At 48.1% G+C, this 57671-nt stretch carries 52 protein-coding genes (2 of these 52 running past the window's edge); 24 read left to right on the plus strand and 28 right to left on the minus strand.

The genetic code is table 11. From position 1 onward, the window contains the following. Positions 1-1390: the 3' portion of a bifunctional protein-serine/threonine kinase/phosphatase gene (locus ACFFJP_RS02480; RefSeq protein ID WP_377240137.1), read on the plus strand. Its footprint begins 422 nt before the window's first position; only the last 1390 of its 1812 coding nucleotides appear in the window; its start codon lies off the left edge, out of view; the stop codon is at positions 1388-1390. 23 nt (positions 1391-1413) lie between these two features. On the opposite strand, the gene mog is transcribed toward ACFFJP_RS02480, so the two are convergent. From mog to ubiU, 3 genes are read right to left on the minus strand one after another with little or no spacing between them, the layout of a single operon-like run. Beyond that, on the minus strand, positions 1414-1950 hold the full coding sequence (mog, locus tag ACFFJP_RS02485) for a molybdopterin adenylyltransferase (RefSeq protein ID WP_377240139.1): 537 nt from the start codon (positions 1948-1950) through the stop codon (positions 1414-1416). A gap of 36 nt (positions 1951-1986) precedes the next feature. Then, positions 1987-2892 (minus strand): U32 family peptidase, encoded by a 906-nt coding sequence (locus ACFFJP_RS02490; RefSeq protein WP_377240141.1) that lies wholly within the window; start codon positions 2890-2892, stop codon positions 1987-1989. Between the two features lie 38 nt (positions 2893-2930). Continuing rightward, on the minus strand, positions 2931-3935 hold the full coding sequence (ubiU, locus tag ACFFJP_RS02495) for a ubiquinone anaerobic biosynthesis protein UbiU (RefSeq protein WP_430458049.1): 1005 nt from the start codon (positions 3933-3935) through the stop codon (positions 2931-2933). Between the two features lie 5 nt (positions 3936-3940). On the opposite strand from ubiU, the gene ACFFJP_RS02500 reads away from it, so the two are divergent. The 3 genes from ACFFJP_RS02500 (at position 3941) to ACFFJP_RS02510 (ending at position 5333) form a co-directional block, all read left to right on the plus strand. Next, complete coding sequence (locus ACFFJP_RS02500; RefSeq protein WP_377240143.1) at positions 3941-4069, plus strand: hypothetical protein; 129 nt, start codon at positions 3941-3943, stop codon at positions 4067-4069. Between the two features lie 23 nt (positions 4070-4092). Further along, positions 4093-4692, plus strand: coding sequence for a ubiquinone anaerobic biosynthesis accessory factor UbiT (gene ubiT, locus ACFFJP_RS02505; protein WP_377240145.1), 600 nt, complete (start codon positions 4093-4095; stop codon positions 4690-4692). Positions 4693-4781: 89 nt separating this feature from the next. Further along, positions 4782-5333 carry a TetR/AcrR family transcriptional regulator gene (locus tag ACFFJP_RS02510; protein WP_377240148.1) on the plus strand — a complete coding sequence of 184 codons (552 nt, stop codon included), beginning with the start codon at positions 4782-4784 and terminating at the stop codon, positions 5331-5333. A 54-nt stretch (positions 5334-5387) separates the two neighbouring features. On the opposite strand, the gene ACFFJP_RS02515 is transcribed toward ACFFJP_RS02510, so the two are convergent. The 3 genes from ACFFJP_RS02515 to ACFFJP_RS02525 all read right to left on the minus strand — a co-directional run bounded on the left by ACFFJP_RS02515 (position 5388) and on the right by ACFFJP_RS02525 (position 8326). After that, on the minus strand, positions 5388-5837 hold the full coding sequence (locus ACFFJP_RS02515; RefSeq protein WP_377240150.1) for a ribonucleotide reductase subunit alpha: 450 nt from the start codon (positions 5835-5837) through the stop codon (positions 5388-5390). 97 nt (positions 5838-5934) lie between these two features. Continuing rightward, the gene (gene nrdD, locus ACFFJP_RS02520) at positions 5935-7788 is read right to left on the minus strand and encodes an anaerobic ribonucleoside-triphosphate reductase (RefSeq protein WP_377240153.1); all 1854 of its coding nucleotides are present in this window, start codon (positions 7786-7788) and stop codon (positions 5935-5937) included. A gap of 22 nt (positions 7789-7810) precedes the next feature. Next, entirely contained in the window at positions 7811-8326 is a 516-nt protein-coding gene (locus ACFFJP_RS02525; protein WP_377240155.1) for a 4Fe-4S cluster-binding domain-containing protein, read from the minus strand. Between the two features lie 422 nt (positions 8327-8748). Between ACFFJP_RS02525 and nirB the strand changes: the two genes are divergently transcribed. The 4 genes from nirB (at position 8749) to ACFFJP_RS02545 (ending at position 14115) form a co-directional block, all read left to right on the plus strand. After that, a complete protein-coding gene (nirB, locus tag ACFFJP_RS02530; RefSeq protein ID WP_377240157.1) occupies positions 8749-11328 on the plus strand; it encodes a nitrite reductase large subunit NirB in 2580 nt (859 codons plus the stop codon). Next, on the plus strand, positions 11325-11693 hold the full coding sequence (gene nirD / locus ACFFJP_RS02535; protein WP_377240159.1) for a nitrite reductase small subunit NirD: 369 nt from the start codon (positions 11325-11327) through the stop codon (positions 11691-11693). Before nirB ends, nirD begins: the two co-directional genes overlap by 4 nt. Positions 11694-11816: 123 nt before the next feature. Next, positions 11817-12761 carry a uroporphyrinogen-III C-methyltransferase gene (cobA, locus tag ACFFJP_RS02540; protein WP_377240161.1) on the plus strand — a complete coding sequence of 315 codons (945 nt, stop codon included), beginning with the start codon at positions 11817-11819 and terminating at the stop codon, positions 12759-12761. An 88-nt stretch (positions 12762-12849) separates the two neighbouring features. Next, the gene (locus ACFFJP_RS02545; protein WP_377240164.1) at positions 12850-14115 is read left to right on the plus strand and encodes an alginate export family protein; all 1266 of its coding nucleotides are present in this window, start codon (positions 12850-12852) and stop codon (positions 14113-14115) included. Positions 14116-14200: 85 nt separating this feature from the next. On the opposite strand, the gene ACFFJP_RS02550 is transcribed toward ACFFJP_RS02545, so the two are convergent. Further along, positions 14201-15901, minus strand: a complete 1701-nt coding sequence (locus ACFFJP_RS02550) for a bifunctional protein-serine/threonine kinase/phosphatase (RefSeq protein ID WP_377240166.1) — start codon at positions 15899-15901, stop codon at positions 14201-14203. An 8-nt stretch (positions 15902-15909) separates the two neighbouring features. Beyond that, a complete protein-coding gene (locus ACFFJP_RS02555) occupies positions 15910-16758 on the minus strand; it encodes a formate/nitrite transporter family protein (protein ID WP_031569099.1) in 849 nt (282 codons plus the stop codon). 381 nt (positions 16759-17139) lie between these two features. Here ACFFJP_RS02555 and ACFFJP_RS02560 point away from each other — a divergent pair, with 381 nt between their 5' ends. Then, on the plus strand, positions 17140-18387 hold the full coding sequence (locus ACFFJP_RS02560; RefSeq protein WP_377240168.1) for a nitrate- and nitrite sensing domain-containing protein: 1248 nt from the start codon (positions 17140-17142) through the stop codon (positions 18385-18387). Positions 18388-18448: 61 nt separating this feature from the next. Here ACFFJP_RS02560 and ACFFJP_RS02565 read toward each other — a convergent pair whose 3' ends face one another. From ACFFJP_RS02565 to ACFFJP_RS02595, 7 genes are all read right to left on the minus strand, one after another. Next, complete coding sequence (locus ACFFJP_RS02565) at positions 18449-19633, minus strand: alginate export family protein (protein ID WP_377240170.1); 1185 nt, start codon at positions 19631-19633, stop codon at positions 18449-18451. 125 nt (positions 19634-19758) lie between these two features. After that, positions 19759-20946, minus strand: coding sequence for an HPP family protein (locus ACFFJP_RS02570; RefSeq protein WP_377240172.1), 1188 nt, complete (start codon positions 20944-20946; stop codon positions 19759-19761). 124 nt (positions 20947-21070) lie between these two features. Beyond that, positions 21071-21865, minus strand: a complete 795-nt coding sequence (locus ACFFJP_RS02575) for a peptidylprolyl isomerase (RefSeq protein ID WP_377240174.1) — start codon at positions 21863-21865, stop codon at positions 21071-21073. A gap of 79 nt (positions 21866-21944) precedes the next feature. Next, complete coding sequence (narI, locus tag ACFFJP_RS02580) at positions 21945-22634, minus strand: respiratory nitrate reductase subunit gamma (RefSeq protein WP_377240177.1); 690 nt, start codon at positions 22632-22634, stop codon at positions 21945-21947. Beyond that, positions 22631-23377 carry a nitrate reductase molybdenum cofactor assembly chaperone gene (narJ, locus tag ACFFJP_RS02585; RefSeq protein WP_377240179.1) on the minus strand — a complete coding sequence of 249 codons (747 nt, stop codon included), beginning with the start codon at positions 23375-23377 and terminating at the stop codon, positions 22631-22633. Before narJ ends, narI begins: the two co-directional genes overlap by 4 nt. A 4-nt stretch (positions 23378-23381) precedes the next feature. Then, a complete protein-coding gene (gene narH / locus ACFFJP_RS02590; protein WP_377240181.1) occupies positions 23382-24917 on the minus strand; it encodes a nitrate reductase subunit beta in 1536 nt (511 codons plus the stop codon). Between the two features lie 17 nt (positions 24918-24934). Further along, complete coding sequence (locus tag ACFFJP_RS02595; RefSeq protein ID WP_377240183.1) at positions 24935-28675, minus strand: nitrate reductase subunit alpha; 3741 nt, start codon at positions 28673-28675, stop codon at positions 24935-24937. 318 nt (positions 28676-28993) lie between these two features. Here ACFFJP_RS02595 and ACFFJP_RS02600 point away from each other — a divergent pair, with 318 nt between their 5' ends. The 3 genes from ACFFJP_RS02600 to ACFFJP_RS02610 all read left to right on the plus strand — a co-directional run bounded on the left by ACFFJP_RS02600 (position 28994) and on the right by ACFFJP_RS02610 (position 33638). Continuing rightward, positions 28994-30805 (plus strand): histidine kinase, encoded by a 1812-nt coding sequence (locus ACFFJP_RS02600; RefSeq protein ID WP_377240185.1) that lies wholly within the window; start codon positions 28994-28996, stop codon positions 30803-30805. A 388-nt stretch (positions 30806-31193) separates the two neighbouring features. Continuing rightward, positions 31194-31475, plus strand: a complete 282-nt coding sequence (locus ACFFJP_RS02605; protein WP_377240187.1) for a hypothetical protein — start codon at positions 31194-31196, stop codon at positions 31473-31475. Positions 31476-31673: 198 nt separating this feature from the next. Next, entirely contained in the window at positions 31674-33638 is a 1965-nt protein-coding gene (locus tag ACFFJP_RS02610; RefSeq protein WP_377240190.1) for a methyl-accepting chemotaxis protein, read from the plus strand. A gap of 296 nt (positions 33639-33934) precedes the next feature. Here ACFFJP_RS02610 and umuC read toward each other — a convergent pair whose 3' ends face one another. The 5 genes from umuC to ACFFJP_RS02635 form a co-directional block, all read right to left on the minus strand. After that, on the minus strand, positions 33935-35239 hold the full coding sequence (gene umuC, locus ACFFJP_RS02615) for a translesion error-prone DNA polymerase V subunit UmuC (RefSeq protein WP_377240192.1): 1305 nt from the start codon (positions 35237-35239) through the stop codon (positions 33935-33937). A gap of 2 nt (positions 35240-35241) precedes the next feature. Beyond that, complete coding sequence (gene umuD / locus ACFFJP_RS02620) at positions 35242-35685, minus strand: translesion error-prone DNA polymerase V autoproteolytic subunit (RefSeq protein ID WP_377240194.1); 444 nt, start codon at positions 35683-35685, stop codon at positions 35242-35244. Positions 35686-36299: 614 nt separating this feature from the next. Next, complete coding sequence (locus tag ACFFJP_RS02625) at positions 36300-36599, minus strand: hypothetical protein (protein WP_377240196.1); 300 nt, start codon at positions 36597-36599, stop codon at positions 36300-36302. Next, on the minus strand, positions 36596-37774 hold the full coding sequence (locus ACFFJP_RS02630) for an Arm DNA-binding domain-containing protein (protein WP_377240198.1): 1179 nt from the start codon (positions 37772-37774) through the stop codon (positions 36596-36598). Before ACFFJP_RS02630 ends, ACFFJP_RS02625 begins: the two co-directional genes overlap by 4 nt. Next, the gene (locus tag ACFFJP_RS02635; RefSeq protein WP_377240200.1) at positions 37761-38006 is read right to left on the minus strand and encodes a hypothetical protein; all 246 of its coding nucleotides are present in this window, start codon (positions 38004-38006) and stop codon (positions 37761-37763) included. Before ACFFJP_RS02635 ends, ACFFJP_RS02630 begins: the two co-directional genes overlap by 14 nt. A 147-nt stretch (positions 38007-38153) precedes the next feature. Between ACFFJP_RS02635 and ACFFJP_RS02640 the strand changes: the two genes are divergently transcribed. From ACFFJP_RS02640 to ACFFJP_RS02650, 3 genes are all read left to right on the plus strand, one after another. Next, positions 38154-38408: a helix-turn-helix domain-containing protein gene (locus tag ACFFJP_RS02640; protein ID WP_377240202.1), complete on the plus strand. Its 255-nt coding sequence runs from the start codon at positions 38154-38156 to the stop codon at positions 38406-38408. Positions 38409-39126: 718 nt separating this feature from the next. Beyond that, complete coding sequence (locus ACFFJP_RS02645) at positions 39127-39381, plus strand: AbrB/MazE/SpoVT family DNA-binding domain-containing protein (RefSeq protein ID WP_377240204.1); 255 nt, start codon at positions 39127-39129, stop codon at positions 39379-39381. A gap of 26 nt (positions 39382-39407) precedes the next feature. Next, on the plus strand, positions 39408-39710 hold the full coding sequence (locus ACFFJP_RS02650; RefSeq protein ID WP_377240206.1) for a hypothetical protein: 303 nt from the start codon (positions 39408-39410) through the stop codon (positions 39708-39710). 90 nt (positions 39711-39800) lie between these two features. Here the strand turns inward: ACFFJP_RS02650 and ACFFJP_RS02655 are convergent, their stop codons facing one another. Continuing rightward, positions 39801-41120: a type II toxin-antitoxin system HipA family toxin gene (locus ACFFJP_RS02655; protein ID WP_377240208.1), complete on the minus strand. Its 1320-nt coding sequence runs from the start codon at positions 41118-41120 to the stop codon at positions 39801-39803. A 3-nt stretch (positions 41121-41123) separates the two neighbouring features. Further along, positions 41124-41375, minus strand: a complete 252-nt coding sequence (locus ACFFJP_RS02660; protein WP_377240210.1) for a helix-turn-helix domain-containing protein — start codon at positions 41373-41375, stop codon at positions 41124-41126. Positions 41376-42489: 1114 nt separating this feature from the next. On the opposite strand from ACFFJP_RS02660, the gene ACFFJP_RS02665 reads away from it, so the two are divergent. The 3 genes from ACFFJP_RS02665 (at position 42490) to ACFFJP_RS02675 (ending at position 45240) form a co-directional block, all read left to right on the plus strand. Further along, a complete protein-coding gene (locus ACFFJP_RS02665; protein WP_377240212.1) occupies positions 42490-42963 on the plus strand; it encodes a hypothetical protein in 474 nt (157 codons plus the stop codon). A gap of 717 nt (positions 42964-43680) precedes the next feature. After that, positions 43681-44493 (plus strand): hypothetical protein, encoded by an 813-nt coding sequence (locus tag ACFFJP_RS02670; protein WP_377240214.1) that lies wholly within the window; start codon positions 43681-43683, stop codon positions 44491-44493. A 51-nt stretch (positions 44494-44544) separates the two neighbouring features. Next, the gene (locus ACFFJP_RS02675) at positions 44545-45240 is read left to right on the plus strand and encodes a PEP-CTERM sorting domain-containing protein (protein ID WP_377240216.1); all 696 of its coding nucleotides are present in this window, start codon (positions 44545-44547) and stop codon (positions 45238-45240) included. Between the two features lie 165 nt (positions 45241-45405). On the opposite strand, the gene ACFFJP_RS02680 is transcribed toward ACFFJP_RS02675, so the two are convergent. The 6 genes from ACFFJP_RS02680 to ACFFJP_RS02705 all read right to left on the minus strand — a co-directional run bounded on the left by ACFFJP_RS02680 (position 45406) and on the right by ACFFJP_RS02705 (position 50777). After that, on the minus strand, positions 45406-46437 hold the full coding sequence (locus ACFFJP_RS02680; protein WP_377240218.1) for an AAA family ATPase: 1032 nt from the start codon (positions 46435-46437) through the stop codon (positions 45406-45408). Next, entirely contained in the window at positions 46434-46667 is a 234-nt protein-coding gene (locus ACFFJP_RS02685; protein ID WP_377240220.1) for a helix-turn-helix domain-containing protein, read from the minus strand. The genes ACFFJP_RS02680 and ACFFJP_RS02685 overlap by 4 nt, the downstream gene beginning before the upstream one ends. Positions 46668-46782: 115 nt before the next feature. Then, positions 46783-46992 carry a helix-turn-helix transcriptional regulator gene (locus ACFFJP_RS02690; protein WP_377240222.1) on the minus strand — a complete coding sequence of 70 codons (210 nt, stop codon included), beginning with the start codon at positions 46990-46992 and terminating at the stop codon, positions 46783-46785. A 122-nt stretch (positions 46993-47114) separates the two neighbouring features. After that, complete coding sequence (locus ACFFJP_RS02695; RefSeq protein ID WP_377240224.1) at positions 47115-47855, minus strand: hypothetical protein; 741 nt, start codon at positions 47853-47855, stop codon at positions 47115-47117. Beyond that, complete coding sequence (locus ACFFJP_RS02700) at positions 47856-49058, minus strand: tyrosine-type recombinase/integrase (RefSeq protein ID WP_377240226.1); 1203 nt, start codon at positions 49056-49058, stop codon at positions 47856-47858. It lies immediately after the preceding gene. 861 nt (positions 49059-49919) lie between these two features. After that, the gene (locus ACFFJP_RS02705; RefSeq protein WP_377240228.1) at positions 49920-50777 is read right to left on the minus strand and encodes an alpha/beta hydrolase; all 858 of its coding nucleotides are present in this window, start codon (positions 50775-50777) and stop codon (positions 49920-49922) included. A 225-nt stretch (positions 50778-51002) separates the two neighbouring features. Here ACFFJP_RS02705 and ACFFJP_RS02710 point away from each other — a divergent pair, with 225 nt between their 5' ends. From ACFFJP_RS02710 to ACFFJP_RS02735, 6 genes are all read left to right on the plus strand, one after another. Beyond that, positions 51003-51710: a transcriptional regulator NanR gene (locus ACFFJP_RS02710; protein WP_377240230.1), complete on the plus strand. Its 708-nt coding sequence runs from the start codon at positions 51003-51005 to the stop codon at positions 51708-51710. Positions 51711-51844: 134 nt separating this feature from the next. Then, a complete protein-coding gene (locus ACFFJP_RS02715; protein ID WP_377240233.1) occupies positions 51845-54322 on the plus strand; it encodes a sodium:solute symporter in 2478 nt (825 codons plus the stop codon). Then, the gene (locus ACFFJP_RS02720; protein WP_377240235.1) at positions 54319-55017 is read left to right on the plus strand and encodes an N-acetylmannosamine-6-phosphate 2-epimerase; all 699 of its coding nucleotides are present in this window, start codon (positions 54319-54321) and stop codon (positions 55015-55017) included. The genes ACFFJP_RS02715 and ACFFJP_RS02720 overlap by 4 nt, the downstream gene beginning before the upstream one ends. After that, a complete protein-coding gene (locus tag ACFFJP_RS02725; RefSeq protein WP_377240238.1) occupies positions 55014-55922 on the plus strand; it encodes an ROK family protein in 909 nt (302 codons plus the stop codon). The genes ACFFJP_RS02720 and ACFFJP_RS02725 overlap by 4 nt, the downstream gene beginning before the upstream one ends. A 21-nt stretch (positions 55923-55943) precedes the next feature. Then, positions 55944-56756: a glucosamine-6-phosphate deaminase gene (gene nagB / locus ACFFJP_RS02730; RefSeq protein ID WP_377240240.1), complete on the plus strand. Its 813-nt coding sequence runs from the start codon at positions 55944-55946 to the stop codon at positions 56754-56756. Between the two features lie 355 nt (positions 56757-57111). Then, positions 57112-57671: the 5' end (the start) of an ABC1 kinase family protein gene (locus tag ACFFJP_RS02735; RefSeq protein WP_377240243.1), read on the plus strand. The gene runs 748 nt beyond the window's last position; the window shows 560 of its 1308 coding nt (coding positions 1-560); it begins with the start codon at positions 57112-57114; the stop codon falls past the right edge of the window.

Genomic DNA, 57671 nt, shown 5'->3' on the forward strand with positions numbered 1-57671 from the left:
TACCGGACTAGTCTTAAAATCAGCGACGGCCCGTTGGTTTCATATCGGTGATAGCAGACTGTATTTGCTACGAGCTGGCAAACTAAGGCAAATCAGCACAGATCACACGACCAAACTCTCAGAAAATCGGCAGTTTTTAGGACGGGCACTAGGTATGGATGAGCAGGTGCAGTGGCAACATGGCGCTGTCCCTCTGGAAGCCGGTGACCTTTTTTTGCTTTGTTCTGATGGGCTCAGTGATTTTGTTTCGGATGCTGATATCACCGGCATCCTGCTCTCTGCGCAGTCTTTGCGACAACAGGTCGATACTCTATTACAGGCGGCGCAGCACAGTGACGACAATATCAGCGTCGTGCTGGCCAAGGTGCGGCAACTTCCGGCAGAGTCACTGGACGATTATAACGAGCGGCTTACCCGGCTACCGTTTTTACCGGCGCTGGAAGTCGGCATGAAGGTTGATGGTTATGAGGTGCTGCGGCCATTATTTGCCAGTGCCCGTAGCCATTTATATCTGGTGCGCGATCTGGCAAATAATACTGACTTGGTTCTGAAAACACCGTCGCAAAACTTTGCCGATGATAGTGCTTATATTGAACGTTTTATCCGCGAGGAATGGGTGGGGCTTCGCATTGATCACCCCGCGGTGGTTCGGGTGATCCGTCAACAACGGCGCCGCACTTTTTTGTATTACCTGATGGAATATCTGCCTGGTGATTCGCTGGATTGTTATCTGGCAACCCAGCCACAACCAATGCGGCCTTCGGTGGCTATCGCTTTGTTGCGACAAATTGCCGAGGCGCTCGGCGCTTTTCACCAGCTGGGGATCATTCATCAGGACTTAAAGCCTGCCAATATTATGCGCTTGAGCGATGGTCAGCTGAAAATTGTCGATTTTGGTTCCGCATATGTGCCAGGTCTTGCGGAACTATATTCGCCGTTAACGCAGGAGCTGGCACTTGGCACGGCCAGTTATTCCGATCCACATTATCTACATGGTCATAACTCCGGTGAACAAGGCGATGTGTATGCACTTGCGACTATTGCTTATGAACTGTTCACTGGCAACCTGCCATATGGTGATAAAGTCGAAGATTGCAGCTCGTTAGCAGACTATCAGCGGCTGCGTTATCAAAGTGCCCGCACCCATAGCAGCAGGATCCCGCTCTGGTTCGACCGTGCATTGCAAAAGGGTGTGAGCTTTGATTTATCTGAGCGTTATCTGCATATCAGTCAGTTGATGCAGGATTTACAACAACCCAACCCTTTATTTCTGCACCAGCAAGTGAGCCTGGCGCATAAGAATAATAAGTTGTTGTTCTGGCAATTAATGAGCGGATTCTGGTTTATCACCTTTATCCTGTTGTTCTGGCTGTTTAGTTTACGTGGCTGATCTGACTATGCTGCGCAAAGTGCTCAGGCTTTTGGCCTGAACACTTGAATGGCTTCCGGGTTTACTTCGAGATAAGGCCCTTCCATCAAATCGATGCAGTAGGGGATGGCCGGAAATACGGCATCCAGACATTGACGAATAGCACTGGGTTTGCCCGGTAAATTCACAATCAACCGTTGCCCGCGCAGACCCGCAGTCTGGCGCGATAAAATCGCCGTAGGCACATACTTCAACGATTCTGTGCGCATCAGTTCACCAAAGCCCGGCATCATCCGGTCGCAAACCGCTTCAGTTGCTTCGGGCGTGACATCGCGTTTCGCCGGTCCGGTACCACCGGTAGTCACAACGAGACAACATTGCATTTCGTCCGTCAACTCAATCAGGGTTTGTTCAATCAATATCTGCTCATCGGGGATCAGCCGATAGACTTTTTCCCATGGCGAGGTTAAATATTCGGCCAGCGTTTGTTCAATCGCTTTGCCGGAAATGTCGTCGTAAATCCCTTGTGACGCCCGGTCACTGACCGTCAGAATTCCAATACGTATCTTGTCGTTTTTCATAAACTCGAGGTGCTCATTCAATTAAAACTTGAGGACTCATTCAATACTTGGTCCGTGTTGGTTGAACCCAGCAAGACGATGCCAGTAGCCATTCACTTCATTGGCCAAAAGAGGCGACGCCACGCCCTGACTGAACTGCGCTAATTTCTCCATAAAATTCTGCGGGTCAGGGCTTAGCCGAACATAATGCACTAAACCCTGCATCGACGGCAGGTCGTTTTGCAAATTGTATTTAGCCCCTGACTGTGTCTGAATACCGTTTAATACGAACAGGGGTTGTCCTTCCTGGCTAGTGCTGAGCCGCCCGGTTGGATATTTAATACAACAGAGCTGGCAATCATCTTTATGCCGGTTCTCTGAGCGCGCTGTAAAGCAGCGACCGGACCAGGCCAGTGGCAGATGGCCATAAGCGAAAACTTCAATTTCCAGCTGCTGACGAATAGAGTCTAGTGCCGGTTGAGACAATAAGGTCTGCAGCCAGTCGCGGGATAATTCCACCGGCACCACCCAGCGTCGCATGCCGATTTGCCAAAGTTTCAGCACACTTTGCTCGTTATACAGACTGAGAGCTGCGCCACCGACAAAAGGCAGATGCTGGCTGGATAAATAATGGGCTGTCCCCACATCATTGGCTTCGACCATAAACTGGCCCTGAGCGGTCAATTGCTGTAGAGCTCGCAGGTCAGCTTGGCTTTCCAATAATGTCAGGCCGGATAAGACCACTTGCTTGCCAGCCTCCTGCAGCATTTGCGCAGTGCGCAGATAGTCGGCAAAGCTGAATTCACGTCTTTTGCTACAGACCGTTTCGCCGAGATAAATGACGGTAGCGGCGCTGTCTGCAAGTTGCTGATAAAACTGCTCAATCTGTGTTTTTGGCCAATAGTACAAAATGGGGCCGACACTGACTTTTGGCACTACAGTTTGCTCGGAACATGCAACCACAATGTGCTCCTATGAATAGACAATCGGTTTTGTTGAGGTTATTTCCAGTGCCGGTGATAAGCACCCAAGGTGGTTTGACTGCCTTCTGATAACCCAGCCAGCACAGCTTGCCAACTGGCTTGGGTCTGAAACTTGTCTGGGGCCGCTTTGACGTTATCAATCGCAGCCCGCCAAACCTTCGTAAGAGCCCGGACATAAGCGGGGCTGCGTTGCCGGCCTTCAATCTTCAGCGACGCAATGCCTTCACGATGCAGCAGTGGCAGAAGCTCTAAAGTATTGAGACTAGTGGGCTCTTCCAGCACATGATAACGCTCACCATCGACATCAAACCTGCCTTTGCAAAGAGTTGGATAGCCGGCAGTTTCATCAGGATTGAAGCGATCAATCAATACATTGTTTAACCTGGACTGTAACTGACCTTCTTGTTCCTGCCACCGTACAAAAGCCGCTGGCGAGCACGCTCCTGCGGTATTCGGCGACTCGCCGGTCAGGTAAGAACTCAGATAACAGCGGCCCTCCGCCATAATACACAGGCTGCCAAAAGCAAAAACTTCGAGCTCCAGCGTGGTCTGCCGGGCGAGCGCCCGGACCTGTTGCAAGGTTAAAACCCGTGGCAGTACAGCACGGCTGATTCCAAACTGTTGATAAAACTCCAACGCAGCAACATTGGTCGCACTGGCTTGTACCGACAAATGTACTTCAGTGTCCGGATAACGGTTTTGTGCGTACTCCAGCAGCGCAATATCAGCCAGTATTAGAACATCAGCACCTGCGGCGACTGCGATGTCTACCGTTTGTTGCCATCTGGCAAGCTGGCCCGGATGCGCAAAGGTGTTGATTGCAACATGCAGTTTTCGTTTCGCCTGATGGGTAAAATGCACGGCGTCGGTTAGTTGTTCCGGGGTGAAGTTCAACCCGGCAAAATGCCGCGCATTGGTATCATTATTGATGCCAACATAAACAGCATCTGCCCCTTCATGGATCGCAGCTTTCAGGGCGGGCATCGAGCCAGCCGGACACAGCAGTTCAAGTAACGGTGCCACTGGCTGTGATACTGCTTGATATTGCGATGTTGCAACGTCTGAACATGCACGACTTCGCGGACTATCCATGCAGGTTTACCTCTTTGTTGTTATGGGCACTGGCCAGTGAATTTGGCACTATGGCGCCATTATAAAGACGCAGCGGATGAGGTGTCGGATGCAAAACGGGTATCAGAGTTTTACACCAAAAGAGGTATTCCTGAGCCTTGGATTGAAGTTGGGCAAGTGTTTGCTGCCGAAAATCCCGACGCCTCAATCCAGCGTCGGGTTATGGTTACTGCAGCATCGTCAGTATGGTCTGGCAATCATCAGAGCGTCAGAGCAGCGACTGCCGGTATCAGTTCGAACCGCCGGACTTAAGTACGCACTCAGCATGATTTTTGGCAAAGTGGCGCATCAAGGTGCCCTCGATTTTTTGTGTGGCAAGCGTTTGAGCATTGAGGTGCCGGATTTACAGATGCATTATGACCTTGGGCTTGATGCACAAAGACAGTTCTGGCTGGCAGCCGCCGGTTCATCAGCCCAGCTCTGTACCGGCGAGGTGTTATTTCGGGCCAACAGTACCGAGCTGCTGTTATTGTTGAGCCAACAGGTAGACCCCGATACTTTGTTTTTCCAGCGGCGTCTGACCATCATTGGCGACACTGAACTCGGTCTGCAGTTAAAGAACTTTCTGGATACTGTTGAACCAGAATTACTGCTACCGCCCCAGCTCATCTGCTGGATGATTGAGATTACGTCGACGACGCCAGCTTAATTCAGACGCTGTGGCGTCTTGATGTGTTGTAATTGTGTGCGTTGTGACTCCATTGTGAGTGGATGTCAGTTTTGTTACCAGAGGTATTTATGGACGAAAAGCGTCGACTATTGATTGATACTGCCTTTCAGCTTTTTTATGAAAAAGGTATTAACAGTGTTGGGATCAACGAAATACTGACTGTTTCCGGGATCGCAAAAAAAACACTTTATGCAAAATTCGAAAGTAAAGATGAGCTGGTGCTGGAAACATTAATGGAGCGGGATGCGATTTTCCTGCGATGGCTCGAAAGTGAACTCGCGCCAGGTAGAAGGTATACCGAGGTGATCAACAATCTGTTTGGTGCATTAACAAAGTGGTTTTGCAACCAGGTGCCGGAGCTGGATAAATTCAGAGGGTGCTATTTTATTAAGGCATCCGCGGAATGCACGAATGCAGACAGTCGCCTATTTCAATACTGTACCGAGCACAAAGACAGAGTTAAGTCGTTGTTGAGGCAGTACTTATCCGGTGTCAGTGAGACAACAATCGATCAAATCTGTACATTGAAAGAGGGCGCAACCGTCATGGCGTATCTTTATCATGATATGAAAGCTGCGGAGCGGTGCATTCCAGTAGCATTGGCAATCATCGAACTTTAGACGGAGTCTGCAAAAAAATTGCAGACAATTCGTCTGAAGTCCTCAAAGTAGCAGTCAGCTTAGACTGACCAGCTCGCCTTTTTTATCAAAAGTCAAAAACTCGGCAATAATGCCTGACTGGATTTTATTCAGCATCAGTCGCATGGGTTGAATGGCTTCATCACTATTGGGCGCAATACCGGCCCGGCCAGACATACTGGCAACAAATGCGATATCCCATTCAATACCAGTTTCTGCAGATTCAGTTACCAGATTGGCAAAATCAGTGACCTCAGACGGGAGTTTGTCGACGCAAAGTACCGGCTCTAAAGCGCCGCCTTGACCCTGCGTGAAATGTTGTTTTTGCGCTTCCGTATACCCATTGGGTAATTCAGCTCTGGCAAACACCCAAAGCAGCCGCTGGGGTTCCTGCTGCGCATTCGCGATAGCAATAAAGCTGGCGTAGCTGTCAATGAGAGGTTCACTGGTTACTGATTTAGGATGGTGATGATGTGCGCAGCTCATAACAGGGGCTCCCTGGTAAAAAGTAAATTCACAGATCCGCAGCATAGCAAATCAGTTCAGGGCAAACTGCTCCCCGAAGGGAGCAGTTGAATACTCCTTAGGGAGTAGTAGTTTCAGATTGAAGTTCTATCGCTCGATTGCTGCTGCCAGTTGTCTGCTGTTGTTTTGCTGCTGCGGATTGCAAGTGGTAATGCCTGCGCTGATGTTCGGCCCGGCGGGCTTTACTAAAAGCCGACACCCGTTTGAGATAACCAATGACACGGGTACCGTAATCAATATCGTTGCTACCGCAATTCGAACACGTTGTCAGTGTGCGTTTATCAATATGCTCACAGCAGTTGCATATGGTGATGCGGACATTGACACAAAAATAATTGCAGCCTGTTTTTGCTGCCAAATCCAACAGAGCTAAATTGCCCTTCGCATGCAGTTTTTCTTCCAGATTCAGATGCAGCGCAGAGCCACCGTCGAGATACTCCAGCAAGGTTTTGCCATGCAGGACAAATTTATCTAAAAGATTACTTCGTTCATCCTCTACCAGATAGAAATAGGAGTTATAGCAATCCCGGTTCACCATATAGCCGTCGGCCCGATCCCATTTTGCGTTTTTAACGCCCAGATTCTCAGCCGGTACAAATTCGGTATTAAACATGTAGCCATAGTCCGCACGCGCTTGTCGGTTCGCGTCATAAATCACTTTCAGCTGGGCGCGGACGAAATCCAGATAGGGCGCATTATTACCTGGAGTGAGGCCCAGAAACTCTGCAGCTTCTGTCATGCCATTAATGCCGATGGTCAGGAACTGTTTATCCAGACTGATGAAACCAGCATCGTACACCGTGAGCAGACCGGCATTTTTGTATTCTTCCATCAAGGCACGATAGGCCACCTGATAACGCTGAATTTTGCTGACTTCTGTTGCGAGGTCACGACCATCCTGGATCAGCCGGTTCATATTCAGCGTGATCACATTAATAGAACCGGTGGCAACACCGCCTGCACCTAATGAATAGGAAAAAGTCTTATCGCTGATTTCACTGCGTAAACGACAGCAGGATGCTAAAGAGTCAGCATTTTCAGATAGATAAACAAAAAAGCTGTTGGCCTGCGCCATTTCATCTGCAATGTGGCTGGCGAACTCGCGGTCTTTGCATTGTTGATTTTCTGTCAACATCGCCACCGTCACCACTGGAAAAGTCAGGACTGTTTTCATCCGTTCCAGATTAAACCAGCGTAAGAAAAACAGTTGCAGGGCCTGCACACTGTGCCAATCCGGCTTAGTGAAATCGGGAAAGACAAAATCACCAAACATCGCGGAAAAATAATGTTGGTCGTAGACCGAGATGTTCCAGAACACGCTCTGATAGCCGCGTGCCGCCGCCGGTTGATTTAGCGCGTAGACCACATGCTGTAAGTGGTTTTTAATTTGATGACGGTGTGTTGTCAAATAATCATCGCCGTAATCTTTGCGGGCAAAATAGTCAAAATAGGTGAGGAATTCGACGGTTGCGACGGCGCCGGCAAACTGACTCGATACGGCAAAAACAAAATTAACAAAGCAACCACAGAAAGACTCCAGGTGTTTTGGTGCCTGTGATTCTCCCCCCAGTTTGGTCAGGCCATCCAATAAAAATGGATACATGGTGACGGAGACGCAGTAGGGTTTCAGGCTGGTTTCGTCATGGACGTAGATTTCATGCGCTTCAATCTGCCGGTGATATTCATCAGCCAGCGGCTGACCGAATAAACTGGCAATTTTGCTGCTGACCAAAGCGCGATTGACCTGAATAAAACAGTCTTTCATCAGCTCGGCTTCCAGCGTAGCGATGTTTTTCTGTGTCACATTGGCGTTGGCATCAAGTTTCGAGCCATCAGCCGGGTTCGCGGCTGATACATATTGCTGAATAAATTCTAGTTTTTGAGCGAGTTGATCCGGTGGCAGCACTTGCATGATGATTTCCTTTCTTAAGTTTTTATTGAGGTGAAAAAGCAGGCACTGCGGCATAAGCAGGTGCCGGTGTTGGCCAGAGCAATGGATTCAGGCACAGCTGACGTTGTAAGTCGTACAAGCGTTGATTACTGTTGGGGTTGTTGAGGCCACCGAGTTCAGCCTGCCAGGGGCCGGTTTTGACATAATCCAGCAGAGGCCGCAGCGCTGAAGGGCAATAGGTAAGGCCGGTGTACAGGGCGGTCCGTAACCCCATTTTTCTGCACTCATCCAGCAGCTCCGCAAGGGATGTAGATTGCCATTCACCGCCCAGAAACAGCACACAGCTCAAAAGCCCCCGGTATTTTTCACAGTCAGAATTTAGCCGGTCTACGGTCAATGACTCTCCATTTGCAGCGGACCAACTGTCGCTGCTGTGGCAGCCTTTACAACCAAGGGGGCAGCCACTGATCAGATAGGCCAGGCTGACTTCCCCAGGGATCTCCTGCAGCAAAATTTCGCAGGCCGTGGTGTTGAGCTGATTTGGTCTTGAAGATCCCATATATGGTGTTCTTTTGAGTTTTCAATACTAGATATGGTGTTTAGGTTAGGCTTTGCCTGTAGCCGAAATTTGATCCAGATCAAAGATTGCTCCAAACCAGGGCCTGATACCCCATCAGGAGTAGTTGCTGCGAACTGGTGCACAGCTTCCCCAAAAAAGTGCAAAAAGCCTGAGCGGCTCAGGGGGGGATTTAGATTTATTCAGTAAATTCAAAAGCATATTAAATTGGCTCGATTACTGCTTTTACTCTTTTATCCGGTAAAGACCGGTTGGTCACACATTTCAGGCAGAGCGAGACTCTGCCCCGGCAAAGAAGCCCAAGTTGAACCTGCAAAACTGCAGGGAAGACCTGGGCTTTTTTTATTGTCTGCAAATGACAGTCCGAGGGCAGGCTCTGCAGGCAAAGGCAAGGGGAAAGCAACATGCAACAGACATTACAGGACACAGTGAAGACGCAGATCCTGGTGATCGGCAACGGAATGGTTGGACATCATTTTATTGAACAATTACGCCAGCGCGATGCCGGCTGCCGTGTGACAGTATTGTGTGGTGAGCCACAGCTGGCCTATGACCGGGTCTATTTGTCATCCTACTTTACCGGCACGCCTTTTTCCGAACTGTCGATGTCGACGGAACAATGGTATCAGGAGCAGCAAGTTGATTTACAACTGAACTGTTGGGTCGAGCGAATTGTTCCCACAGAACGCCTGGTTTATTGCCGCGATGGTCGGGTGTACTCATATGAAAAGCTGGTATTAGCGACAGGCTCATATCCCTTTGTACCGCCCATTCCGGGCAATGACCAACCGCATTGTCTGGTGTACCGCACTTTGCAGGATTTACAGAATATCGAAGCAAGCGCTGCACAAAGCAAAGTAGGCGTGGTGATTGGCGGTGGCTTGTTAGGGTTAGAAGCGGCTAATGCGCTAAAACAGCTTGGTCTTGAGACTCATGTGGTCGAATTTGCGCCGCAGTTGATGGCGGTGCAACTTGATCAAGCCGGTGGTGCTTTACTTGCTCAGAAAATTCAGCAGCTTGGTGTCACAGTGCATACCGGTAAAGGGACTCAGGCTATTGTGCCTGGCACGCAGTGTCGTTATCAGCTGCAGTTTGCCGATGGTTCCACGCTTGAAACTGATTTGGTGTTGTTTTCTGCGGGCATCAGACCTTATGACCAACTGGGGCGCTCAAGCGGGCTCGCCGTGGGTGAGCGCGGCGGTATTGTCATTAACGACCTGTGTCAAACTTCTGATCCGAGTACCTATGCCATTGGCGAATGTGCGTTATGGCAACAAAAAATATTTGGTCTGGTTGCGCCTGGTTATCAGATGGCGCGGGTTGTTGCTGATCAGCTGGTAAATCAACAACAGGCTACGCTGACTTTCAGCGGTGCAGATATGAGCACCAAACTGAAGCTGCTGGGTGTGGAAGTCGGCTCTATTGGTGATGCGCATGCGAAAACACCTGGCGCAATGAGCTACCTCTTTACCGATCCGAAAGCTGGTCACTATAAAAAACTGGTCGTCAGCCAAAATGGCAAAAAGCTATTGGGCGCTGTGCTGGTCGGAGACACTAGCCCCTACGATACTTTGCTGCAATATGCGCTGAATGATATGCCGTTGCCGGCAAATCCGGAGCAGCTGATATTGCCAGCTTCGGGTCAAACGGCATTACCGGCATTAGTATTGCCGGACAGTGCGACTATCTGCTCCTGTCACAACGTCGCCAAAGGCGACATTGTCGGTGCCATTGGCGCCGGGGTCTGTGACCTCGCCAGTATTAAACAATGCACCAAAGCCGCAACCGGCTGCGGTGGTTGCAGTGCATTACTGAAATCGGTGGTTGATGAAGAACTCAAAGCCCGTGGCGTAGAAGTCAGCAATCATTTATGCGAGCACTTTGCCTATTCACGCCAAGAACTGCTGCATCTGATCCAAGTTGAGGGGCTCACGACGTTCTACCAAATTCTGAGTCAACACGGTAAGGGGCATGGCTGCGAGATCTGCAAACCAACGATAGGGTCATTGCTCGCCTCTGTGCACAACGAATATGTGCTGAAAAAACCACATGTCGGTTTGCAGGATACCAACGACACATTCCTCGCCAATATGCAAAAAGACGGTTCGTATTCAATAGTCCCACGCATTGCCGGTGGCGAAATTACTGCGGATAAACTGATTGTGATTGGTCAGGTCGCCAAGGATTTTAATTTGTATTGCAAAATCACTGGTGGCCAGCGTATCGACTTGTTTGGCGCGCGTTTAGAACAGTTACCCCAAATCTGGCGGTTACTGGTCGATGCTGGTTTTGAAACCGGCCATGCCTATGGCAAATCTTTGCGAACAGTAAAATCCTGTGTGGGCAGCACCTGGTGTCGTTATGGCGTGCAGGACAGTGTCGGTCAGGCTATTGCCATTGAAAACCGCTATAAAGGCCTGCGTGCTCCACACAAAATCAAAATGGCGGTATCCGGATGCACCCGGGAGTGCGCCGAAGCACAAAGCAAAGACATCGGTATTATTGCCACAGAACGCGGCTGGAATTTGTACGTTTGCGGGAATGGTGGCATGCGTCCACGCCATGCCGATCTCTTTGCCACCGACTTAGACACCGAGACTCTTATCAGTTACATCGATCGCATCCTGATGTTTTACATCAAAACAGCCGACCGCCTGACCCGAACGTCTGTGTGGCTCGAGAAGCTGGACGGTGGGCTCGCGTACCTGCAAGACGTCGTGATCAACGACAGCCTGGGGATCGCGTCAGAGCTTGAGGCTCAAATGCAACGCCTGGCAGGTACATACGCTTGTGAATGGAAAGCAACACTTGACGATCCGCAATCACTAAAGCGTTTCCGGCATTTTGTGAACAGTGATAAGGCCGATCCAAACATTTTGTTTGTCGAAGAGCGCGCCCAGATCCGCCCGGCGACGGCAGAAGAAAAGCAACAATTTCAGCTTCAAATCCCAGTTAAAAATCTGACAGAGGAGAGTATCGCATGAGCTTTCAGGAGATCTGTAGTCTCGACGATTTAGTCGAAAATAGTGGTGTTTGCGTGTTAGTGGCAGAGCAACAGGTTGCACTGTTCTGGTTACGTCCCGACGATTCGGGCGGGACCGGCGAATTGTTTGCCGTCGGCAATTTTGATCCAGTTGGTGGCGCCAATGTGTTATCACGCGGCATTTTAGGTTCTGTTGGCGACAAGCTGGTTGTCGCTTCGCCCTTGTACAAACAACATTTTTGTTTGCGCACTGGCCAGTGTTTGCAAGACCCGTCGTTTAGTGTGCCGGTGTATCCGGTGATGTTGTCACATCAAAAGGTCCTGATTGGTAGCCAGCCGTTCGCGGTAGACGCTGTCGCAGCCTGATCATGCAGTGCTTTACAGGTCGAGTGACAAATTTAAGTGACTATTTAAAGCGACAGGGTATACCGGCTTTTTTACGGATACAGCAACAGCAAACTGGCGCAAGACCAGCTGCGGGAGAGTGATATGAGTGTACTAAGTTTTTTCCAGCAAGCTGGCCTCAATTTGCGCCAGTTTGGCAGTAGTTTTGGTACCAACCTCGGTGATTATATTGCAGGTACTGGTGCTACTCGACGCACAGTCCCGCTCCCGGCTTCCGGCGAAACGATTCCTGGTGTCTATTTACTGGGCGCAGGACCTGGCGATCCAGAGCTGTTAACGCGAAAAGGTGAACGGTTACTACGCGCTGCAGATGTCGTTTTGTATGACAATTTAGTGTCCCCGCAAGTGTTAGCCTTGTGCCGACGCAGTTGCCAACAGATCTACGTCGGTAAACGCGCCGGTCAGCACGCGATGCCTCAAGCGCAGATCAACCAGCTATTAGTTGAATACGGCAGGCTCAGTGTCACAGCGGACAAAGTGATCGTCCGCCTCAAAGGCGGTGATCCGACTATTTTTGGCCGGGTCAGTGAAGAGGCCGAAGCGCTGGAACAGGCCGGATTACGATTTGCTATAGTCCCTGGGATCACCAGCGCTTGTGCTGCCAGTGCCTATAGCGGGATTGCGTTAACAGCCCGTGGTCAGGCTTCCGCGGTACAGTTTTTGACGGCACAGTTTGCCGATCCCAGTCGCCAGCCAGACTGGCAAAACTATCGCTATCAATATGGCAATAATCCCACATTAGTGGTGTACATGGGATTAAACCGTCTTAATGAGTTGTGCCTTGGTCTGATGAATGTCGGCTGGCCCGGTGAAATGCCGGTGGCCTTGCTCGATCAAGTGAGTACCGATGCTCAACAACAACTGATCGGAAATCTATCTGATATCTGTGCCCGTTATGCTTGCCACCAGCAAGGGCCCAATCCGCTGTCGGGTCCAACACTGATTGTTATTGGACTGGTTGTCAGTGCGCCAATGGCAGTCTCCCCGACCTTGCTAAAGGTCCCTGAAAACCTGCTGCAGGCTAATTAAACCCCAGGCCAAAGGCCATTAAACCACACACAGTTGTCGGATTGACCTCCGAGGCTTGGTGTCGCCAAAAAACGTAAAAGGAGTGTTTATGATGGCTTCAATACCTGTACCAACGGCGCGTAAAAACAAGTTCATGCTGTGTATGAACCTGCAAGTGGCAGCGCTCGCTTTGCTGCCCTTGTCATTAGCTGCACAAACAACCCAACCCGCGTCTACAACTGCGCCTGCAAAAACAGCGCCGTTAAAAGCCGGGCAACAAAGCGTGAACTGGCTCTTTCGTTATCGATTGGAAAGCGTTGATCAGGATGGACTGGCTGAAAACGCCCTGGCCAGTACCTTGCTATCGCGACTGACTGTACTGCAGGGGATCACTGAGCAATTCAGCGCTGGTGTTGAGTTTGATTATGTCGCCGAGCTGGGGGATACCAGCTACAACAATAGTTTCAACGGTAAAACACAATATCCGTTGATTGCAGATCCGGCAGGCAGTGATTTAAATCAGGTGTTCGTGCAATACCAGCATCAAGGCCATCAGCTGAAAATAGGCCGGCAAAAGCTGGCGCTTGGTAATGAGCGTTTTGTTGGTAGCGTGGGCTGGCGGCAAAACGAACAGACTTTTGATGCGATTCGCTATCAGACTCAGCTCAGTTCAGCAGTCAAACTGGATTACAGCTTCAGTAACAGAGTCAACCGGGTCTTTGGTAGCAAGAGCCCGCAAGGTGACTGGCGTAGTAATATTCATTTGCTGGATCTGAATTACGCCATCTCTGCCACACAGCAATTAAAAGCCTATGCCTATGACATGGACTTCCGCGAAGCACCGCTGCAGTCGAATCGGACTTTGGGCCTGGACTATCAGCAAAGCGGTCAGACGGGCGCACTCAGTTGGCAATGGGCTGCGGCAATCGCAACGCAACAAGAGGCTGCCGATAATCCGAAGTCTTACCGGGCTTCTTACCAGAATATCGAAGGCCAGATTAGCTACCAGTCTTATGTCTTTGGAGCTGGTTATGAAAAACTAGGCTCAGACAATGGCGTGGGTTTTACTACGCCATTAGCAACTTTGCATAAGTTTCAGGGATTCGCGGACAAGTTCCTCAACACTCCGGCGAATGGTGTGAAAGACCTTCAGCTCAAGGCCGGTTATGTGCAACCAAAATGGGACTTACAGTTGCAATATCACTGGTTAGATGCGGCTATAGGCAACATGGATTACGGAAATGAACTCAATGCAACTCTGCAATATAAGTTCAATCCGCAGTATGGTTTGCTAGTAAAAGCGGCGCAGTATGATGCCAAGCACTATTTGACAGATACCAGCAAGTACTGGATACAGCTGTTAGCCAAGTTCTGACAAATCAATGGCTCAGTGAATGCCCGTGTTGTCAAAGATGAGCGGATGGGACGCGGTGTAACAAGCATGCGTCCCAGTCGCTAAATTAGTTCACAACAAACAATAGCCAGAGAATGAGCAATGTCTGCAGATAACAGATCGTTTGCCAAATTCGTACCGGGTAGGCGACTTGTAGCGTCAACTCACGCCAAAGCCCCGGATTCGGGTGACGTAAGTCATATAAAAATTCTGAAAGGTGCTGATAGCGTTTTAATGGATCAACTTGCAATGCTTTTTGCAAAGTCAGATCCAGCCATTCTGGCCAATCAGCATGTTGACCAATGATCGGCCTATAACTGAGCTTTTGCTGAGCTGGCAGATTTTTACAACGAGCAATGTCCGGCCCATAGGGCGATTGTCCTGTGAGCAGGTAATAGCAAAGGGCTGCTAATGAATAAAGATCAGATTGAGTACTGCCGGCCTGACCGGTGAAATATTCAGGAGCGGTAAAAAGCGCCGTGCCCGGAATTAAACCTGCGACTTCATGATCCGCTTGTAAACCTGCAAGTCGTGCAGCACCAAAATCGATCACTCTGACCTGACCTTGTTGATCCAACATTACGTTATCAGGCCGTATGTCCTGGTGCAGGATCTCCGCGCGGTGCAGTGCCTGCAAAGCTTTGCCTGCTTGTTCAACGATATCAATGACCTGATTAAGATCTGGTTGAGGTTGTCGCAAGCGCCATTGATGTAACGTTTCACCGTGAATGTATTCAAACAAGCTGTAAAGGGCGGTCCGATGATGTTCAATGCTTGCCGCACGAAGCACATAGGGGCTATGTACCCGATTCGCGATCCATTCTTCACGCAGCAGACTCTCGAGATAGGAATCGTCTGTAGCCAATTCGAGCGACGGCGCTTTTAACACTGCTTGTTGACCGGCAGGTAATTCAACCAGATATAAATGACTGCGGTTACTCTGGCTGAGTACCCGTATCACGGTGAGTCCATCAAACTGACTACCTTCATGCAGCAGCGGCGGTAGTGGCAGCTCTTCTAGCGAGCCACCTGGTAAGGTGGTCTCCACGGGGAGCTGCCTGACCAAGGCAAGTTGCACTGAAATATTATCATCGCTGCCATGGGCGAGCGCGATGTCTGCAAGTTGCCGGGCCATTTCAGTGAGATCTTCAACCTGATTCGCTTTAGCCAGCACATCCGCTAATTTACTTTGTTCAATAAACTCAAAAAAGCCATCGGATGCCAGTAGAAAAAGGTCGTCAACTGCGATATCGAGTTGCTGATAGTCAGGCAAAATAGTGGGTTGGGCGCCAAGGGCCTGGCTCAGTAATAGTTGATTCGCTTGCCAGGTACGCTGGTCACGGGTGAGCTGAGACAATCTTGACTGCCGATACAAATAGATCCGGCAATCTCCGACATGAAAAAGATGTGCCTGTTTTTGCCGGAAAATCACCGCCGAAAAGGCGCAGCAATAGCCTTTATCGGGATCCTGCCCGTAGCTGCTCTGTCTGTTTTGCTGATAGAGCCAACGATGGCAGGCCTGCAACACCTGTTGACCTGCATGTTGCACTGACCAGGCAGGATTGGTCGCAAAATAATCCAGAATAAAACTGCGCACTGCAGTTTCACTGGCGATCTGGCTGACCTGACTGCTGCCAATCCCATCTGCGATGGCCAATACGGCACCTTTTTCCTGCAAAAGTGCTCTGGCAGGCATGCTGTAGTCAATAAAGTCCTGATTGATCGATTTACGGCCAGCGGTACTGTACTGGCCGATATTTAATTGCAAACCCACTATCAGGCGGCCTTTTTATTCGTACTGTAACTGCTGGTGTTCAACAAATCCCGCTTCGGTGCCGTTTTGTAGTGAGTGCTATACAAAGTGAGACCGGTAAATGCCAAACCACCCACCAGATTGCCCAGTGCTGTCGGGATCTCGTTCCACAGCAGATAGTCCATCACGGAAAAATCGCCGCCCATCATCAAGGCAAAAGGAAACAGAAACATATTGACGACCGAATGCTCGAATACCATATAAAAGAACAACATGATCGGCATCCACATCGCGATCACTTTGCCACTGACATTGGTAGATATCATGGCGCCAACGACGCCCATCGATACCATCCAGTTACACAGCATGCCGCGTAAAAAGATTGTCAGCCATCCGCTAACGCCATGTGCGGCATAACCCACGGTTCTGGCTTCACCAACGCCAGCCAGTTTTTCACCGACAGGTCCGGCCGGGGCATCAAACCCCATCGTGAATACAAAGGCCATCATGAACGCAACCGTTAACGCACCGGCGAAATTGCCGCAAAATACCAATCCCCAGTTTCGTAAAATACCGCTGATGGTCACGCCGGGGCGTTTATCTAACCATGCTAAAGGTGTTAACACAAACACACCGGTTAACAAATCAAAACCCATTAAATACAACATGATAAAGCCAACCGGAAACAACATAGCGCCAGCCAACGGTGACCCGGTTTGTACAGAGACTGTCACGGCAAATACGGCTGCCAGCGCCAGAATCGCCCCTGCCATGAAGGCACGGATCAGAGTATCCCGGGTCGACATAAAAATCTTTGATTCGCCAGCGTCGACCATTTTGGTGACAAACTCAGCGGGAATGAGGTAAGCCATAGTTTTTCCTTGTTGTGCTGTGTGCAAAAAAAAAGCGTCCGCCCTCTGGTGAGGAGCGGACGCCTTTGTCCAATATTCTGTGGTGATTGCTGCGGTTATTCCGCTTTATCGTTAATGCATTTCAGATGCCAGATTTGCTAACTAGTTAAGTCTTTCATATCTATGGAAAAATACTTTTAGTGTGTCCAACATCTTCTTGATGGTGCGCCATATCAGTGCAGGCTTTGCACAGCCATAGCGCATTTTCGCATTTCGCAGTGTTCGAGTATTGAATGACTATTGGTCATATACGCTATATAAATCAGTGGCATAGGATTGTACTTGCTATGTTGGAACAGCATTTGCGATAGCAAAGTTCCTTGAAATAGATGCTGAGTTCCAATGGACCCTTTAGTGCTTCGTTTATTGTTGGCCGCAAAGCAGCAAGATTTGGCTGCGTTGCGACAGCTCCATGCGCTGATTGAGTTAGTGACTCAAATCGGCGATGCCGTTCACCACCTGCAACGCGAGCGTGGACTCAGCAATTTGGTGATGTATACACCGCAAACCTCATTTCAGATCCAGTTGAATGACCAGGCCAAATTAGTGGATCAGGCCTTGGAAAATACAGCCCGGGTGATACAAACCATTATGTCTTCGGGCTACATCAGTGCGGCGAGATTGCAAACATCGATTGCGCTGGCTTTGCAAAGTAGTTTTGACTTAGCGGAGATCAGAAAATCTGTACAGCGCTACCAGTTTCGGCAGGAAGTCAGTCAAACACCCTGTGAGCATTACTCAGTATTGATTCGGCTATGGCTTGATGTGGTGATTGAAGCAGCAGGACTGTCGGTTTCTGCGCAGGTCAGCAGGTCTGTACTTAGCCTGATCTATCTGCTTCAAGCCAAAGAGTATGCAGGACAGGAACGTGCTTGGGGGGTCATTGCATTTTCTGGTAAAGCGGCTGGAGGAGAGCTGGCAGAGCGACTACAAGTACTGGGGCAGTCTCAACACGATGCTTTACAGGCACTTTGGCCGGCAATCGATGCCGAGAGTTGTCTGCAGTATCGGCCTTACTTTGAGCAAGATAATGGCCAACAGTATGCTGAACTGAAACAGCTAATGCTTGGTCTGTGTCTTCACTCACAGGCGTCGCCAACATTAGCGGAGCTATGGTACCAAAGCGCCAGTCAACGCATTGATGTGTTACACAGTATGTTAGAGCCCGTCAAAGCGAACCTGGAACAGCAACTAACCAACTCTAAACAAACCTACGATAAAGAACAGCGTGTACTACAACATCATCGGTCTGAACCTGCAGGAATTGTGGCGGATGATGTACCCCCCCTCATTCCAAGTGCTTCAAAATATCCGGAACAAGCTTCGCTGCTGCACTTGTTGCGGGAGCAGTCACACTACATCTCAAGTATTGAAGCAGAGTTATGTAATGCGAGAATTGCGGTACAAGAACTCAAAATTATTCAAAGAGCAAAACTGTTGTTAATCGACCAGCATCAGCTGACAGAGCAACAAGCGCATCATCAATTACAAAAACTGGCCATGGATATGCAGGAGACACTTGCTGAAGTCGCTGAGCAGGTCGTAGAAAAGTTAGCATGTCACAAAAAAAAGAGCGCCAAATCAACGTGAAATGGCGCCGCAAAAAACCGACGTGGAGCTGTCGGTCCGAGAGACTTGACGAAAATTGAAGCTATGGCTGAAAGGACAGCATCAGCCAGTATTTAGTAGTGTCCGCCTGGTATTTATCCGCCTGATAAAAAGCAACTTTGCCCAGAATTTGCCATTGTGAGTTCAGTTCGTAAGCCAGACTGGCGTCGACTTCATTGCCATAATGGATATCGGCGTAATCACTGTTGAAGTGGTGCCACGACAAGGTTGCCTTTGCTTTCAGTACCGGAAACGCTAATTGTACAGCCTGTTCACGCAATCCATTTGTCGGAGTGGTTAAGAACATGTCCGCAAAGCCATTAAAGGCATGTAAAGTGGCAAATGGTGTCTGGAATGCCACTTTACCGTCCGAGCCTAAACGCTCGACAATCCCTTTGACTGTGACTTGGCTGATGGGATAACTCAGTTCTATCCGATGATAACCGACATTGTAATTGGCGGGTGCTTGATGAGCATCCTGTTGATTTGCAAGCGCCAGTTGCCATTTAAATCCTTGTGCGGCGCCTTTGTAATCAAAGCCGCGCGTGCTGCTGGAGCGAGCGACCAGACTGTCAAAATCGAAGTCATACACGTAGCCTTGCAGCACATGTTCTGGTTTTACTGTCCAATTGGCCTGCGCCAAATTAAACCGCCCGTGCAGATCTGCATTGGGACCATCCGGACCAAACACCCGATTGGCATTGTGTAAACTGGCAAGGTCGAGTTGCACCGTACTGCCGAAGCTCTGTACTAGTCTGATCCCATCAAAGGTCTGTTCATTCTGCCGCCAACCAACACTGCCAATAAAACGCTGGTCGCCGAAGTTCAGGCGCTGCCGGCCAAGCGTAATCTGACTGGAATCTCCTGCTTTAAACAGTAGCGCCGCCTGATTTAAATCCAAGCCGTCCGGATCTGCGATAGTGGCGTATCTGCTGGAACCATTCACTGTATTGTTGTATGTCTCGCCACCAATCACGGCCACATGGTCTGCTTCAATCAACGCGCTGATACTTTGATTGGAAGCCAATGTCCATTTACCAGTATTGACTGTGAGTCGGCTGCGCAATGTTGACGCTAACGCATCTTCAAGTGGTCCATCAGGTTGCACTTGTTCGATGCGATAACGGAAATTCCATTTCAAGCTAGAGTCTTGCCATATTTGATTGATGCCATCAGCAAAAGCTGCTTCAGACAGGGCCAGGCTGGCCAGCAATAACGCGCGTTTCATCGTAGTTTTCCTTTTGCGGTTCGCTGCGCGTATTGTAGGCGTGTTAGACGATGAAGATGATAAAAATACCAATATAAACAGTCGGATAACCACAAATAGGTAATCTTGGCGTTTCATGGTTGTAGTTACTGAATTACCTGCAAATGTGCTAATGCCGCTATCAGGTCAGATTGAGTAACAACACCACAGAGCTTAAAGTTTTCGGTCACAATTGGAACTTGATGTAATCCATTGTTGGCTAGTAATGGCACGAGCGTTGATATCGCATCATCTGGGGCAGCAACGATCAATCGGGTACTCATTTTGTCTGCTACCGTATGGCCGGCAGAGTGTTGGCTACCCGACCATTTCAGGCGAAGATGAAGCCACAGGCTGTGCAGATGTTGGCGGGTTCCAGTGAGTTCTGTAATCGCAAGGTCCTTTAAAAAGTCAGGGACAGAGATCACACCTACCAAACGATAATCGACATCGACCACCGGCAACATGCTGATTTTATGCTGACGAAGCAGAGACCATGCTTCTTGCAATGACGTTTCTGGTGAGACGGTCACTAAATCCTTCGCCATAATGTCGTTACAGTGAAGCGTCGTAGTTTGTCGGTTCATCGCTTGTTGCTGAGCGAGGCTGAATAAGCGGACCAAATCGGACTCACTAATATCCAGCACGGATGAAAACTCCTGAATCGCTGCTTGGATATCCTTTTTCTGCAACTGGCTCCGAGCCAGGGGAGGCAAATCTCTGGTTTCGGGTGTGCCCGGACCTGGAGTGACTTTGTTGATTTTTAACAAATAGCGTTGTAAGAACAAACTAACGGTCAGCATCACGATTAAATTCAGGGCAACCGGATAGAGCAGAAAATCCATCCCCGGTGCTGGTCCATTGGTTGTTGCGATCACCGGAACCAGTGCTGTAGCACCTCCAGGTGGATGCATAGCTTCAAAGAGATACATCATTAAAACTACTAAAGAAACGGTTAGGGCTGCCATCAGTGCAAAATGAGTCACCAGATGGCTGATCAACAATCCGATAGCGGCTGAAAGCAAATGACCCCAAAAGAAAACCGCTGGTTTTGCCAGAGGACTGCCGGGCAAACCAAACAATAAAACAGCAGAAGCACCCATCGATGCGAGTAGAAGAGAATGTTCGGTACCACGCAGAGAATACTCGCTGATTTGTGCAACAAGCCACAGGGCAATAAAAGCTGCAGAGATTACTTTAAAGCGTTGCGTAAATGGAATCGCTGACAGGCGCTGACCGTTGCGGTTTTTTAAGGCAAATACATGTTTGAACCAGCGGGTGCATCGAATGAACATGGGGATCAGACCTTATTTTTTCGACAGCCAACGTTCTTTGGTGGTGTGTTTGAATAAAACTGACGCATAGAACTGATACGAGGACAGCCCGTTGCAGCAACGGGCTGTCGCAGGACCTGGTCAGCTATTGCATCAATGGTGATGCATTCACATTAAAATCAAAGCCATCAATCTGTGATGTAGTGATCAGCTGCGTGATGTACTGACTGACCGCTTTACGCCGGACTTTTTCATTCAGATAGTCCGCAATGCGTTGAGAGACTGCCTGGTAGGGCAGCGATTTTCCATCAACCCGGTTGAGTACCTCAATCACGTGCAAGCCATATCGACTCTCAAGAGGATAAGGCAATAATCCGGGGATTAATCGAAATAATGGGCGTTCCAGTTCAGGCACGGTTTGTCCTTTTGATATTTGACCGAGCAAACCACCACTGTCCTTGGTTGAGCAGGCCGAGAACTGACTGGCTAAATCAGCAAAGGATGCTCCGTTGTCAATTTGCTCAATCAGTACCTCAGCTTGTTTCTGGGCGTTACTGCGGCCCATATGGTCATCTGGTGCGCATGCCAATAAAATGTGACGGACTTCGAGTAACGGAGAGCTGATAAACTTGTCCGGATTTTGCTGGTAATAAAGCTCGCAGTCGGCGGAAGTTGCGGTTGGAACAACCACTTCCAAATCGATCACCTGTTGGATCAGCTGATCCTGTGCAGCCTGGCGTAATTGGTTGTCTTCAGCGTTTTGCATCGCATTAACTTGCTGACCTAAGCCCAGTTCGTCTGCACGCTGGCAGAGCAATTTCTCAATGATCAAACTTTGTGCGGCGGCGACCATGGCTGCGCGTTTATCGCTGGCTGGGTGGTATTGCATTTCAGCAAAGATATCCGCCTCGGAGATTTGCTGCTGATTGACTTCGATCATTTTAAAACTCCCAAAGGCCAGCACTCTGCTGGCCTTCTGTTTATTTCATGTATTAACGGACCGCTGTGAGCGCCCCTTGTTAACGGATAAAACGCTGACGAACAATCTGATGTGGCCGACCAATATATTGCAGCGGCACGCTCAACATATGCACCAGACGGCTGAACGGAAATACCACAAAAAGCGTCATGCCAAGCACAATATGCGCTTTAAAAATCCAGTGTACGCCCTGCATTGCAGCAACGGCTTCTGCACTATCAAAGGTCACAGTATTTTGGGCCCATGCCATCAGTTTTAACATCTCGCTGCCGTCCATATGACCAGCGGAGACAAAAATCGAGCTTAAACCCAGTAACAGTTGTGCCAGTAACAACCACAGCAGCGCGATATCCATCGGGTTGCTGCTGGCTCTTACACGCGGATTGGTCAGCCGGCGTTTGAGCAGGATCACTAAACCGTACAGGCAAATCAGGCCGAAAAAGCCACCAACGCCCATTGCGATCATTTGTTTAAATGACGCACTGATGCCGAACAAGTGCCAGACTTCTGGTGGTGTCAGCAGGCCGACGGCATGACCGCCCAGAATGGCAATGATGCCAATATGGAATGGAATACTGCCGCGACGTAAGTCCTTTTTCTCCAGCAGCTGGCTGGAGCTGGTCTTCCAGGTGTATTGCTCGCGGTCGTAGCGTATCCAGCTGCCAATTAACATCACGGCAAAGGCGATGTAGGGGTAAATGCCAAAGGCAAAATGGTCAAAGTAACTCATGATAAGACTCCTGAAGTGGTGGACACGTCCTGACCGGGTGCCATACCGCTAAAAAATTGCACTGGCACCATTTGGTCGCGGCGCTGGCCTTCGCCTGGACGGTTTTGGCTGCTTGGGCAACTGTTCTCGCCTTGCTGTGACATAAAGCTGACCATTTCCTCTTCCCAGACTTTGTCCAGCGCTTTGGGCGTGTCATCTCTTTGCTCACTGCTGATTTGTTTGGTCAGATCTGCAAGGTCGATTTCAGCCTCTGAAAGCTCCAGCAATGTATGCAGCAGAATTTGATAATCCGAATCGCGCTGCGCCAGCCGGGCTGCCAACAAGCCGAGAATAGGAGCAACTTCCTGCAGACCGTAGCGCGCGTTGTCATCACCTTGCGTCGACAAAAACTCTAAGTACAGCGGCAGATAATCCGGTAATTCTTTTTGTGAAATATCGAGTCCAGCTTCGCGATACTGCGCTTGCAGGTTTACCATGGCCTGACCACGGTCCCGTGACTCACCATGTAAATGTTCAAACAGCAGTAAACTTAAACTGCGGCCACGCTCGAACTGGCTGTCATACTCGGCCTGCCAGTCCATTAATTCCTTGTCCAGTCGGTTTTTGATAAAAGCCAATAGTGCATTCTTGGCGGCGTCGGACAACGCCGACGCCTCCACAATTTGCTCAAGCTCGGTTTGACTGTCATGCAACAGCTCAGTCGGGTAGTCGAGTAATAACGAAATCACCTGAAGTATTTGCATGATATTAATCCTTAATCTCTACTGGAATGACCTGACGGACGCCTTTAGCTTTTGCACCAAACAGATTCACGCCGTTGTTGCCATCGCCACAACCGTTACCAAAGCTAAAGCCACATGAACTCTTGAGGTCATAAGCATTTTCTGCATAAGCACGATGACTGGTTGGAATAACAAATCGGTCTTCGTAGTTGGCTAAAGCCATGTAGCGATACATTTCTTCAACCTGAATCGCACTCAGACCAACCTGTTTAAGCACAGCGAGGTCTTCGACGCCGTCGACCTGTTGTGCCCGTTTAAACGCCCGCATTGCAATCATGCGCTCTAAGGCCCGCACCACAGGCTTTTCATCACCGGCTGTTAATAAATTCGCCAAATATTTCAATGGAATACGTAGCGATTTTAAATCCGGGATTTCACCGTTCATGCCGACATGGCCAGCTTGAACTGCGCTTTGGATTGGAGATAATGGCGGTACATACCAAACCATCGGCAGTGTGCGGTACTCCGGGTGTAACGGCAGTGCGACTTTCCACTCCATCGCCATCATGTACACCGGGCTTTGCTGCGCGGCTTTAATCCAGTTATCACTGATGCCTTCGGCGCGGGCCGCGGCGATGACTTTCGGGTCATTTGGATCTAAGAATATATCCAGCTGTGCCTGATACAGATCCTGTTCGTTAGCGACGCTGGCGGCTGCGGCGATTTTATCTGCGTCATACAGCAATACGCCTAGATAGCGGATGCGGCCAACGCAGGTTTCCGAACAGACAGTCGGCTGACCGGCTTCAATCCGCGGGAAGCAGAAAGTACATTTTTCTGATTTACCGGTTTTCCAGTTGTAATAGATTTTTTTGTACGGGCAGGCTGAGACACACATACGCCAGCCGCGGCATTTGTCCTGATCAATCAATACAATGCCGTCTTCTTCGCGTTTGTAGACGGCACCGCTTGGACATGCCGCAACACAAGCCGGGTTCAGACAGTGTTCACAGAGCCGTGGCAGATACATCATGAAAGTTTTTTCAAACTGGCCGTAGATGTCTTTTTGCACCACGTCATTGAAGTTCTGGTCTTTCTTGCGTTTCTCGAATTCGGTGCCGAGAATTTCTTCCCAGTTTGGCCCCCATTCGATTTTTTCCATGCGCTGGCCGCTAATCAGTGAACGCGGGCGTGCGACAGGCTGGTGCTTGCTATCTGGTGCGTTATGCAGATATTGGTAATCAAAATCAAACGGCTCGTAGTAGTCGTCGATTTCCGGTAGGTCCGGGTTGGCGAAAATATTCGCCAGCACCCGACGTTTGCCGCCAATTTTTAATTCCAGCTCGCCGCTGCCATTTTTGGTCCAGCCGCCGTGCCATTTTTGCTGGTTTTCCCATTCTTTCGGAAATCCAATGCCTGGTTTGGTTTCGACGTTATTGAACCAGGCGTATTCCACGCCTTCCCGTGAGGTCCAGACGTTTTTACATGTGATAGAGCAGGTGTGGCAACCGATACATTTGTCTAGGTTTAACACCATGCCGATTTGGGCTCTGACTTTCATAAATTCTTACTCCAACCTTATTTGGTGTCTAACCAGTCGACATTGCTCATCTTGCGCACGATGACAAACTCGTCGCGGTTACAGCCGACAGTGCCGTAATAGTTAAAGCCATAGGCTTGCTGAGCATAACCACCGATCATGTGAGTCGGCTTCATCACAGCGCGGGTCACTGAGTTGTGGATACCGCCGCGGGTACCTGTTGTCTCTGCACCAGGTACGTTTACAATCCGCTCCTGTGCGTGATACATCATGCTCATGCCTTCCGGTACGCGTTGCGAAACGACCGCCCTTGCGGCGATGGCACCATTGACGTTGAAGATTTCAATCCAGTCGTTATCTTCGATACCTGCCGCTTGTGCATCTAACTCACTCAGCCAGACAATCGGGCCACCGCGCGACAAGGTCAGCATCAGCAAGTTGTCAGAGTAAGTACTGTGGATCCCCCACTTCTGGTGCGGTGTGATCCAGTTCAGCACGATCTCTTTATTGCCATTGGGCTTCTTGTGCAGCACCGGCGCCACGGTTTTTAAGTTGATGGGCGGCTTGTAAGCACATTGCTGTTCACCAAAATCTCGCATCCATTCGTGGTCCTGATAAAACTGCTGGCGGCCGGTGATGGTGCGCCATGGGATCAGCTCATGCACGTTGGTGTAGCCGGCGTTATAAGAGACATGCTCGTCTTCCAAGCCTGACCAGGTTGGTGAGGAGATGATCTTACGTGGTTGTGCCACGATGTCGCGCCAGCGGATTTTTTCATCTTCTTTGTTCAGCGCCAGATGGCGGTGGTCACGGCCGGTAATTTTCGATAAAGCCGCCCAGGCTTTCACCGCAACCTGACCATTGGTTTCCGGCGCCAGGCTTAAAATCACTTCACAGGCATCAATCGCAGTTTCAATTCGTGCTAGGCCTTTATTGGCGCCTTCAGCGGTATGGGTGCGGTTCAGCTCTTTGAGGAAATGCACCTCGTTTTTGGTATCCCAGCTGATGCCTTTACCGCCGTTGCCAGCTTTATCCAGCAAAGGCCCAAGCGAGGTAAACCGCTGATAGGTATTAGGATAATCGCGCTCAACCACATTCAGGTGTGGCATGGTGATGCCAGGAATGGCCTCACATTCACCTTTCCACCAGGCTTTGACGCCATACGGCTGGGCGAGCTCTGCCGGGGTGTCATGGTGCATTGGCGTGGTGACCAGATCGGTTTCCACCCCCAAGTGGCCCGGGCATAACCGTGAGAATTCTTTGGCGATGCCTTTAAATATTTCCCAGTCGCTGCGCGCTTCCCATACCGGGTCAATCGCAGCTGATAACGGATGAATAAACGGATGCATGTCCGAGGTGTTCATATCGTCTTTTTCATACCAGGTCGCGGTTGGCAGCACGATGTCGGAATAGAGGCACGTAGTCGACATGCGGAAATCTAACGTCACCCACAAATCAACTTTGCCTTCGGCTGGTGCGTCGGTCCATTGCACGTCTTCTGGTTTTTTGCCGCCAAAACCGCCTAAGTCTTTGCCGAGCAAACCATGTTTGGTGCCAAGCAGGTGACGCAGCATATATTCATGGCCTTTGCCGCTGGAACCCAGCAGGTTAGAGCGCCAGATAAACATATTGCGCGGAAAGTTCTGTGGATTTTCTGGTTCCAGACAGGCGAACTTAATGTCGCCAGATTTGAGCTGATGCAGCACATAATCTTTTAAATCCAGCCCGGCCGCTTTGGCTTTGGCCGCCAGATGCAGTGGGTTGGTGCCCAGCTGCGGTGCAGAAGGCAACCAGCCCATGCGTTCGGCGCGGCTGTTAAAATCGATAATGGAGCCGGTCCATTTTTCCTTATTGGCCAGCGGTGATACCACCTCAGCCATATCGAGTTTTTCATAGCGCCATTGGCTGGCGTGATTATAGAAAAATGAGGTGCCGTTCATATGACGTGGTGGTTTCTGCCAGTCAGTGGCAAATGCCAGTGGCGCCCAGCCGGTTTGTGGCCGCAGTTTTTCCTGACCAACATAGTGTGCCCAGCCACCACCACTTTGACCGATACAACCACACATCATCAGCATATTGATGAGACCGCGGTAGTTCATGTCCATGTGGTACCAGTGATTGAGCGCAGCACCGACGATGACCATAGAACGGCCACGGGTTTTGTCTGCATTGCGGGCAAACTCGCGAGCCACCCGAATTACAGCTTCTGGCTCGACGCCGGTAATAGCTTGTTGCCAGGCCGGAGTGTATGGCACGTTGTCGTTATATGAAGCGGCGCGATGTGGATCGGCAAGACCAAAAGCTGCGCCGTTATCGACACCATAATGCGCCAGCGTCAGGTCATATACTGTGGCTACTAAGGCTTCAGTACCATCTTTCAGTTGGACTTTACGCACCGGAATGCGACGGATCTGTACTTCGTCATGTTCGGTATGTTGGAAGTATTTGTATTCATGTGGCGCACCACCAAAATACGGGAAGGCCACTTCAGCAATAGCGTCGTGCGCGTCAATTAACGACAGTTTCAGTTCAACGTCGCCGTCTTTGTCTTTTTGCTCCAGGTTCCATTTACCGACCTGATCGGTGTTTTGGCCCCAGCGGTAACCAATGGCGCCGTTTGGACTGGTCAGGCTGCCGTCTTGTTTGACACCAATCGTTTTCCAGTCTGGATTATTGGCTTCACCTAGGTTATCGATCAGATCTGCTGCGCGCAGGAAACGGCCCTGAGCCAGCTTACCGTCTTGTTCTTCCAATAAAACCAGCATCGGCATATCGGTATAGCGACGCACGTAATCAGTGAAATAACTACTTGGGCTGTCGACATGGAATTCTTTTAAAATGACATGACCAAAAGCCATGGCCAGGGCCGCATCAGTGCCTTGTTTTGGCGCGAGCCAGGTGTCACCGAATTTGGAAGCTTCGGAATAATCCGATGTGATCACACAGGTTTTGGTGCCTTTATAACGCACCTCGGATAAGAAGTGTGCGTCTGGTGTCCGTGTTTGTGGCACGTTGGAACCCCAGACAATAATGTAATTGGAGTTGTACCAGTCGGCCGATTCAGGTACGTCAGTTTGCTCGCCCCAAACTTGTGGTGACGATGGAGGTAAGTCGCAGTACCAGTCGTAGAAACTTAAGCAGTTGCCGCCAATCAGCGACAAATAACGCGCGCCAGCGGCGTAAGACACCATCGACATCGCCGGAATCGGCGAGAAGCCGGTGACACGGTCTGGGCCATATTGTTTGGTTGTGTAAATATTGGCTGCTGCGATGAGTTCATTGACTTCATCCCAGCTGGCACGGATAAAACCACCTAAACCGCGGCGTTCTTTATAGCTTTTGGCTTTGACCGGATCAGAAACAATCGACTCCCAGGCCTTGACCGGGTCCTGATGTACCGCTTTGGCTTCGCGCCACAGTTTCATCAGATGCTGACGAACTTTCGGGTATTTCAGTCGGTTCGCACTATAGATGTACCATGAGTAGCTGGCGCCGCGAGGACAGCCGCGCGGCTCGTGATTCGGCAGATCCGGACGAGTGCGTGGGTAGTCAGTTTGTTGGGTTTCCCAGGTCACCAGACCATCTTTGACATATATCTTCCAGCTGCATGAACCTGTACAGTTAACGCCATGAGTGGAGCGGACAATCTTGTCATGTTGCCAGCGTTGGCGGTAACCCTGTTCCCAGGTTCTGTCCTGATTGGTGGTAACGCCGTGCCCGTCGGCGAATGGCGTGCTGCGCGTTTTAAAAAAACGCAGTTTGTCGAGCAAGTGACTCATTGTATTACTCCTGCTTGCCGACCCGGTTGATATTGGTATGCCGGATCATTTGCTGAACTTGCCAGTAGTTTGGAATGCGCAAGCAGAATCATGATTGATTTGGCGCAAGCAATCCACGGAGTGCAAACAGGTACAAGAGGTTGAAAGTACCACTAAGTGGGTATTTTTGTTTTTTGCTATCTATCTGAATTAATTAGTGAATATATGAAATGTAAATCGGCCAGGCTGTTGGTGGTTTGAGGTCTGGCGCAAAAGGAGTAGCCCCTGAAATTGGTCATAGAAAGAGGTAGAATCCGGTTATCAACCCAAGGAGCCGGCATGTCAAAAATCAAACCTCTATTGAAGCATCAGTCTTCAATTGTCAGTCGCATTGGCATTGCTCTTGGGATCATCGTCACTTTAGCGCTAGGGACCATGATTATTTCCTACTGGCTGTCCGAACGGGCCGATAGTGATGCGTTAGCGATCAACGTCGCCGGGTCACTGCGGATGCAGACTTTCAAAGTGGTGATGTTAAGTGAACAGCCATCGAGTACAGATTTTCTGGCTGCGCGGGAAAAGCTGATACAGAGCTGGCAGCACCCGGTATTCAGCCACATGAAAACGGCCAATCCACAGCTGAATTTGCAGTTCGTCCAAGCGAGGCAAAATTGGCTGCAACTGGACCAGCAGCTGAAGCAACTGTCGGCATCAGAGCGCTTTCTTCGTGCGCAGCGTCAGGTGAATGATATCGAAGTATTGGTCAGCACCATTCAGCAGGATGCTGAGCATAAGGTCCGCTTATTACGCATCGTGCAAATCTTCGCGCTTTTTACCACAGTGTTTCTCGCCGCTGTGGTCCTGCATTGGTTACGCAATAGGGTTGAGCAACCATTAAGTGAATTAACCCGCGCTGCGCATCGGATCGGCCAAGGTGATTTTACTTGTCGTGTCGAGCCACAGGAAAAGGATGAACTGGGAGTTTTGGCCCAAACGCTGAATAAAATGTCAGACGCTATTGCGTCTATGTATGGCACCTTGCAAAAACGGGTGGACGCTCAAACTCAGGCGTTGCAAATTTCTAATACGAAACTGCAGTTTTTATACGATATGGTGCGGGACCTGACTATTGAAACTGTGGACCGCAATAGACTGGACACCATAGTGCAGCAATTACAGCAGGTTGTATCGGTGGCAGACATTGAGTTGTGCCTACTGACCGAGCAGGGCAGCCGGCCTTATTTACAAATCTTGCCTGATAACAGTCATGAAGAATGCGGACGTTCTAGCTGTGGTGATTGTACTTCGGCCAGTGATAGTGGTCAGATGGATAATAGTGGCTGGGTGTATCGATTTCAGGTTCAGCGCGAGACTCAGCATCATGGCGTGTTAGTTGTCCGTACTCACAGTACAGAATCCTTAAGTGATTGGCAGCTGCAGTTATTCCGCAGTGTTGCAGGTCATATCGCGATAGCGCTGAGTTTAAAGCAAGAACAAGAGCAGAGCCGCCGGTTAGTTTTAATGCAAGAGCGTACGGTCATTGCCCGTGAACTGCATGATTCTTTAGCTCAGGCGTTGTCGTATCTGAAAATTCAGGTGACAAGGCTGAATAAAGCTATTGAAAAACAACGCCCCGAGCTTCTGCAGGAAATCACTGATGAACTAAAGCAGGGGCTTGATAGTGCCTATCGTCAGCTGCGTGAGTTATTAACCACATTCAGACTAAAAGTAGATGGCGGCGGTGTCGAGGCTGCGCTGCAGCAGGCCGTGACCGTGTTAGCTGAGCAGTCGGGAATGCGGTTTCGCATCGACTACCAGTTAGCGAATATTCCACTGTCACCACAAGAAGAAATCCACTTGCTGCAAATAGTGCGGGAGGCCAGTCAGAATGCTGTACACCATAGTAAGGGATCCGAAGTATTGGTTGGACTCAAACAACATCCGGACAAATGGATAGAGCTTTGTGTTGAGGACAACGGCATTGGTATTCCGGATAAAGCGGAAAAGCTCAATCATTATGGTCTTGCCATCATGCAGGAACGCAGCCGGCAACTGCACGGGGAACTGCGGGTAGAGCGACGTACTGAAGGCGGCACCGGCGTCTATTTCAGGTTTTATCCTGAGTACCTCGCGCAGAAAGTTCCAGCCTAGAACTACAAGAACTACCTCTTAAGGTGAATTGGCACAAAGAGCGCCGGGCTTCATGATGTAGCGACTCATCATGAAGTCTCGGTGGATAAGTGTCTACGCGTGATAAACAAGTTTCATCCCTGTGTCCGGGTAGTATTGAGAAATCAATAACATTATCCTGCGGTCTATGTTCACAGGGAGACCAAATACCTTTGAGCCTTGCTGAATTAAACGCCCAAGCTCGGCTGCTCAACACCCAGCAACAATTGCTTGATGGCATTCTGAAACTCAATCAGCACCTGCTGTTTTTTCAGGAGCTAATAGCACAGGAAATAGCGGATAGGCATGCCGCTATAAACGCTCAGTCTACCCGACCTCCTGCATCAGATAATGCAAATGAGCGCCGATAATGAAGCCGGATCGCATGACTGCAATGCGCGAGATTATTGAGCAGGTAAAAGCTGAATTTCCGTTGTATGAGCCGAGCACCTTTATTTGTGGTGCTAATACTGATTGTGCCGGCTGCCCTAAAAAGCTACTCGAAATGGTGGATAGCGAGATCTGTTATTGGGAGTGTGCGATGAAACGTGGTGTAAGCCCGAAATTTGACGAGATCCGCCGATTCGGAAAAATGTGTCTGAGCGTCCGGCGCGCGTTGTTGCGCAATAATTTGCTTCGCGAACGAGTTTAAGTGCTTGGATATCGGCTTACTTACAGTGTTGCCTGCTTAAACAATCATGCGCCCCAAGTGAAATATAGGTGATCAATGTGGCAGCTATTTGCACTTTCTAGGTAGTTAAATCAAGGTCTAATCCGAAAGTGGTAGTTGTTTGCCTTTTTCCGAGCATCTCCTATGTTGTTTCTATCAGGGAAAAATAGAAGGCCTATCATGACGATGGAAATCCGCAATCTTACAGTCAAAGCAAAACTAATCTTGTTACTCACTCTGCCTGTTCTGGCTCTGCTTGGGTTGGCACTCAATCGTATTTTGATGGATGTGGGAAACTACACTATCGCACTGCAGGTTGAAACGACCGTCAGCCATTCCGTGAAAGTAAGCCAATTGATCGGCACCTTACAGGCTGAACGAGGCGCAAGTGGTGTCGTTCTGGCAAGTAAGGGATCACGCTTCAAAGAGCGGTTATCCGGACTGCGCAACAAAACAGACGACGCTCTTGGCTTAGTAAGACCAATCGGTATCAAAGAATTTTCAGCCATTCAAGTTGAAGTAGATGAGCTCAGGACAAAAATAGACGGGCTTTCAGTGGCGAGTGCTGAATCTGCTACCCGTTACACCAAATTGATCGCAGATCTTATCGCTAATGATCATCAAGCTGAGCTTCAGCTTGAGCACTTAGGGTTAAGTAGAAGCCTGGCCACGCTGAATAAACTCATTGAAACAAAAGAAAGAGCCGGACGGGAGCGCGCAATTTTAGGCATAGTGTTCAGCCAGAGCCGTTTTACCGAGCAAACGCTGACTACTTTTGCCAACAATCTGGGGGCTTATCGTGCCTATGCTGAAAGCATGTCTGGCATGCTCACAGCAGCACAGAAAAAACGCTGGGATGACATGCAGTTACTCCCGGAGTTTCGCCAAGTCGCCGATATTCATCAGCAAGCTTTTGCCAAAGCAACCGCGACAGAATTTTCAATTGATGATGCAGCTTGGTTTGACCTGGCTACTGCACGAATTGCCAAACTCACAGAGTTCGAGAAAGTGTTGTCTGATGAGCTTTCTGCAGAGGCTGCTGAGTTAAAGCGAACTGCGCTCAATCAACTGATGTTTTTGGCCGTGTTATTGAGCTTGCTCGGTATTGTCACTGTGATTGTCATTCGCAAAATGATTCACTCCATGACCGATGCTGTTACTACGATAGAACAAACGCTGGTGGCTGTTGCATCAGGTGATTTAACCATGGATCCCCACCAAATCACTGCAGGTGCCGGCGATGATGAGTTTGGGAATATAGCCCGGGCCACAGCATCTTTAGTTACACAGTTGCAAAAAGTGATTGGTGGACTGAGTAGTGCATCTGCCCAATTAGCCGCAGCTGCCGAAGAGTCGTCAGTCGTGACAGCGCAGACCTTTAAAGGGATCCAACGTCAACAACAGGATACGGAACTCGCAGCGACCGCTATGCATGAGATGAGCACGACGGTTCGTGATGTTGCTTTGACAACGACAGAAGCTGCAGAGCTTTCAGAGCTTGTGCAGAAAAATGCAGTGCAGGGTCAGCAGCAATTACTACAAACAATCGCTTTGATTGGCGAGTTATCTCAGGAAGTCAGTGCCACAGCCCGGGTTATTGAGCTTCTTAAAGGCAAAAGTACAGAAATTACAGCTGTCTTGGATGTTATCAATAGTATTGCGGAACAAACCAATTTACTCGCGTTGAATGCTGCAATCGAAGCGGCCCGGGCGGGCGAGCAGGGCAGAGGCTTTGCAGTGGTAGCCGATGAAGTGAGAGCGCTTGCTAGTCGCACTGCCGCATCCACGAAAGATATCCAACAGATGATCTCAGCCTTTCAAAGTGGCTCCCAAGAAGCTGCTGATGCCATTACAAAAAGCCAAATTAAAGCGAGCGAGGGAAATAACCGCATCGAAACTGTCGGTCAGACATTAGCGGCGGTATTGATGAACATCCAGGCCATCAGCGACAAAAATACGCAAATCGCTTCAGCTGCTGAGCAACAGGCTGTTGTTGCCGAGGATATCAACCAGAAAATCATAAGCATCAACACCGTTGCGGAAGACACCAGCGAAGCGGCTCAGCAAAATGCAGAGAACAGTGAGCAATTGGCCGAACTGGCAGAACAAATGAATGCTACTGTCGCAAAATTCAGGCTAAACTAGCCAGACATTTTCATGATGCTACTAGCCCGGCCAGTTGTTAGAGCCGGGCTCTTTTTATCCTTTCTGGATAATTGCATTTAATTTACCACCTCCTTGTAACCGTTCCTTACCATGTGTTGCAAATTAATTGCACCACCACTTTCACGGAAAGTTCCACTTCGTCGGATCGCGGCTTTGTGCCAAAAGAGGATATTTGATGAACCGTAGGGGTAGGCCTTGCGCCTACCCGAATTCAGCGGATTGCGGGCGACCGCAAGGGTCGCCCCTACAAGTTTACAAATGTCTGCAAATCGCTCTTAGCAAACCTTCGGGATATCCCTCCACTTTGTCGTATACGCTGGTGATAACAGCTGGCGTTTCATGGCCCAGTCTTGTTGAAGGCCTTTTGCTGCAAAGAACACTTTGGCTTTACCGCTGTGGTTGATCTCATCCAGCACTATCATCAGTGCAGGATTTGCACGATACAGGGGCGTTGTCTCACTAACACCGCCGTTAGCAGCGTCTGTAAATAGCTGCAGTTGCTCAGTTCCTTCATCATAAAAATCAGCCAACATCACGCCAGCTTTGGCGTAGCGGTAGCCGTCTTTCCAGATTTTCTTTAAAAGCTCACCGGCCAAGTGCAGAAAATCGCGCGTGTCGTCAGTTGGGCTTATCAGGACACCGCTTGCAGAATTGCTGTAGAACGGATCTTGGCCGTGATTGCTAAAAGGGCTGGTGCGGATAAATACCGTCAGCTGTTTGGCTTTGCTACTTTGACTACGCAGTTTTTCAGATGCGCGATGTACATATTCAGATACCGCCTGCTGCATATGAGTGAATTCAGTGATGCGCTCGCTAAAGGCGCGGGAGCTAACGATTTCTTTTTTGTTTGCTGCTACATCTTCTAGGGCTAGGCAGGATTCGCCATTGAGCTCTGCTACGGTGCGCTCGAGCACCACAGAAAATTGCCGGCGCAGCATTTTTGGTGAGGCATCCGCAAGCTGCAGGGCGGTGTGAATACCTAACTCGTTGAGACGTTTTGTCAGTTTACCGCCAACTCCCCACACTTCGCTGACTGGCAATAAAGCCATTAACTTACGCTGCCGCTCTTTACTGGTTAAATCAACTACGCCTGCGGTTTTCTGCCATTTCTTGGCTGCATGGTTAGCTAATTTTGCCATTGTTTTGCTTGGTGCAATGCCGACACAAACTGTCATACCAATCCAATCTTGAATGGTTTGGCGGATATCTAAACCCAGCTCAGTGAACGATATCGCCTGGTCGAAGCCGGTTAAATTCAAGAAGGCTTCATCAATCGAATAGACTTCCACGGCAGGCGCCAGCTGTTCAAGCGTTGCCATCACCCGGGACGAGATATCGGCATACAGCGCATAGTTCGACGAAAACACCACGATGCGATGTTTTTCAACCAGCTCACGCACCTGAAAATAGGGTACGCCCATTTTAATACCGAGCGCTTTTGCTTCGCGTGAGCGGGCAATCACACAACCGTCGTTGTTCGAAAGAACAACCACTGGCGTACTGGCCAAATCCGGCCGGAACAGCTTTTCACAGGACGCATAGAAGTTATTGCAATCAACCAGCGCAAAGGTTTTGTTCATCACTACAGGGTTTTATGCGAGCGGCTCATCTGCCTGATGACGTTGGTCACCACCCCAAAGATTTGCAGCTCGTTGTCGCTGGCAAGGCAAATGGGCTGAAAGGCACTATTACGCGGCACCAACATCAATTTTGGCCTTAAACACAGCTCTTTGACGGTAAACTCACCATCCACTTGCGCCACCACAATATCGCCATGGACTGGTTTTACTGAACGGTCCACCACCAGGATATCGTTATGGAAAATACCAGCCTCAATCATAGATTCGCCTTCAACCCGTACAAAGAAAGTCGCGGCCGGGCGCTTAATACACAGTTCGTTTAAATCCAGCGTTTGTTCAACGTAGTCCTGCGCCGGTGACGGAAAACCTGCCGAAACTTTACTGACAAAAAGTGGCAATTTCAGAGTGCTGCGAATAGCAGACTCGCCAAGAAAAGAAACGGACATAATCACCAATAACTGTATTTATATACAGTTATGATCGCACATACACCTGCCTTGTCAACTTCAGCAGTAGCTTTTGCGACAATTCGATGGTGCAGGCTTTAGCAGATCAATCTACTTGCTTCAGGTGTTGCTGATTGGATAACGCACCCAGCCACAGGTCCAGGTCTTCTTTTACATATTGGTTCGAGCGGCCAATCCGAATAAAGGGCGGGGCAGGGGTTTGGTTGGTACGTGGTGCTTTGCACTGACAAATGGCAATAGCTGCTCGAGCTACAACAATAGACAGGTAAAGGCTGCTGCGAAATGTTAACTCGTTCGAATGAGCTCACGTAACCTGAGACGTATGAAACACAAAACGCGCATATAGCGCGTTTTGTATGTAGGCGGTAGGCGAAGCGTTTCCTTAGCATTATGGTTCGGAAACCAGCACTTTAGGTGCTGCCACTACCAGTGTTCTTCCGGATTAGAACACCTGTCCAGCTACATCAGACTAAGTCCCGGAACGCCCGATGCAGAAGCTCTTTAATTACAGAGCCTACGACTTAACGATATTGAGATTTTGCTTAAAAGTAAATAGTGGATCCTCACTCAGCATTTAAAGTGCGACCGATCGGTCAGTGGAGTTCTATGTAAAAATGATGGTCAAGCAGCCAGTAAATGAATTTTTTTCTTAACTTTTGCCGGCCCATACCGCGTAGGCAACTCGGGCAGCAAACAGTTGCCTTTACCCAGTTGTAGATGAACTCTTCATTGCAACAATCACCAAAGTCATCAGACGCAATTGCAAGCTCGAGACCATGTGCGGACAAATTCGCTTCTGACATCAGCCAAGTGCCAAGCAGTCGAATTCGCCGTTCGAATTCTTTTTCAACAAGGCACTGCTTATACCAGGCAGTTTGTTCAATCATAATCATTGAATACCTCCGAACTGAATGCGTTGCAGTAATGCATCCGCTGCGGAGCCATCTTGTCTGGTCAGATTGGGGACGTAGCGGCTATAGACGCGAAAGAGCATCTCTGTGGTGGTATGGCCCATCTGCCGCGCGATCCACTCGGGGTTTTCGCCAGCCGCTAACCACAGAGTTGCCGCCGTATGCCTAGTTTGATAAGGCGTTCTGTCGCGTAATTCCAGAGCATGTAACGTGGGGTACCAAATCCGTTGCGTGACATTACGATGATTGTGAGGTGTGCCTTTTTTGGTGCTAAACACAAACTTTGCTTTGCCAGTGAGTTCGCGCTGACGAAGCAGGGCGTTTCGAACGGGCTCGGACATTTTGATTTCGCGTTGGCTGCCATCGTTTTTGGTATATTCCAGACGGTCGCGGACCCAGGTCTCGCGGATCAAAATGATGCCGCGAGTCCAGTCAACAAAGCGCCACTGTAAGCCGTCAACTTCACCAGTCCGCATCCCGGTAAAAAAGCGGACAATAAAGTAATCACGAAACCGGGGGCCTACATGATTGATAAACAATTCAACTTCTTCCATCGTGAACGGATCGACGTCAGTCTTTTGAACTTTGAGTGGTTTGAGGCGCACAGGCGCGGTAAAATGGTACCGGTCGGCTGCTTCATTGAGGATCATGTAAATGATTTTGGTGTGTCGGTTGATATACCCTGCGGTCAAGCCAGTGCCATTTTCGCGACGTACTTTGCCGAGTGAGGCGCGAAATTGCATGATGTCCGCTTTAGTGATGCGGTCGACCAACTTGTCTCCAAACGTCGGTAAGATCCGAAGCTTAATCAAGGTCACTACCGTATCTTTGTAGGATGTTCGCCATGTGACGGCCATCTCTTCAAGCCAAATCTCCGTGAATTCTGCAAAAGTTGGTAAGCGTCCGGCTTTGTTCAAAGCCAGTAAGTGGCGTTGTTGCTGACAAAACTGCTCGGCAAGTTTGCTGTTCGGAAAGTAATGGTCATAGACAAAACGTCCCAGTTTGATTTCCAACTCAATCTGATCAAGAAGCTTTTGCAGCTTTTTCCGATTCGCAGGGTTATCCGGTAATGCTGTTTGCTCCCGACAGCGGACACCTTGAAAATGAAAATCGATCAGTAAATTACCGGTTTCCCGCCGAGCTCTAATTTGCCCCATAGGCCACCCCACCATTTGCCATCGGGATCACCTCGCGTTGTAGTTGCTGTTGCGGGACTTGAAGGTCGCGTTGAATTGCTTCCCAAATGAACAAGATTTTGCTTCCACCAAATGGCCTGATGTAGTGGATCCCTTCAAACAGGACACGGTCTTTCAGTTGTTCGCGGATCGTGCGTGCATCGTACTTAATGATGCGTGAAAGCTCTGCGGTAGTTAGGTAGGTTATAAGCATTTATAGTATCTCCTCGTGTATTAATGTAGCTTATAAAGTACATGATTCATGAGCTACATGATGCTGTCAAGAGGTTTTTGTAGCTTAAATGACACGCAAGATGATTTTCTGCATGAAATCTTTTAAGATGCAGCTAAAGGAGGAGCTATGATCCGATTCAGACTTAAAGAGCTTATTGTTGACAAGGAATTCAAAGAAAATCGGCGAGTTTCAATGGATGAGATATCTTCTGCGACAGGAGTGCATCGCACGACTTTATCGCGGATCGCGAACCAGAAAGGATATAACGCGACCACGGATGTCCTGGATAAACTATGCGCTTTTTTCCAAGTTCCACTCAGTAAAGTTGCTGAGTATGTAGATGACGTTTCAGATCCTTCTGTTTCAAACTCTGTAGACTGAACACATAACAGGATGTTGTATTAGGTTGGAATTCCGCGCCAGCACTTTGCTTAGATAGGCCTTTTAACCCTGGGGTATACAGAAATGTGAATTTCCATCCAGATAAAGGCCGTCGCGTTCAATGTAAACATGGGGCCGGGACACAGTTGCACTTTCGCCGTTATTATGAAGCCGAGGTGCTGCTTAGAAACGACTGAATGAACTGTAACTACAAGCCTAGGACTTATGAATCTTCTTCATATCCTTGTACTCGGCTACTTTGTAAGCAGCAAAAAGAATCAGGCCGATAAGAGCAAAGCCTACGACCAATATAAGTATTGAGATTTGCTGCATGGTCATGAATGGCTCCCCGAATGCAAATATGGATGTTGAGTATAATTTAGACTAAGCAGAATATTCGAACTCAGCGCTAGGCGTGTTTCCACTGGTTATTTAAGAAACTTTTTGCGCGCGATGCGTTCACCATATGCCAAGATACCAACCACTAGGCACACTGTAACAATCACTAGAACAATGCTGTAGGTTTCTACGCTCACGTTTCACCTTAGTCGCGGGTTTCATGTTACCTGAGTATAAGGATGAAACCATTGACTCTCAAGGATGACCCGATTGACCTAGCCAATTTTGCTAGCTGATAAGAATGCCAAAAAGGTCGTTTTTGATACAACAGAGATTTGCATTATGCTTAGAACTAAGCGCGTGCTCGAGTAAGAAAATTATGGAAACTGTATTACGTAAAATCGATAATTCACAAGGCATTATATTGCCCGACGAGTTAATCAAAGAGTTGGAATTTCAGCTTGGCGATAAGCTGGATATGACTGTTGTTGAGAGTAAGCTTGTGATTGCACTGGCCGAGAAGCGCAAGAAATACATATTGGCGGATCTACTGGCTAAGTGCGATACATCGGCACCAATGCCGCAAGAGTTGACAGCATGGGATAGCTCTCCAACTGTTGGGAATGAAGCATAACGTCTATGTAGGGCGAGGAGGGGACTATGTCAGCCATAGCCGAAGTCACAAAACTTGCAGCGAGTATAGTCGCCAATTTACCAATTATTAAGGGTATTCACTCAGCGGAAGAGCATGAGCAGGCGTTGGCACTCATGGACGTATTGCTCGAGGATTATGATGCCAATCTGGTTGTGATTGAAGCACTGAGCAATGTGATTACCCGGTACGAGGACCAATCAGAGGAATTTGAAGCATTTAATTACCGACAGTCAGAGCTGGAACCTGCGGTTGCAATGCAGACAGTTATTATGAGTAACAAAGATCCGAGTGTCCCGAGCAGTGATTAATCTAGCATCAAAGTAATGCGCTTTTTTCGATAGCCCGATATGAGATTGTTTTTTACGCAGTGCTGATGAGTAACGTCTTGATGGTGAGGTTCAGCTTGCAAGGCCCAAGGCTCTCTTTATTTTATCTGCCTGCCCATTCAAGCCATCAAAAATGGCGTTGCTAATCGATTCAGGAAAGCCCGCGGGCAAATTGGCTCGAACCAGTGTGATCACTTGCTCAGTCGCATCTGCCATTTGCTGCATCATCTCGATGGTTTTTGGCACGGAGAAACCAATCTTTTCGGCGGTGCTGATAAAATGTCGGGGCTGGATCATAGAGACATGGTACTGACGGTTTTTGCCCTCTAATGCCATTGCCATTTTGGCTTTCTTCTCCTGAATACCCCCTGATGCAAACAGTGGGAAAGCTGAGAGCACGTCGTAAATGGGGGTTAGCCGATAGGATGAGCCGGCTTCGATAAACAAGCTGAAGTTCTTACCGTGACCGTCGATGGCGGCCAGCAACCAAAACAGAATTTGTGTGCGGAAAAAAGTCTCCCGATCAGCACTAGCCAAACGTGATCCCATCAGTAATTTCATTGAATCCGCGACACCTGGCCCACCATCAGCCTGATACTTTAATGCGGGCGCTATTCCCATAGCCTGGCAAAAGTCTTCCTGCGGCAGGCGCATCAGCCATTGGCCGTTTTGGGACCAGCGTCGGTCGAACCGCTCGACGATAAGTACTTTTTTGTCGCCAAAAGTGGCAAGTTCGGCGTTGGCCGCCTCAAAGCCAAACGCTTTGGCGATTTGCAGGCATAACCATTCATTTTCGCAGCTGTCGGAAAGGTCGATGTTATGGTGTTCCAGTCGGCCAATTGGCAATTTAAAGATATGACTGGTCGCGCTGCTGCCTAACGGTTGTTGCCATCGTCCCTGAAACCAGAGCAGTGCTGTTTTTTCCTGCGCTCCCGCCAATGAAATACGAAAATCATTGTGCTCAGTCATGCCGAGTGGCGCTGTTTGATAGCCTGCCAATAGCGCTGCAATTTGACTCTCGGTAAGCGGGGTTGCTGTCATCGACGTCACTGGGGGCAGTTGGCTATTCGCGGGATAGAGCTGAATCGCGCCGACGCAATCACGGCCTATTGCTGCAAGCAGATCGAATGGATGAGTCGTTGCAACCTGAAACCGAGTCTGCATCCGGGTCAGAATCGCATCTGAATCCGGCAATAAATTTTGAAAGAAGTTAAATACTGCGGTGCCGCGATGGCGCTCTGAACGCAGTGGTAATGATAATGAAATGGGACGAGCATCGACGTCCTGCAACCAGCTGGTGGCATACTGAAATGACATGGCACCGTCACCGTCGCGATAGAGGGTTCCAATCTCTTCACCGTTCATCGCCACCATTAAGCTCTGCAGGCGCATGGGTTACCACTCCCGCTTCTTATTGTTACCATCAGTCAGTTCTGCCCCTCTTTTGCTGACGTGCAGCTCAAGATCTAATGCGGCTAAAATCTTGAATAACGTGTCGAGTTTGGTCGATTCAGGTTTAAGCTCAAAGTCAGAGACTGTGGTTTGTTTGATGCCAACCAGATCAGCAGTTTCCCGTTGCGTTTTCTGCACTAACTTACGCTGGTTGCGGACAGCATTCGCGAGCGCTGCAGCTGATGTTATCCTCATCGTCCAACTCCTGATTTTATCCCCTATAAGGCATATATAAACAATAACCCCTACAGGGGGTATTTGCAAATTATCCCTTGCAGGGGATAAATGGATACTTTTGGTAAAAATGAACTTGACGGTGACGATTTATCTTTTGGTGCCAGCTTTTTTTACCGCTTCGCATCGTCAATCAAGTAAAACGGCTTTTTGCTTGAATTGGTCTCTACTTCAATTAGCAAGATTTATTGAGTTAAACTACGTCAAAGCTGTCGAAAAAATGCGACAAAAAAACTCAGAATTTTGTGGTCATTTTTTTCGGTTTTGTCGTGAGCAGAGGTCATTTTTAGACAAAAATCTGTGACAGTTGCCTGTGACAAAATGGGTAAAAAAGCGCTCTTTTGTGACAGTAAATCGGTTGCTGTAAAAATCTTTGATTATAATTAAGTTGTTGATATAATTGACTAAATTTTGCTTTTCCGGTACCTATTTGAGCTCAGTACGAACATCCTCCGGAGGCAGAGGTCTCAGGTTCGAATCCTGACGGGTGCGCCATTCATATCCTGCAAGCCTCTGATTTTAAATCCTTATTTCACCTAAATCTAATCACGAAGCCGTCAATCAAGACCGTCATTCCTCTTTCCCTACATACTCACAGCTTATCAGTGCTGATTAACTAGGCTCATCTCATTCGTATCCAGCAATGCTCGCGCATTGGGCCTGTGATGAAGACAAGGGTGGGGTGGTGCTACAGAAAACTGAAATTGACTTTTGTTGTGGGGGGGTACTTTCGTTTTCTCAGCCAGAGTGCTTAGTGATACATCTAAACCAACATGAGCTATTTCCTGTAAACCTGAGTCCTTTTAACTCAAATCCAAGTCAAACCAACCTTTTTGAGGCTGCAATATCTGACTTTTGCACTGATGCAACCTTTTTACAGTCTGAGTTCTTCCTTTCGCTCAATGCAGATCTTCCTAACTATTCAGTTACTATTAAATCAGTGGTGTCCCATGGAGACTAATGTGGTCCAGATATTTTTTACTCCTTAGAGATCTCACCTGTTGTTTACTGCAGACAGTAATGACACTATAAGGTTGCGTTTGGGGATTTACATTTATACTGACAAGGATTCGCTATGTTTGAATTTATTGGTTTTTTAGTAGTTTGTTATATAGGGTTGGTGGTTATTAAAGCAGTCTATAATGCTTGGGCAAAAGGTAATCTAGTTAATTCGAGAGATTCTGCAATAAAAAATGAGATATTGCATACCATTAATTTATTTGCATCTGAAGTAAGTTTTATAAGTAGCCAAAATATTGTAGAACTAACAGAGATCTGTACTCACCAGTTTTATAACCGAATTAGTGGTGAAGAAAATTTTACTGTTTTTGATATATTTTTCAACTCATTGACTGGGCGTTATCTTCGTCTGACTATAGACGGTACTGTTTCTGCAGATGTATCTCTGCGATCTTGGCAAGAGACAGATCGATTCCTTAGAAATAATCCGACTTATAGTTCGGAACTCACCGCGAAACTCTTGTCTTTTTGGAGCAAAATATTAATCGATAAAGGTGTTGATCCTTTTAATTTTGAATTTTCATTTTGAGTGTAAATATTGAATATTGCGGCATTTACTCTAGCATCTTGTTCTTAACTGACGCAATTGTCTGTTGTCAAAGTTAAAATTAATACATCATTTTTTGAATTTTTCGCATTGCGAAAGAACAATGGGGAGCAAGGTTAAATCGCCTGTTTTACTAAATGCTCGTCTATTTTTGCGGGCACTCAGACTACAGCGTTTCGAAGTAGAACCCCCGAGCGATTCAAGCAACATCTTCTGAGCGAGCGGAGCGAGTGAAGAAGCCAGTGTTGCTTGAATTGTGAGGGGGGATTACATAGATTGGACTTACTTCTTTTTATCCCGCATAGAGCAAATATCAAATATTTGTTCATAGCAACTTTCCAAATTATTTTCCCGCTCAAATTTTTGCCATACATTTAGAAACAAAAAATCAGGATAAACTTAAGGGTAGATTGATTTCAGATTTGCTGAATTAAACAGTTTTGCATTGTTTTTACCGATTATTTATTGGTTTGTATCGGCTTATACAGTATATAGCGTTTTTGATTCATTGAGGCAAACTTAAGGTTGACAGTAAATGCTTGTTACTATTAAGGTTTCGTGTCAATTTTCGTTACAGATTAGATCATTAGTATAAATTTAAATGCATAAAAATCAGTGCTTTAACTGTGTGGCATATGTATTGCTTATCGGGAATGCTGGAAGCTTAATGAAGTAATGAGCACACAATAGGGATACACAATGAATTACGCTTTATCTGCTCTAATGCTTGTGTCTTTAGGGCTGTCGCTGCCTACCCAAGCTGGATTTGTTTCTGGCACTCACACGTATACTACTCACTCGGGGCAAGAAAAAACCGTTGATTTACAAGGTTTGGAGTGGATGCCGCTTTCATACACTGCCGGATTTTCTCGTGACGATATTGAAAATAAATCTGGGTTTATAGACAGGTTTAATAACGTGTGGAACAAAGGCGATTGGCGATACGCCACACGAATAGAAACAGAAACTTTATTGGGATCATTGTGGGGTGGAACCTACACCGCATTTTCGAAGGATAGTTATGCCGGTGCGCTTTGGTTTAAAAGATTCTTTGGCATGTTGACATACGACATTTCAAGTGGCTCAGATCGCGTGGATTTGGAATATAGTACTGACTGGCTCACAGGTTACGATTACGCTAGTGCGATTTACGGCGATGATAAAGAATGTGGTTCAGAATACGGCATGTCATGTGAGTTGAGTGTCGCATTATTTTCTAATAATAGCGGTAGTACTTGGGGTACTGATCCTTACACTGGCAAGTATACAATCACTTATATAGCCAACACAGGAAGTGCTGGTTATTTTAGCGAGTGTAATGGTCTTAATACAGGATATGACAGGTGTCAATATCGTATAAAAAATGACTTTCATGATTCAACAATCGGGTCGATGCTCGTTCGCAGCATACAGTCACCTCCTAAATCGGTGTCAACACCTAGTGTAGTAACCCTGTTAGCATTAGGTTTCATTGGCTTAATATGCAGCCGTCGTCGAATCGTATCTAAGTAGTCTAAGGCACTTTAGATTTATGAAACACTCTCAAAAAATAAGGATTTTTTGATGTTTAAAAATATTTTGATTGCTACTTGTTTGCTTGTTACATCAATCGCTTCACAAGCTGCATTGATCTCTCACTATGGCTATGAACGTGAAAGTACCTCCAATATTGTCAAAGGTGGGGGATTAGAATGGTTGATGTGGGATGTAACTAAAGGCATGTCTATTAGTCAGGCGCTTGCAGCGTACAAATCTGATGGATGGTCGCTAGCAAATAATAATAAAATGGCCATGTTATTCAATAGATTCAATTTTGGAAAGTCAAAATGGAGCTCTAGTCTAGGTATAAATCAATCGAATAACTCTCCTTGGGGTGCACAAGAGCATAAAGGTTTTCTAGATTTGTTTGGCATCACCTATATTTCTGACAACCTTTGTAATGAAAATAAGAAGAGGTGGTGTTATGCCTCTGATGATCCTTATTCTTATAGTGTTGCATTGTACGGTACATCATTTTCTGTTTATGGTGCAAGTGTAAGCGATGACGCCACGTATACGGAAATAAACTCTAAGTATCAGATGACCGCAGGGGCTGCGCTTTGGGAGTACAATTGGAGCGAGTGGGAATCTGCGAATTATGTGGGTGTGGCTTTAGTCCGTCAGGCTGTTGCAGAAGTACCACTGCCTGCCTCAATTACCTTGTTGATGCTAGGGCTAGTTACATTATGTCTGCGTCGTCGAAAATTGGCACGTAGTTAAGATTACTTGTCAGTGTCAACTTGACGCTCAAACTGTTCATTGCATCGGGTCAAGTAACAATCTTTAATCACGATAACTTTGATCTATTAAGCGTCCGTCCGAGTTGTTCTAAGTTCCCCCCATACATACATCAGCCCCCTTAAAGGGGGGCTGTATGTATGGGGGTTAGACTAAAACTGCATATCCGTTTTCTTCGATTACGAACCCGTCCTGAATCAAAATGTTCCGACACCGATTAAATGCAGCTTGCCTGCTGGGTTGCTTCGGAAGTTCGGTTGCCATTAGGATGTATGATGCTTGACGCCATTCCTGCACTGGTACGCATTGTTTTCCAGACAAGTTTGGTTGCGCATGCAACAGTGCATTCGTAACCGGTATGCCATGATCAGCAGTTGCATCATTTAGAGCCTGTAGAAGCTGCTGGGCACGTGTTTGCTTTGCTGGCTTATCCAATTCAGCTAACTCCAGATAAGCCGAATCTAACGTGCCTGAAGCTGTTTTTACCTGTATTGGCTTTAACACAAACTCCATTACATCAGGTTTATCAAAATCCTTCATTTTTTTGCATATCAGCTCAACACCACCTGATTTGGCTTTTAATTGATATTCGCTATCCAGTGATGCTCTAATCGCCGAACTACCTCTGCTATGTCCTTTTTCGCCATGGCCAGAATGGTGGATTGTCAGTATTGTTGCGTTAGTTGCATTTTTTAACTTATCAATGTGTTTTACAAACAGGCCAACATCTCTTGATGAGTTTTCGTCACCTTCACCAAAATTACGGTGTAGGGTATCAATAACAATCAGTGCTGGTTTGATTGTCTGTTGACTTATAATGTTTAAAAATTCGTTTACTGACTCGGGATTTGTCATTTCTAGTGGCTTAGATGAGACATAAATCCGGTTAGGTGGTGGGCTCCTATACTTAATTGCCAGCGCTTGAAATCGTTTTTGTATTCCCGAAAAACCTTCTCCGGCGATATATATAACCTCACCTTTTGTCACTGGATTTCCGTACCAGTCAATTCCTGAACCAATACAGAAAGCGAGTTCCATGGCCATGAAAGATTTATATGTACTTGGTTCACCAAAAAGCATACATAAGCTTTGTTTTTCGATGAAGTTTTCAACTAGCCAGTTAGTTTGATAGACCTTGCTCATGATTGAGCTAATTGGATCGAGGGTTAGCTTACTCATTTTTGGCCCTCTAAGCTGTAGTGGGCGATTCTAGGATGAATCCTACCTGTATTGCCGATAGCAGATATGAGTGTTGTCTTGATGCTTAACCCTTTTAATCTTAAGTCATAAATCATCTTACTTGGATTAATAATACCAAGCTCTCTGAGCTGAAAAGTGTTCAGTGTTCCATGTGCTTCAAGAGCTTCAAAAACTATTTGTTGAGTTTGGTTAAAGTGTGGCTCGTTCATATTATGATTCCTTAGATAGGATTGATGAGCCCTTGGTTAACATGCAGTGTTCGTCTACAATGTGATGGTCTAGATCTCAAGGAGCTTACTGGCATGTTTGCCTTAGGCTCCTTTTTTAATTGTTAATGTTCCGGTCTTGAACTCTGCTTTTGATCCAGTCATTCACCTCGCTTTCCAGCCAAGCTACAGATGTACCTCCTTTGACTAAGCTTATTTGCTTTGGAAACTGGTTTGTTTTAGTGAGTTGATAGATGTAGCTTTTGCTTAAACCAGTAAGTTTGGTCACTTCTCTGATTCTGATGAGTTTATTGGTGGGGTGTTGCATGTTGTACTCCGTATGTGATGTGTTGCTACGGAGTCATATTAATGCGGTTTTGTTGTTCGAAAAATATACAAAAAATACCGTGCGTAGGTTTTCGTATGTTTATGCTTTTGTTTTTAAACGATTTATATTTTTCTATTTCCTGTTGGTCTTCCACCTTTGAATCTGAAGCCAAGCTCTTTAGCAATGCTAGCTAGTGGTTCTAGCGCTCTATCGGTTCTGGTTTCATGAAAATTACCAATATCTTTTTCTCGTAAAATGTCCCATAACTGTTGCTTTGTTGGGGCACCCATCGTGTCGTAAATCTCCTGATAGGTTGCTTTTTCGCCTGAGTTTTGACTTATTCTGGCTTCCTCAAAGTGAGCAACGACAGCTTGTTTCCTTTTAGACGCGATGGGGACTAGTTTTTGGTTAATCGTGTTACCAGCTTGCGTTTTACTCGGTGCAGATGTTTGCAGGAAGTCTACAAAGACTGTAGGGCCATATAAGTCGAGGTCATATGACCGATTGATGTAACCGCCATCGAATATGTTTTCTTCAACAATACAGTATTGGGTTTTATCTTTCAGAAAGTTGCCGATTGTCAGGATATTATCGCTTTTACTATATGGCATGGTTGCTGGTAAAAATATCAATTCTTTATTGCTTTCAAATGTCTTAAATAAACCTGTTATTTGTTGGAAGGGGCCAAACTTGTTTAAGTTCCTAATTATAACTTTGGATCTAACTGCTCCAATGCTCTTTTCAGGAGTGAAGTAGATAGAGCCACTACTACTGTGCAGCTGTGTCAAAGCGATTTGAATTTTCGACGACGGGTCTTGCGTAAGATCTATAGATTGCAAATAATCGACAAAAGTTTGTCTCATTTAAGTCTTTCCTCTCAGTTCGTCTAAGTAGTCTGCCCATTTCTGCATCATCTCAATACGCTTTTCCATCAACTGAGCTTTGTTGTAGGTAGCCCTGATCCGGTCTCTGTTGATATGAGCAAGCTGTAACTCAATAACATCCGGATCGAAACCAAGTTCATTAAGGAAAGTACTCGCAGTATGTCGAAAACCGTGAGTGGTCATAAAACCAGTACCATAAGGCTCATTGGTTTCAGAGTTAATCATCCGCTTAATTGCGTTGTTACAAGTAGCTTCACTGATTGGTTTATTACTGCTGCTTCTGGTTGCAATGAAAACATATTCAAGATGTCCTGTAAGGGGTTTTAAATGCTCTAAGATTGCCACAGCCTGCGTTGCCAGTGGTACTTGCAACGGTTTGCGAGTTTTAAGCTCAGTCGCTGGTAGGTTAATCATCTTGATTTCGAAATCAATATACTCCCACTTAAGAAACCTGATGTTTATCGGCCTTAAAAACAGTAAAGGCATCAGCTTAAGTGCTTGAGTAACCACAAAATCTTGCTTTGGTGGCGGTGAATCTATTTGTTTCAGTAGATTACTAAGTTCTTCTGGTTTAGTGATATGTGCAAAGTTAGTACTAGTTAACTTATCTGGTTTAGGCAGCAGTTCAGATAAGCCCGCAGCTGGATTAACAGATATGAGCTTGAGTACAAACACTTGTTTGAAGATTTGGTTAAGTACACCAGCAAGCCTTAAAGCTGTTTCTCTGGTTCTGTCGCTTACCTTCATTAGCAAATCGTAGAGTTCTCGGGTATCCCATTGCTCTATTGGCTTAGCGTCTAAGTACGGTAGTAAGTTTTTGTTAACGCGCTGGATAATGTCAGCTTTAGTCGAGGGAGCTGAGTTACTGGTTCTGAGCCATTCGTTAAAGTAATGGCTAAATCGTTTCCCATTGCTCTTCTGTTCTTCTCTTACCGCTGTTGGTACTAATCCTCTGGCAACCAGTTCTCTGGCTTTCCTGTGTTCTTCTCTGGCTTCACTGAGGCTCACTCGGGGATATGAGCCAATGGTATAAGTCCCGCGCTTACCATCTAAGCGGTAATCGTATTTAAAGGCTTTATGGCCTGTAGCGTTGACTAACACATAGAGCCCTAACTCATCAGTAAGTTTGTAGGCTTTATCCTTTGGCTTAGCGTTAGCTATGGATCTGTCAGATAAGGGCATAGTGGAAACCGTCAGTTGAAACCGTCAATACATGTAGCTAGTATAGTCCTCTATGGACTGTATTGGAATTGTATTTGTTTAAAATCAATGAGATGCACTTATTTTATGGACTGTATAAGACGGGTAATACATATGTTTTGCGCATGACGGGTGCGCCATAAACGTCAAAACCGCCATTTCGGCGGTTTTTGCGTTTATAGTACCCTGTCGGATGAGAACCTGTTGTTCGACCAAGCGGCAGGATTGCCGTTTGGCACGTCGCACAGCGACGCCCGCAGGGCGAGCGCCATGGATGGCGCGAGTGAATCCTGACGTGATGCTGTCACAATATTCGGTCAAAACCGCCATTTCGGCGGTTTTTGCGTTTATAGTACCCTGTCGGATGAGAACCTGTTGTTCGACCAAGCGGCAGGATTGCCGTTTGGCACGTCGCACAGCGACGCCCGCAGGGCGAGCGCCATGGATGGCGCGAGTGAATCCTGACGTGATGCTGTCACAATATTCGGTCAAAACCGCCATTTCGGCGGTTTTTGCGTTTATAGCACCCTGTCGGATGAGAACCTGTTGTTCGACCAAGCGGCAGGATTGCCGTTTGGCACTCGCACAGCGACGCCCGTAGGGCGAGCGCCATGGATGGCGCGAGTGAATCCTGACGTGATGCTGTCAAAATATTGGATAAAACCGCCATTTCGGCGGTTTTTGCGTTTATAGTACCCTGTCGGATGAGAACCTGTTGTTCGACCAAGCGGCAGGATTGCCGTTTGGCACGTCGCACAGCGACGCCCTTAGGGCGAGTGCCATGGATGGCACGAGTGAATCCTGACGTGATGCTGCCACAATATTTGGTCAAAACCGCTATGACTAGCGCCCCGCCATGTCAGGACTAAGTCCAAAAAAACGCTTAATGTTTTCATTCAGAGACCGCCACTGTTGCTCGCTCCAGGCGCCCGCATGCGGCAACATGGAGAAGTGGTCGGTGTGAGGCCAGATGTCGAGCTGAATGGTGTTGGGAGTATTCTCTGCATAACGCAATGCCTGGCGGACATTGACAGTTTGGTCATTCCTGCCATGGATCACGAGGGTTCGCACTGACGGGTTATACAATTGCGCCGGGTCACAAGCTGTATATCTCTCCGGCCAATCTGACACAGAACCTCCCATCAATCGCATGATTTGTGCTGGCTGGCAGAGGTCTTCAGGGTGTGTAAGGCTGAGCACTCCACCAATAGATATCGCACTATGTATCTTTAGTGGGTTTGAATTATATAACGGACTTGCCACTGGTATTTGGCGTCTGCCAGCAGCCCATAACGCGAGACAGCCCCCTGCAGAATGACCGATCACTGATACATTGTGAATATCCAACGAATGTTCATCGGCAAATAGCCGCAGGGCATCAACGGCTGCTGCAATATCGGTAAAAACGCTTGGCCATGGCGCTTTTACATTGTCTCCCTCGCTATTCATCCGACGATACTCAATATTCCAGACAGCCCATCCTGACGTGACCAACTCTGGTATCAATTGAGACGTGGCGTAGCTGTTTAAGTCGTGATTATCTTTCCAGTAGCCGCCATGGATTAGGATTATCGCAGGGAATTGTCCGTGCCGACTACATTGATTCTCGGGCAAATAGAGGTCGCCAAACTGTTCTGAATCAGTGCCATACCGAATTCTATGCGTCGTGAATTTCTTATCTGATTGAACTATCGCCATCATCTGACCTCATAATGGTATAACAGCCGTATAGGCTGCAGCTGACACTTTGAAATTCCTTTAAAAAAACTATCATCCCTGCGTTGGAAGGATATAAAGTCGTCAAAATCTGTTTGCGTTCTGACCAAATTTGAAATTTATCTAAATCGGTACAGCGCAAAATCAGAATTATCGATATAATGGTATAATAGCGCAACAGGTGAACGTTTAGCGATAGAAGGAAGCACCATGCCCCTGAGCATTAAACAGATTGTGACCAAGAAAAAACTGTCGGAAAAAGTTGAAGAAGAGTTGGAACAGATGATCCGACGCGGCGAGCTGGCTGAAGGCGAAGCTCTGCCGTCCGAACGGGATCTGATGGAAGCATTTGGGGTCGGGCGGCCTTCTATTCGTGATGCATTGTCTGCTTTAGCACGTAAAGGTTTAGTCCGGATCGCCAGTGGCGAACGGACCCGCGTGACCCGTCCTTCAGCCGACACCATTATTTCTGAACTGTCAGGTATGTCGAAAGACTTTTTAGCCCAACCCAATGGCCTGCAGTATTTTGATCAACTGCGTAAGTTCTTTGAATCAAGTCTGGTGCGTTATGCGGCTGAGCATGCAACAGATGAACAAATCGCTGAACTTGAGAAAGCTTTGCAACTTAATCAAAACGCTATCAACAATAATGCGGTGTTTAAGAAAACAGATATCTATTTTCATCGGGTTATTGCCTCTATCCCTGGCAACCCATTGTTCCTTGCGATCCATCAGGCTTTGGTCGACTGGGTGATCGTATCCCGGCCTGATCCGGTCAACACCGAAGAGCTGAATCGACAAAGTTACGAAGATCACGCAGCTATCGTGGAATGTATAAAACAGCGTGATATTGAAGGCGCTGACAGAGCGCTGAGCCGACATGTCGATTATGTATTTGATAAGATTTACGGCAGTTAATTTTTAACACTCCCCGGCGCGATCCCACAGATCGCGTCTCCCTCCTCTTTTCTCCGATGTTATGACAATCTGACTAGAATTCATGCAAATATAGTGGTATAACAGGTATACAGTGTAATTGTTGGGTGGATGCAATGCGTAAATGTCTGTTACTTCTTATTGGGGTTTGGTTACTGATCAGCTCACCATTAGTGTTTGCGAGCAATTTTTTAGAATGGAAAAACGATCAGACTAGCAGTTTGGTTAATGTGGCCGTTGGTGATGGAGCAAGTCTGGTCCAGCAACAAGGGACAACCATTTTGTTGCCAGGGATACAGTTAGAACCACAAAAGCAACTGTATATCCTCAATGGCAAGGCATCTAAACCAGTGTTATTGCTCGATAGTGAGGCCGTTAGGCCTTATGCCGTCGCAGTCTCATATAAAGAGCAGATCATTATTGTCGGTGGACAAATCAACGGTTTGAATACTGCTGCTGTGAACTGGTTAAAAGTCTCAGATAACGGTAGCTCTGCCCAGGCCACAAAGCTCCCGGACTTGCCTAGGATCCCGACTCAACTGGCAGGCTCGGTCTTAAACGACCACTTGTATGTGCTGCTGCAAGCAGATGGCGAGTTACGCTTATTCAAACTGGCCTTGGCTGAAGCGGATAAATCAGGCTGGCAAGAGCTGAATGCGCCGGCAGTGCAGGGCGTAAATAGCATGACGCTCGCTGTTCAGCATGATGGCCGTGGTTATAAATTGTATGCAAATCTGCAGGCTGCAGCGTCATCAACCTGGTCGTTTGACCCAGACAAGCCAAACAGTTCCTGGTCTGAGTTAAAGACCCGTAATGCCCCCGCAGTAAATATCAAAAGTCTCTATCCACTTGGCCAGGCACACTTGTTAGCTGTTTCTGACTCAGGCGCAACTTTTCATTACAACACAATCACCAGAGCCTGGGCGGCATACGAGCAGGCTGATGCAGCAACAGGTTCTGTTGTTGCGAGTCTTTGGACCGATCAGGAGTTGATTTATCTGACGCGACAAGACATCGGCCTGAGTGTTCACAAAGCCGTGGTTGCAGGGCAGGGCCAGGAATTTGGCTGGTTAAATATGTTGGTACTGACCCTCTATTTAGTCGGGGTTGTATTGCTAGGCTTGTACTTCATGAACAAGAACAAAAACACCAACGATTTCTTCCGCGGCGGTCAGTCGATTCCGTGGTGGGGCGCTGCGTGTTCCATTTATGCCACCATGCTCAGTTCGCTGACCTATATGGCCTTGCCAGCCATCGTGTATCAGACCGATTGGGTGTTGCTCATTGGCATCTTAACGATTGTCGCGGTTGCGCCTGTTGCCGTTTATGTAGCTATTCCCTTTTTCCGTCAAATCGACGCGACCAGTGCTTATGAGTACTTATCGAAGCGGTTTAATATGGGCGTCAGACTGTTTGCCAGTGCTTTATTTACGCTATTCCATCTGAGCCGGATGGGCGTCGTGATGGCTCTTACCGCCCTAGCTATCGCGGCGATCACGCCATTCAGTGCGACCGAAAGTGTGCTACTGATGGGGGTGTTGTGCCTGCTTTACTGCACATTGGGTGGTATTGAAGCTGTCATCTGGACTGACACGCTGCAAACAGTGGTGCTGTTAATGGGGGCTATCGTTTGTTTTGTTGTGTTGGTGTCCGGGGTTGACGGTGGTATTTCCGAATTTGTCACCGTGGGTTTTTCAGACGACAAGTTCACGCTGTGGAATGCCGATTTTAGTTCCGGCAGCATTACAACCTTATCAATTTGGGTCATTGTGCTGGGTGGGATTGGTCAGAATCTGTCGAGCTACACAGCAGACCAGGCCATTGTGCAGCGTTACATGGTGACGCCCGATCCTGAAGCCGCAAAGAAATCAATTTGGGCGAATGCCATTATCGCCGCGCCATCTTCAGTGTTGTTCTTTTGCATCGGAACCGGCTTATATCTGTTTTATCAGGCGCATCCGGCACAACTCAATCCAACGGCACAGATTGACCAAATTTTCCCGACTTTTATTGTGACGCAACTCCCAGCTGGTTTAGCGGGTCTGATCATCGCCGGTATTTTTGCCGCCGCGCAGTCGACAGTTTCCACCAGCATTAACTCGATGGCGACAACATTAGTCACCGACTTTGTAAGGCCGTCGAACCTGGTCAAAACAGAGAAGGGCTATATGCGTGCAGCGCAATTGCTGACTTTCATCGTCGGCGTCATTGGTACCTGTGTTGGACTTGTGTTTATCGATCCGGCGATTCGGTCGTTGATGGATACTTATTTTGTTGTGATTGGCATGTTCATGGGGGCATTAGGTGGTCTGTTTGTGCTCGGTGTGGTTACTCGCCGGGCGAACGGTGTTGGCGCGATGGTTGGCTTAGTGGTTGGTGTCAGCATTATGGTTTTGTGCTGGAAGTACAATCTGGCTAATGGCTACTTGTACTGCACCATTGGCATTGTCTCATGTGTGGTTGTCGGATACTTAGCCAGTCTGATGTTTCCGGGCAGTAAAAAAGACCTGGCGGGTCTCACTCTGTTTACTATGCAATCCACTCAATCTGCTGCACCGAAATCACAACAACCATCTTCAGTGAGGTCTGTATGACTTTTAAAAACGCTCAGTTAGAACAGCGTCTATTAAGCACATTGCATCAAAGTCTGATTGTCTCCTGTCAGCCCGTCCCCGATAGCCCGATGGACCGCGACGATATTGTGCTGGCGATGGCGCAGGCCGCCGTTGCCGGCGGTGCCAAAGGTCTTCGTATTGAAGGAGCGAAAAGGGTTCGTTTGGTCGCGCAGCATTGCCAGGTTCCGATTGTAGGCATTATTAAACGCGACCTGACTGACAGTGAGGTTCGTATTACCCCATATCTGGAAGATGTCAAAGCGCTGGCGGAGGCGGGCGCACTGATTATTGCTTTTGATGGCACGGATCGGGTGCGGCCTGTCTCCGCACTACGCTTACTTGCTGCTATTCATCAGCATGGTTGTATCGCGATGGCTGATTGTGCTGACGTCGCGTCAGGCGTTGAGTTAGCAAAGCATGGCTGTACTTTTATTGGCAGTACCTTGTCTGGATATCTGGGTGAGCATACGCCCTCAGAACCGGATCTGAAACTGGTGCGCGATCTCTCAGCGCAGGGATTATATGTGATAGCCGAAGGCCGATACAACACGCCTGAATTAGCCGCACGCGCGATTGAACTGGGTGCCACAGCAGTGACTGTGGGGTCTGCGGTGACCAGGATTGAACACATCACCGGCTGGTTTGTGCAAAGTGTGGAACATGCATCTGTATGAATAAAGCGACTATTGCCATTGATGTAGGCGGTACTAAAATTTCGGCGCTTCTGATTCAGGATGGCACAGTGCTTGAACGTCGCAAAATTGATTCGGTGGTTCATACGAACCTCGACGGTCTTGCAGAACATTTGTATCAGCTCTGTTCAGGCTGGATTGAACAGGCTGAGCATTTGGCGATTGCCTGTACTGGTCAGGTGCGCAGCGATAGCATTGGCTTTTTGTCCGCGAAAAAACAACTCCCTCTACAACAGCAATTGAATTCACTGTTCAAGTTACCGCTGACCATCATCAACGATGCTGCGGCTGCCGCCTATGCACAATTTAAACTGCTGCAGCATGCAGGGCTATTTTGTGGCAAAACCGAGACTCTGGTTTACATCACGGTATCAACCGGGGTCGGCGGCGGCATTATGCAAAATGGCCAGTTGGTGATGAGCGACGACGGTTTTTGCGCACATCTCGGTCATGTCACTGTGCCGCATCAGGGGAGGCCAGTGCGATGTCACTGCGGCCGTGATAATTGTGTGGAAGCCATTGCTTCCGGCACCGCGTTAGCCAAACGAGCGTCGGCGCTCCTCGGGCGCTCAGTCAGTACGGCTGAAGTTTTTGCTTTGAGTGACGCAGTACCTGCAATGGCCGAATTGATCGATGACGCAGCTTCAGCACTGACATCTTTAATTGCCAATGCCAAGGCCTGGACTGGATGCCAATATGTTGTGATGGGCGGAAGCGTTGGTGTCTCAGCGCTGTTCTATCTGGTGCAACAAAAGTTGGCGCAATTACCGGAAATCTATCAGGTCACTTTATTAAAACCCGACAACGGTGCAGATTCTGATGCCTGGGGAGTTTATTGGTATTCGCAACGCGCGTTGAACACAAACCAGTTACCATCCATTCAATGACGACCAGATAAAGAGGCTGACATGCAAATAGTGCTGTGTGATGACGCTGAACAAACGGCACGTGAAGCGGCAAAATGGGTGCAGGCATTACTGGTACATAAAACCAGACCTGTGCTGGGTTTGGCGACCGGTTCTACCCCGATCCGGCTCTATCAGGAATTGATTCAGTTATACCAACAGCAGAAAATTAGTTTTGCCAACTGTACGACGTTCAATCTGGACGAGTATTTTGATATCGCGCCTGCGCATAAACAAAGCTACCGCAGTTTCATGCAAACACAGCTGTTTAATCATATCGATATAAACCTGCAAAACACGCATTTACCGGCCTGTAGCCAGGGGCAAAATCCACGCCTTGTTGGACTTGAGTATGAACAACACATTGCAGCCGCAGGCGGTATTGACTTACAGATCCTCGGCATCGGCAGTAACGGTCACATTGGTTTTAATGAACCAACCTCCAGTCTGGCCTCGCGGACCCGCCTGAAGACGCTGACAGCGCAAACAATGTCAGACAACAGCCGGTTGTTCAGTCCGGATGAAGTGCAACCAACGATGGCGATGACGATGGGCATCGCCACTATTATGGATGCGAGGTATGTACTCTTAATAGCAACGGGGCTTGGCAAAGCGGAAGCGGTCAGGCAAATGGTCTGTGGGCCGGTATCGGCCTATTGCCCGGCGTCCGTTTTGCAGATGCACGAGCACGCGATAGTTGTTCTGGATAAAGCGGCAGCATCGCTGATCTCAGACCAGCAATACCTCAAAGTGGCTGAGCAGGAAAACCAACGAATGATTGAAATCTATGGCCTGCAGTTTATTGCTGAGTCATGAGTTCGCGGGTTGATTGCCCGTAAAGCCGTGCCTTTGAAAAAAGGTGCCGTGTTACTCGCGGCAATTTCATACAGATTTTAATGTCACCAATGTAATTACTAGCGTTGGATAGACGATTTGTGGCAGAAGCTGATGAATACATTGGAGATAGCCAAATCGTAGCTTTTCACTGAAAGCGGACGTTTTGGAAAATATACAAATATCTGCTTTCGAAACTTTCGAGACATCCCCGTGACCTTCCCCCGTGCGCTGCCGGGCAACAACAGGTGCTTTAGCGTTTTTTTGGCGGGCGACTGGCCTGTCACCGCGCTTTGCTCGTATACCTGCAGTATGGCTTTGCAACAAACATCTGAATATGACCACCGCCAAAAGCAGTAAAGTTCCCACCAGCCGGCTGGCGCGATTTGGCAGCCTGGCTAGTTTAGCCAGCAGAGTAGCCGGTGGCATGTTAGCCGAAGGCGCCCGACAGCTGGCGCAAGGCCAAAAACCGGCGCTACAGCAAGTCTTGCTGACGCCAGCCAATGCAAAACGCGTCACGCAGCAGCTGGCGCATATGCGTGGCGCGGCGATGAAACTTGGCCAATTGTTGTCGATGGATGCCGGCGACCTGTTGCCGCCGGCGCTCAGTGGCATATTGGCGCAGCTCAGAGCGCATGGCAGCCCGATGCTGCCGGCCCAACTGGCTGCTGTGCTGAAGCAAGAATGGGGCGCGGACTGGCAACGTCAATTCAGTCACTTTAGTTTTGCGCCGCTGGCGGCTGCTTCGATTGGCCAGGTGCATGCAGCAAACCATGACAATGGCCGGCCGCTGGCCGTGAAAATCCAGTATCCGGGTATCAGCACCAGTATCGACAGCGATGTGGATAATGTGGCGACCTTATTACGCATCAGCGGGTTGCTGCCGCAAGGGCTGGC

This window comes from Rheinheimera tilapiae (genome assembly GCF_042432165.1).
GTDB lineage: Bacteria > Pseudomonadota > Gammaproteobacteria > Enterobacterales > Alteromonadaceae > Pararheinheimera > Pararheinheimera tilapiae.

What these genes read in the sequence shown, in the direction of transcription:
- ACFFJP_RS02640 (WP_377240202.1), top strand. Translation starts at nt 38,154, where the DNA reads ATGATCCGATTCAGACTTAAAGAGCTTATTGTTGACAAGGAATTCAAA.
- ACFFJP_RS02685 (WP_377240220.1), bottom strand. Translation starts at nt 46,667, where the DNA reads ATGAACGAGCCACACTTTAACCAAACTCAACAAATAGTTTTTGAAGCT.
- ACFFJP_RS02660 (WP_377240210.1), bottom strand. Translation starts at nt 41,375, where the DNA reads ATGAGGATAACATCAGCTGCAGCGCTCGCGAATGCTGTCCGCAACCAG.
- ACFFJP_RS02725 (WP_377240238.1), top strand. Translation starts at nt 55,014, where the DNA reads ATGAATAAAGCGACTATTGCCATTGATGTAGGCGGTACTAAAATTTCG.
- ACFFJP_RS02570 (WP_377240172.1), bottom strand. Translation starts at nt 20,946, where the DNA reads ATGTTCATTCGATGCACCCGCTGGTTCAAACATGTATTTGCCTTAAAA.
- ACFFJP_RS02545 (WP_377240164.1), top strand. Translation starts at nt 12,850, where the DNA reads ATGATGGCTTCAATACCTGTACCAACGGCGCGTAAAAACAAGTTCATG.
- ACFFJP_RS02650 (WP_377240206.1), top strand. Translation starts at nt 39,408, where the DNA reads ATGTCAGCCATAGCCGAAGTCACAAAACTTGCAGCGAGTATAGTCGCC.
- ACFFJP_RS02560 (WP_377240168.1), top strand. Translation starts at nt 17,140, where the DNA reads ATGGACCCTTTAGTGCTTCGTTTATTGTTGGCCGCAAAGCAGCAAGAT.
- umuC (WP_377240192.1), bottom strand. Translation starts at nt 35,239, where the DNA reads ATGAACAAAACCTTTGCGCTGGTTGATTGCAATAACTTCTATGCGTCC.
- nrdD (WP_377240153.1), bottom strand. Translation starts at nt 7,788, where the DNA reads ATGCAAGTGCTGCCACCGGATCAACTCGCTCAAAAACTAGAATTTATT.
- narJ (WP_377240179.1), bottom strand. Translation starts at nt 23,377, where the DNA reads ATGCAAATACTTCAGGTGATTTCGTTATTACTCGACTACCCGACTGAG.
- ACFFJP_RS02575 (WP_377240174.1), bottom strand. Translation starts at nt 21,865, where the DNA reads ATGATCGAAGTCAATCAGCAGCAAATCTCCGAGGCGGATATCTTTGCT.
- ACFFJP_RS02610 (WP_377240190.1), top strand. Translation starts at nt 31,674, where the DNA reads ATGACGATGGAAATCCGCAATCTTACAGTCAAAGCAAAACTAATCTTG.
- nagB (WP_377240240.1), top strand. Translation starts at nt 55,944, where the DNA reads ATGCAAATAGTGCTGTGTGATGACGCTGAACAAACGGCACGTGAAGCG.
- cobA (WP_377240161.1), top strand. Translation starts at nt 11,817, where the DNA reads ATGAGTGTACTAAGTTTTTTCCAGCAAGCTGGCCTCAATTTGCGCCAG.
- ACFFJP_RS02715 (WP_377240233.1), top strand. Translation starts at nt 51,845, where the DNA reads ATGCGTAAATGTCTGTTACTTCTTATTGGGGTTTGGTTACTGATCAGC.
- ACFFJP_RS02690 (WP_377240222.1), bottom strand. Translation starts at nt 46,992, where the DNA reads ATGCAACACCCCACCAATAAACTCATCAGAATCAGAGAAGTGACCAAA.
- narH (WP_377240181.1), bottom strand. Translation starts at nt 24,917, where the DNA reads ATGAAAGTCAGAGCCCAAATCGGCATGGTGTTAAACCTAGACAAATGT.
- ACFFJP_RS02630 (WP_377240198.1), bottom strand. Translation starts at nt 37,774, where the DNA reads ATGGGGCAAATTAGAGCTCGGCGGGAAACCGGTAATTTACTGATCGAT.
- ACFFJP_RS02635 (WP_377240200.1), bottom strand. Translation starts at nt 38,006, where the DNA reads ATGCTTATAACCTACCTAACTACCGCAGAGCTTTCACGCATCATTAAG.
- umuD (WP_377240194.1), bottom strand. Translation starts at nt 35,685, where the DNA reads ATGTCCGTTTCTTTTCTTGGCGAGTCTGCTATTCGCAGCACTCTGAAA.
- ACFFJP_RS02675 (WP_377240216.1), top strand. Translation starts at nt 44,545, where the DNA reads ATGTTTAAAAATATTTTGATTGCTACTTGTTTGCTTGTTACATCAATC.
- ACFFJP_RS02605 (WP_377240187.1), top strand. Translation starts at nt 31,194, where the DNA reads ATGAAGCCGGATCGCATGACTGCAATGCGCGAGATTATTGAGCAGGTA.
- ACFFJP_RS02710 (WP_377240230.1), top strand. Translation starts at nt 51,003, where the DNA reads ATGCCCCTGAGCATTAAACAGATTGTGACCAAGAAAAAACTGTCGGAA.
- ACFFJP_RS02565 (WP_377240170.1), bottom strand. Translation starts at nt 19,633, where the DNA reads ATGAAACGCGCGTTATTGCTGGCCAGCCTGGCCCTGTCTGAAGCAGCT.
- ACFFJP_RS02510 (WP_377240148.1), top strand. Translation starts at nt 4,782, where the DNA reads ATGGACGAAAAGCGTCGACTATTGATTGATACTGCCTTTCAGCTTTTT.
- nirB (WP_377240157.1), top strand. Translation starts at nt 8,749, where the DNA reads ATGCAACAGACATTACAGGACACAGTGAAGACGCAGATCCTGGTGATC.
- ACFFJP_RS02645 (WP_377240204.1), top strand. Translation starts at nt 39,127, where the DNA reads ATGGAAACTGTATTACGTAAAATCGATAATTCACAAGGCATTATATTG.
- mog (WP_377240139.1), bottom strand. Translation starts at nt 1,950, where the DNA reads ATGAAAAACGACAAGATACGTATTGGAATTCTGACGGTCAGTGACCGG.
- ACFFJP_RS02525 (WP_377240155.1), bottom strand. Translation starts at nt 8,326, where the DNA reads ATGGGATCTTCAAGACCAAATCAGCTCAACACCACGGCCTGCGAAATT.
- ubiT (WP_377240145.1), top strand. Translation starts at nt 4,093, where the DNA reads ATGCAAAACGGGTATCAGAGTTTTACACCAAAAGAGGTATTCCTGAGC.
- ACFFJP_RS02655 (WP_377240208.1), bottom strand. Translation starts at nt 41,120, where the DNA reads ATGCGCCTGCAGAGCTTAATGGTGGCGATGAACGGTGAAGAGATTGGA.
- nirD (WP_377240159.1), top strand. Translation starts at nt 11,325, where the DNA reads ATGAGCTTTCAGGAGATCTGTAGTCTCGACGATTTAGTCGAAAATAGT.
- ACFFJP_RS02695 (WP_377240224.1), bottom strand. Translation starts at nt 47,855, where the DNA reads ATGAGACAAACTTTTGTCGATTATTTGCAATCTATAGATCTTACGCAA.
- ACFFJP_RS02700 (WP_377240226.1), bottom strand. Translation starts at nt 49,058, where the DNA reads ATGCCCTTATCTGACAGATCCATAGCTAACGCTAAGCCAAAGGATAAA.
- ACFFJP_RS02595 (WP_377240183.1), bottom strand. Translation starts at nt 28,675, where the DNA reads ATGAGTCACTTGCTCGACAAACTGCGTTTTTTTAAAACGCGCAGCACG.
- narI (WP_377240177.1), bottom strand. Translation starts at nt 22,634, where the DNA reads ATGAGTTACTTTGACCATTTTGCCTTTGGCATTTACCCCTACATCGCC.
- ACFFJP_RS02680 (WP_377240218.1), bottom strand. Translation starts at nt 46,437, where the DNA reads ATGAGTAAGCTAACCCTCGATCCAATTAGCTCAATCATGAGCAAGGTC.
- ACFFJP_RS02670 (WP_377240214.1), top strand. Translation starts at nt 43,681, where the DNA reads ATGAATTACGCTTTATCTGCTCTAATGCTTGTGTCTTTAGGGCTGTCG.
- ACFFJP_RS02625 (WP_377240196.1), bottom strand. Translation starts at nt 36,599, where the DNA reads ATGATTATGATTGAACAAACTGCCTGGTATAAGCAGTGCCTTGTTGAA.
- ACFFJP_RS02555 (WP_031569099.1), bottom strand. Translation starts at nt 16,758, where the DNA reads ATGGCTTACCTCATTCCCGCTGAGTTTGTCACCAAAATGGTCGACGCT.
- ACFFJP_RS02720 (WP_377240235.1), top strand. Translation starts at nt 54,319, where the DNA reads ATGACTTTTAAAAACGCTCAGTTAGAACAGCGTCTATTAAGCACATTG.
- ACFFJP_RS02665 (WP_377240212.1), top strand. Translation starts at nt 42,490, where the DNA reads ATGTTTGAATTTATTGGTTTTTTAGTAGTTTGTTATATAGGGTTGGTG.
- ACFFJP_RS02515 (WP_377240150.1), bottom strand. Translation starts at nt 5,837, where the DNA reads ATGAGCTGCGCACATCATCACCATCCTAAATCAGTAACCAGTGAACCT.
- ACFFJP_RS02705 (WP_377240228.1), bottom strand. Translation starts at nt 50,777, where the DNA reads ATGATGGCGATAGTTCAATCAGATAAGAAATTCACGACGCATAGAATT.
- ACFFJP_RS02600 (WP_377240185.1), top strand. Translation starts at nt 28,994, where the DNA reads ATGTCAAAAATCAAACCTCTATTGAAGCATCAGTCTTCAATTGTCAGT.